Below are 57,671 nucleotides of genomic sequence, written 5' to 3'. Positions count from 1 at the left end.
TCTAGCCTGCGTTTCTATGGTTCCTCCTTTATGACAGATGAAACAGGTGAATTGATTGAAAAAGCGGGACGTGAGGAGGAAGCTGTCTTGCTTGCAACCTATGATTTGGACAAAGGTGCGCGTGAGCGCTTAGACTGGGGACTCTTTAGAGACCGTAGACCGCATATGTATCAGAAAATTACAGAATAAATAAAACGGGAGCGGGAAAGAACTCGACTGGTCAAAAAAAGAGTTCGTCAACAAGTCCTTATTTCCAGTTGTTGAGCTGAAACAGTCTATCCCCAGACTGTTTCACTCCCACCCCCGCACAGCTCCAAAGGTTCGGGGAACTTTTGGAGGTTGGAAATAGAGCGAACTTTGTTCGCAACAGTCGTAATGGTCAGATTTTGAGTGTAAAAAACGAACAAATCTGCCAATCAACCACTGCGTTGAGATGTTAACACGAACCCTGAGAAGCGAGGTTGAGCTTGAGCCCAGCCTCGTTTCGTCTATTATTTAAGGAATTGTTGTAAAAATTGGCTTCCATAAATCCAAAAGAAGCTGTAGGCAACGATGGAAAATGGACGACAGAGGAGAGTGATGGTGATAAATTTTCGATAACTCATACTAGTTAAGCCTGTAATCATGACAACAATATCGGCAGGAGATACTGGTGAGAGCATACAGATAATAAAGAAAATATCATAACCTCGTTTATTATCAATTTTACTTTCATACTTGTAAAAGGTTTCTTCGCTCATAAACAGTAAGCAGAATTTTTTTCCATAACGACGAGCCAACCAGAAGAGAATGATACTTCCGATGGAGATGCCGACATAATTCAGAAAGAATCCCCACCAAAAATTGAAGACTAAGAATCCTACAACAGTAGTAACCCCACCAGGGATAATTGGAAAAACAACTTGGACAATCTGAATAGCCAAGAATGAAAGACTGCCAAATGCACCTAGACCTTTGATGAACTCAGAAAATACATTTTGGTCATTTAGAATGCCAATTTTGTATAACCAAAATAGAAAAATAAATGTCCCTATCAGTGTAATAATACTCAATACTTGAATTGCTTTTTGCCAGAATTTATACATAATTATATTGTACCATATTTCAAAAAATATTAAAATTGTAAGGAAATTGTAAAAAATAGTTTTGCTTTTTGCGAAAAAATCTGCTATAATAATTTTTGTATCAAACCTAAGGGGTTGTTACGGATTCGACAGGCATTATGAGGCTTGTTCTGCAACTCATCGGCAGATGTAAAAATGCCAGTTAAATATAACTGCAAAAAATACAAACACTTACGCATTAGCAGCTTAATAACCTGCCTGCGTGACCAGTCGCGAATTGCTTGTGTTTGCTGATTGGTCTTAAAATAACAAGCTACGTTGGGATTGAGTCAGGCTGTTCCAAAAGAGATGAACTGACTCGCTTGTGCTAGGTTTGAGTTATGTATCGAGTCCAAGTTAAAGCAAGACATAACCTATGGTTGTAGACGAATAAGTTAGCAGGTGTTTGGACGTGGGTTCGACTCCCACCAGCTCCATATATGGAAGATTACTCAAGAGGCTCAAGAGGCCGTGTTGGAAACGCGGTAGGCGTGTAACAGCGTGCGTGGGTTCGAATCCCATGTCTTCCGTATGGCAAGAACGATGAAAATCGTTCTTTTTTTCTTGCACTTGAAACTATCTAATAAGAATAATGTTCATTTTTTGTGAAAATTATCTTGTAATTTGTCAAAAATGTGATATGATAGTTAACAATATACTTACGAAAGAGGAATTGTTGATGTTGAATGTACAAGAATTAGCCAAGACAGAATTGCATTGCCATTTGGATGGTTCCTTATCTTTATCGGCAATTCGACAGCTTGCCCAACTGGCAGAAATTTCCATTCCAGACAAGGATGAGGAACTCAGGAAATTGGTCAGTATAGAGGGCAAGGTTGATAGCCTGATGACCTATTTGAAAACCTTTGACTTTGTTCGACCTCTTCTTCAAACTGCGGAAGCGCTGGAATTAGCTGCCTACGATGTTCTAAGCCAAGCGGCTGAAGATGGCGTTCTATATATTGAACTTCGTTTTGCACCAGAATTATCGACTGACAAGGGGGTGACAATCCTGGAAGCTGTGAAAGCCGTCTTGCGTGGGATGGAAAAGGCTCAGGAGGAATTTGGCCTAGTTGCCAAGCTCTTGGTCTGTGGCTTGAAACAAACTGATCCAAGTCAGACCAGAGAAATCTTTTCTGTTATTGCTGATTTGGCACCCAAAGGATTGGTTGGCTTTGATTTTGCTGGAAACGAGGTAGACTACCCAACTCAAGAGCTGGCTGAGTTGATTGACTACACACAATCTCTAGGTTACCCCATGACCTTCCATGCTGGTGAGTGTGGTTGCGTGACCAATGTAGCCCAAGCTCTGGCCTTGGGTATCAAGCGGATTGGACACGGAACGGCTCTTAGCGGTCACGCTGAGGCTATTCAGGCTTTTGTCAATAGCGGAGCAACGCTTGAGATGTGCTTGACTTCAAATCTCCAGACCGGAGCTGCCCAAACTCTAACAGCCTTCCCCTATGAACAGCTGGTTCAAGCGGGAGCAAAGATTACCATCAATACTGATAATCGAACGGTTTCCAACACAAACCTAAATAAAGAATATCAGCTATTTGTAGAGTATTTTGGAACGACCAAGGAAGAATTTTATCAATTCAACAGAAATGCTATTCAAGCAAGTTTTGCCAGTGAAGAAGAAAAGGCAAACTTACTTGATGTCCTAGCCCAAAAGTATAATTTGTAAAAAGAAAGCTCTAGGCCATGTCAGAACGACCGGCAAAGAGCTTTTTCTTATTGCAAATTTAATTTCTTAGTCATGATAAAGTGTGTACCAAAATAGTAGGCAAAGGCCAGAATGATATTGATCAAGGCCAAGATTGGACTTGGGTATAACGGTAGTGCGGCATTATAAAGGTTCTCTAGATAATTGGTAAAAATGAGAGCTCCAAACACACCGAGAACAATTGAAATTCCGATATAGGTTAAAATGGCAAACAGTAGACGGTGGTCTTTAAACAGTTGACCAACAGAGATGGAGAAGTAGATGAGCAAGATTCCCATTGTTGACTCAATTAGCATATAGAATAGATGTGCAAATATGACAGGCCAGTCTAATGCTTGTACAACAGTATGCAATTCAGGAATCATGATTTCCTCAGTTCCGAGCATGAGAACAGCTAAAATGATTCCGATTGAAAGAACAATGGTAACTCCTGCTAAAAAGTACCAAACCAGTGAAGCTACAAGTTTGCTGAGGATAATTTGGTGGCTGGAGACAGGTAAGGTCATAGTTAAATAGCCCTGACGACCATAGACATTCTTTCTAAAACGATTGATGACCATGAAAAAAGTTGATAAGCCGAGGGCAGCAATCAGGATACCGAAGGTCATGAAGGATGTACCGAAAAGAACCATTTCAGCACCACCAGGTTCAGTGCTTCCAGCTTGTGCCCGTAAGGTCAAAGCTTGTAACCAGAATCCAAGTATTGCAGATAGGACCAATGCCCCTGCATAGATTCCTAAATACCATTTTCCAACAGATTGAAATTCATATTTGAGTAATTTCTTAAACATAGCAATCTCCTTCTAACTAAGCCTTAAAGTCTTGGCGGAAGAGTTCGTCAATAGACTCGCCACTTTCAATACGAAGGTCATCCACGTTTTCATGGCGAATAACGCTACCGTATTGAAGGAAAATTACTTCGTCCAAAATCTGTTCAACATCTGAAATCAAATGAGTGGAAATAATAACAGAAGCGGTTGGCGAATAATTATTAACGATGGTTTTTAGAATGTAATCCCGAGCAGCTGGGTCAACACCACCAATTGGCTCGTCCAAGACATAGAGTTGTGCCTGACGGCTCATTACCAAGATCAGCTGAACCTTTTCCTTGTTCCCTTTTGACAGGTGTTTCATGCGACTGTTCAAGTCAATCCCCAAGTCTTGCAAGAGATGAAGAGCTCGTTCTTTATCGAAGTCTGCATAGAAATCTGTAAAGAAGGTGATAGCATCAGAAACTTTCATATTTTCATCAAGATAGGTCGTATCTGGCAAATAGGATACGATTGCCTTGGTTTCAGGTGAAGGAGTGCGACCGTTGATAAGGACTTGACCATACTCAGGTTGCAATAGTCCATTGATGAGTTTGATAAGAGTTGTCTTACCAGAACCGTTAGGTCCCAAGAGTCCAATAATCTTACCAGCAGTTAATTTCAAGTTAACATTGTTGAGAGCTACAGCTCCACCATAGGATTTTGAAACCTGTTGTAATTCGACCAGGGTATATGCGTTATTCATAAGACGCTCCTTTCAAATAATCATCTAACTGGTGGGTTAATTCATCTTGATTGAAGCCCAAGTCCAGCATATTGGTCACAAAGTTTTCAAGTTCTTTCTGTGCCAAATGCAGTCGGGTCTGTGAAATCAATTCTTGATTGTCTGTGACGAAACGTCCTGTTGTGCGGACCGAGTAAACAAATCCCTCTGTTTCCAAATCAGACAGGGCCCGTTGCACCGTGTTTGGATTGACACCAGCTGTTTCAGCCAAGTCACGAACGGTTGGCAATTTATCTCCCGATTTTAGTTGATTGGTCACAATCTGTAATTTTATAGTATTACTGATTTGAATATATATGGGCATATTGTTGTCAAATTTCCAAGCCATTATTCTTTCCTTTCTAGGCATTTTTTTGCCAATACCTATGTTCTAACTAAATAATACAATAAAACATGATAAATTGCAAGTCTTTTGATTGAATTTCTTAAAAATATTTTCCTAGAATATTTGGTATAATAGAAGAAATAAAAAGGAGAAGACCATGCTGGCACAACTAGATACAAAAACCGTCTATACCTTTATGGATAGCATGGTGACGATTGAAGAATATGTAAAGAGAGCCAAGTCGTTGGGCTACCAAGCCTTGGGGATGATGGATAAGAATAGTCTATATGCGGCTTACAGTTTTATGGAAACTTGTCAGAAGGCAGGCATACAGCCAATCATCGGCTGTGAATTGGACTGGCAGTTGGAGGGGCAGGAGCGAGAAGTGACTACTCAGTTGATTGCCTTGACCACCAAGGGCTATCGAAATCTCTTGAAAATATCGACTGCAAAAATGACTGGACAGGATAACTTTGAAGATATTCGCCAGTATTTAGTGGATATCGCTATCATCATTCCCTACTTTTCAGGGATTGAGCAGCTGGATATTGGGTTGGATTATTATATCGGAGTGACTAGGGATACACCTGTTCAAAGCTTCCATGGCCCTATTCTACCCATCCATACGGTTCGTTTTTTCGAGGAGAACCAGTTGGAGAGCTTGCAGGTTCTTCATGCCATTCGGGATAATGTGCCACTCAATCAAGTGACGGATATAGACAAGCGGCAAATCCTCTTATCAGCGGATAGCCTGACCAGTCTATTTTCCAGTCGTTTTCCTCAGGCGGTAGACAATCTGCGTGATTTGGTTGTAGGTATTTCCTACCAATTAAACACAGACTTGAAGTTACCTCGTTTTAACCGTGAACGGCCTGCGGTGGAAGAATTGCAGGAGAAAGCCTATCAGGGCTTGGAAGAAAAAGGTTTGACGGGGGCTGTCTATCAGGAACGCTTGGAAAGAGAGTTGTCTATTATTCATGAGATGGGCTTTGATGATTATTTCTTGATTGTCTGGGACCTGCTCCGCTTTGGACGTAGTCAGGGCTATTATATGGGTATGGGACGTGGTTCTGCGGTCGGTAGCTTGGTTGCCTATGCCTTGAATATTACGGGCATTGACCCCGTTAAACACCATCTGCTCTTTGAACGTTTTTTAAATAGGGAACGTTACACTTTGCCAGATATTGATATTGATATTCCAGATATCCATCGCTCTGACTTTATTCGTTATGTGCGGGATCGCTACCGTTCGACCCATGCTGCCCAGATTGTGACCTATTCGACTTTTGGAGCCAAGCAGGCTATCCGCGATGTTTTCAAACGCTTTGGAACACCTGAGTATGAGTTGACCAATATTACCAAGAAAATCTCATTTAAGGATAATCTTTCATCAGCATATCAACGTAACGCAGCCTTCCGACAGATTATCAACAGTAAAATCGAGTACCAAAAAGCCTTTGCCATTGCTCAGCAAATCGAGGGCCAACCTCGCCAGACTTCCATTCACGCAGCCGGTGTGGTCATGAGTGACGAGGAATTGACAAATACCATTCCCTTGAAAATAGGGGACGATATGCTGGTGACCCAGTATGACGCTCATGCAGTAGAGGCCAATGGCTTGCTCAAAATGGATTTTCTTGGTTTGCGAAATCTGACCTTTGTACAAAAAATGGCAGAAGGGGTTCGAGAGCGTCACCAGAAAGAAATTGACATTGCCCAAATTGATTTAGAAGATAGAAAAACCTTGGAACTTTTTGCGGCAGGTAAGACCAAGGGGATTTTCCAGTTTGAACAACCGGGTGCCATTAGCCTGTTACAACGGGTTCGACCAGAGCGTTTTGAGGATGTGGTAGCCACCACCAGTTTGAACCGACCTGGTGCCAGTGATTACTCGGATAATTTTGTCAAACGCAAACACGGGCAGGAAAGAATTGATCTGCTAGATCCTTCAATCGCACCGATTTTGGAAGGGACCTACGGCATCATGCTCTATCAGGAGCAGGTTATGCAGATAGCTCAGGTCTATGCAGGTTTTACATTGGGGAAAGCCGACTTGCTTCGTAGGGCCATGTCCAAGAAAAATGCCCAAGAAATGCAGGCTATGGAAAATGAGTTTCTGGCAGGTGCGCGTGAGCGAGGACATGAGGAAGGAAAAGCCAGAGAAATTTTTGCTATGATGGCTAAGTTTGCAGGTTACGGTTTTAACCGCAGTCATGCTTATGCCTATTCGGCCCTAGCCTTTCAGATGGCCTACTTTAAGAGCCATTATCCAGATATCTTTTTTGATGTCATGCTCAATTATTCTAGCAGTGCATATATTGAAGATGCCCTGCAATTTGACTTTAAAATTGCCAAATTATCAATCAATACCGTACCCTACTATGATAAGTTTGACAAGGACAAGATTTTTCTGGGCTTGAAAACCTTGAAAAGTTTACCTAAGGATTTTGCCCTCTGGATACTGGACCAACGGCCATACAAGTCCGTGGAAGATTTTGTCTTGAAACTTCCTGACAATTATAAGAAGAAAGAACTCATGGTTCCTCTTATTCAAATCGGTTTGTTTGATGAGTTTGAACCCAATCGAAAGAAAATTCTAGAAAATCTAGACAATCTCTTTGTCTTTGCTGAGGCATTTGGAACCTTTTTTGCGGAGGAAAATTATAGCTGGACAGAGGCAAAGGATTTTAGTGAGGCTGAAAAATTCGAATTGGAACAGAGCTTGTTGGGAGTTGGCATTAGTCCACATCCCCTGGTCAAAATCTGCCGTGAGTCCAAGCGAACTCTTACAGACCTAGCTGATTTGGTGGTAGCTAGTCGGGTGACCATCCTAGTACAAATTCAATCCATCCGCTTGATTCGGACCAAGAAAACGGGTGAACAGATGGCCTTTCTCCAGGTAACCGATACCAAGAGAAAGCTGGATGTGACGCTCTTTCCAGAAAGCTATCGTCAATTTTCTCAAGACCTGAGAGAAGGGGCGATTGCTTACATGACAGGAAGGGTACAGGAACGAGATGGACAAATGCAACTGGTTTTAGAACAATTGGAGCCAGTCAGTCTGGAAAAATTTTGGATTTTGTTGGAGAACAAGGAGCATGACCATGCAGTTGCTCGGATTTTGGAAAAATATAAGGGAAGTATTCCGGTCATTCTCCACTATCAAGATTCCAATCAGACTATTCAAGCGGAGCATTATAAGGTTATGAAAACGCCTCAATTAGAGGAAGAGTTGAGAGAATTTGCAATGAAAACGGTTTTTCGATAAAAAATAGCAAAAAGTCAAGCAAGTTCTTTTTAAGTGTGTTATAATAAGGCAGTTAAATTGAAAATTTAAAGGAGCAAATGGAATGAAGCGTATTGGTGTTTTGACCAGTGGTGGAGATGCCCCTGGTATGAATGCTGCCATCCGTGCAGTTGTTCGCCAAGCAATTTCAGAAGGAATGGAAGTTTATGGTATCAACGAAGGCTATGCTGGTATGGTAGCTGGTGATATTCACCCATTGACAATTCGTTCAGTTGGTGACATCGTCTCTCGTGGTGGTACTTTCCTTGGTTCTGCTCGTTATCCAGAATTTGCCAAATTGGAAGGCCAACTTAAAGGGATTGAGCAGTTGAAAAAACACGGTATTGAAGGTGTTGTTGTTATCGGTGGTGATGGTTCTTACCACGGTGCAATGCGTTTGACAGAGCATGGCTTCCCAGCTGTAGGTGTACCAGGTACGATCGACAACGATATCGTTGGTACAGATTTCACTATCGGTTTTGATACTGCTGTTACAACCGCTATGGATGCCATTGATAAGATTCGTGATACATCATCTAGTCACCGTCGTACTTTCGTTATCGAAGTAATGGGTCGCCATGCAGGTGACATCGCTCTTTGGTCAGGTATCGCTGCTGGTGCAGATGTTATTGTTGTGCCAGAGGAAGAATTCGACATCAAAGATGTGGTTTCAAAAATCAAACAAGGTTACGAAACAGGTAAGAAGCATAGCATAGTTGTCTTGGCAGAGGGTGTTATGCCAGCTGCACAATTCGCTGAAGAATTGAAGGCTGCTGGTGATGTGAGCGATCTTCGTGTAACGGAACTTGGACACATCCAACGTGGAGGTTCACCTACTGCTCGAGACCGTGTTCTTGCATCGCGCATGGGTGCTCATGCTGTTAAGTTGCTCAAAGAAGGTCGTGGTGGTCTTGCTGTTGGTATCCGCAATGAGCAAATGGTTGAAAACCCAATCCTTGGGACTGCAGAGGAAGGCGCATTGTTTAGCTTGGCGGAAGATGGTAAGATTATTGTCAACAACCCACATAAGGCTGACTTGGGTCTCGCTACTTTGAACAGAGAAATCTCGTTCTAAATCAATTTGTATAATTTTGTTTAATAGGTCATAAGACCATTAAAAAATAAAGGAGTTTTGTTAAGATGAATAAACGCGTTAAAATCGTTGCAACACTTGGTCCTGCGGTAGAAATCCGTGGCGGTAAAAAATTTGGTGAAGATGGTTACTGGGGTGAAAAACTAGATGTTGAAGCTTCAGCGAAAAATATTGCCCAATTGATTACTGAAGGTGCTAACGTATTCCGTTTCAACTTCTCACATGGTGACCACCAAGAGCAAGGTGATCGTATGGCGACTGTACGCCGTGCAGAAGAAATCGCTGGTAAAAAAGTTGGTTTCTTGTTGGATACAAAAGGTCCAGAAATCCGTACAGAATTGTTTGAAGGTGAAGCTAAAGAGTTTGCTTACACAACTGGTGAGAAAATCCGTGTTGCAACAAAGCAAGGTATCAAGTCAACTCGCGAAGTAATCGCTTTGAACGTTGCTGGTGGTTTGGATGTATTTGACGATGTTGAAGTTGGTAAACAAGTTCTTGTTGATGACGGTAAACTTGGCTTGACTGTTGTTGAAAAAGATGCTGAAAAACGTGAATTTGTAGTAGTTGTTGAAAACGACGGCGTTATTGCTAAACAAAAAGGTGTAAACATCCCTAACACTAAAATTCCTTTCCCAGCGCTTGCAGATCGTGATAACGCAGACATCCGCTTCGGTTTGGAGCAAGGTTTGAACTTTATCGCTATTTCATTCGTTCGTTCTGCAAAAGACGTAGAAGAAGTGCGTAACATCCTTAAAGAAACTGGTAACGAACACGTTCAACTCTTCTCAAAAATCGAAAACCAACAAGGTATCGACAATATTGATGAAATCATTGAAGCATCAGATGGTATCATGATTGCTCGTGGTGACATGGGTATCGAAGTACCATTTGAAATGGTTCCAGTTTATCAAAAAATGATCATCACTAAAGTGAATGCAGCTGGTAAAGCAGTGATTACAGCGACAAACATGTTGGAAACAATGACTGAAAAACCACGTGCAACTCGTTCAGAAGTTTCAGACGTATTTAACGCTGTTATCGACGGTACTGATGCTACAATGCTTTCTGGTGAGTCTGCAAACGGTAAATACCCAGTTGAGTCTGTTCGCACAATGGCAACAATTGCTAAGAATGCACAAACTCTTCTTAACGAATACGGTCGTTTGAATTCAGATAACTTCAATCGTGCTTCTAAGACAGAGGTTGTTGCATCAGCAGTTAAAGATGCTTGCCACTCAATGAATATCAAGTTGGTTGTAACAGTTACTGAAACTGGTTATTCAGCACGTGCTATTTCTAAATACCGTCCAGATTCAGACATCTTGGCAGTAACTTTCACTGAAAAAGTTCAAAAATCATTGATGTTGAACTGGGGTGTGATTCCGGTTGTGACTGAAAAACCTGAATCAACTGATGATATGTTTGAATTGGCTGAGCGCGTTGCTAAAGAGCAAGGTTTGGTTGAAGCTGGCGATGATATCGTTATCGTTGCGGGTGTTCCAGTAGGAGTTGCTGGTTCAACAAACACTATGCGTATCCGCACTGTAAAATAATTTATAAGAAAAAGCCTATTGTATCAACGTTTCTGCGTTGTTCAATAGGTTTTATTTTCGTTTTGGGGCATTTTTGGGGCAAACTATAAAGGTAATTCATCAATAACTTCAATAACTTTCTCCTTCATCTTGTTGGTGACGTGGGTATAGATTTTCATAGTTGTATCGCTATCTTCGTGACCTACCCTGTCCATTATCGCTTTCAATGGCACTCCTTTTTCAGCTAGAAAGCTAACTAGGGTATGTCTGAAGATGTGAGAAGTGATTGGTTTATTGATAGGCTTTGGTAATCTTTGATTGGCAGCTTGAATTGATTTATTAAAGGCATTGCGTTGCAACGGCACTCCTTTATCAGTCACAAAGATATACTCTCTAGTTCTTCTAGTAACGACTATTATTAGTTACTGGCTACTGGCTTCCTCTATTTTTAAGAGAGATTGATGTTATTGGTGCTTAATGGGCATCAGTTCACAACTAAAATAATGAGATTGAAAAACGAATGGTGATGTTGAGTAAGATATGTTATTCAGTATTGCTCATTCGTTTTTTAGTTGCACGCCAGATTAAGTATGTGTCTACTGTAATGCTTCAAATAGAAGCTTTTCGGTAGACAGTAAGCCGTAATACTTGTTTCCTTATCCTTGAGAGAGTATAATGGAAGGGTATATTTTAAAGGGGATTTGAGAAATAATGAACAAACATTTCAATGAGAAAGAAGAGCGTTTTTCACTGCGTAAACTATCAGTAGGTCTTGTTTCAGCAACGGTAGCAAGTCTATTTTTTGCAGCTTCCGTGGCAGCTGCACCTGCTGTTAGTGCTCAGTCAATCAACTATACATATGTAACTGAGCAAGAGTTAACCGAGGCTGAAAAAGAGCTCATTATTCGGGATTTGCCAGGTTTAGCACAGGCGACGGATGCTAATTATTATTTAGTCTATCGTCCGGTCGGAGCAAGCAAGGCATCTACTGTTGTAAATACAAACAGTCGTTCGGAAATTTTACCGAAAACAGGTGTTATGGAAACAGGCGCAATGGCCCTTGCTGGAATTTCTCTCCTTGTTCTTGCCATAAAAATTGGCAAAAAAGGGAGGAAGGAGCTTGCAGGTGTTATTTTATTAGCGGCTACTGGTGCAAGCTTCTTGGCACCAACCAGCTCGGCCTTGACCAGTCATATTTTGGCTCAGTTCAACCATGCGGTAGAAAGAACAGCAGGCCAGGCCTTGCCAGCGCCAGCTGAAATTGAAGGCTATGTCTATGTGGGCTATTTTAAAGATAGCAGAGCAGAAGAGAAATTGTCTACGGAAGCCCAAAAAATGCCTGAAAAAGAATCTGTAAAGGATACTACAGAAGAAACAGTTACGGAAGTTCCGAATACAGCACCAAGTCATCAACTGCCAACTGTTGAGATTTCTGAAAAGATCATTACCAAGTCAGAGGTGATTGCTTTTGATACTCAGACGGTTGAAAATCCTGCCTTGGCAGAAGGAACTGAAAAGGTAATCCAAGAGGGTCAAAATGGTGAGCGTACTATCACAATTAAGCAGACATTTGCAGCTGGTCAGCTTTTGAAGGAAGAGGAAGTTTCGTCAGAAATTTCTAAGACAGTCACACCAAAAATCATCGAGATTGGAACCAAGAAAGCTGAGGCAACCATAGTTACCGAAGTTCCTCAAACTGCTCCAACTCATGAGCTTCCAGCTGTAGCTATTACTGAAGAAGTGTCATCACATACAGAATCTATTTCTTTTGAAACAGAGGAAGTCTATGATGATACCTTACCAGAGGGAACTAGGCAGACCGTTCAAGCTGGGCAGGCAGGGCAAAAGACCTTTGAGGTTAAGAAAACATTCGCGGATGGCCTTCTCATCAAAGCAGAAGTCCTTTCTGAAACAGTCAGTCAGGCTCCTGTTAATCAGGTAGTGAAAGTTGGAACCAAGAAGGCAGAAGAGCCAGCCATTACAGCTCTTCCAGATACGGCTCCTAAACATGAAGTTCCAGAAATGGTCTTGACGGAAGATACGATTACAAATACGGAGGCTATTCCATTTGAAACTCAAGTTATCTACGATGATAGCTTGGCTGAAGGCACACGAAATGTGGAACAAGTTGGTAAAGCCGGAGTTCAAACGACTGTTATCAAGAATTTCTACGCTGATGGTGTTTTGCTTAAATCTGAGCAAGTTTCAAGCTCCGTAACAAGCTTGCCAGTGATGGAAATTGTTCGTCTTGGTACAAAGAAAGCTGATGTGGTTACCACGGAAACAGAGCAAGATACCAAAGTCCTTCCGTTCGAGATTAGTTATCAAGACGATGCGACCTTGCCAGTTGGAGAAGAAAAAATCATTACTGCTGGTCAAAACGGTCTTGCCACTATTACAACAACCTATACGGTCATTAACGGTGTTCGTCAAGCAAATCCTACAGTTACTGAATTGGTAACTACTCAGCCAGCAGCTCAAGTTGTTGCTCGTGGCACGAAACCCGCTAGCCCAACTCCAGTTGAGGGGACAGAGGCTGTAAAAGAAACAGTTGAAATCCCATTTGAAACCAAGGTAAGCGAAAGTGCTGACCTCTATGTTGGCGAAGAAAAGGTTGTTACGGAAGGCAAAAATGGTAGTAAAAACATCACAACAACCTATGTGACAATCGACGGAGTTCGCCAGCCAAATCCAACTGTGACTGAAACAGTAGTAGTTGAACCAACAAGCAAGGAAGTTCTCAAAGGTACCAAACCAATCGAAGGAACAGAAACAGATAAGGAAACTGTAGCCATTGCCTTTGAAACCAAGGTAAGTGAAAGTGCTGACCTCTACACGGATGAAGAAAAAGTAGTGGTTGAAGGTAAGGATGGTAGCAAGGAAATAACTACTACTTACCAAACTATCAAAGGTGTTCGTCAGCCAAATCCAACTGTGACTGAAAAGGTTCTAGTTGAGCCAACGACAAAGGAAGTTCTCAAAGGAACCAAGCCAATTGAAGGTACGGAAGAAGACAAAGAAACGGTCGATATTCCATTTGAAACAGAATACATTGATGACCCAACACTTCTAGTAGGTAAGACTAAGGTTGTGACCAAGGGAGTAAATGGTTCTAAGACAGTAACGACAACTTACCAGACCATCAAGGGCGTTCGTCAGGAAAATCCTACTGTAACAGAAGAAATTACCAAAGAACCAGTTAAGCAAGTCATTGCGCGTGGTACAAAAGTTGAGAAAGTACCACAAGTGATTATCACAGCTCTGGTAGAAAATGACGATGCTAAGTCAGCGACAATCAGCTACAAGTTGACAGATGAAACTGCTAATTTCCTTAGAGCAGTTGCACTCTTGTATGACAATACAGGTGCTTTGGTTAAAGAACAAGCTATTGACGATCCAAATGGTCAGCTAACACTTGAAAATCTGGACTTCTACACAGACTATACTGTGAAAACTAAGATTTTCTATACATTAAATGAGCAAGAACAAAATTCTGAGCAAGAAGCTATTATTGAAAGCATGCGCCAGTTTGATCTAGTTTACAAGAAGATTGAAATCAAGGACATTGATGCAGTGACGGTTTACCGCCGTAAAGATGGTAAGTATGTCGGTCAAGAGTTTTTAGAAGAAATTCCAGCATCGGCTAATGAACTATTTATCAAAGTAACATCCGATCGTTTTAAAGAAGTCTATCTTCCAGTTTCTAGCGTTGAAGAAACGACCTTAGATGGCAAGGCAGTCTTCAAATTGGTTTCTTCCTTTGAACAGTTGGTAGAGGATAAGAACAGCCAATACGTTGCAAATCGTGAATTTTACATTCCGAAGATGGTAACGGATGCAAATACCTATACTTCCTTCAAAGCCTTGATTGACGCCATGAAGGCAAATCCAGGCGGCACATTTAAATTGGGTTCTCATTTGGATGCTAATGAAGTTCCTGTTGGAGATGTAGCTTCTTATGTTCAGAATTTTAGCGGTAGCTTAGATGGATTGAATGACGGATATGCTTTCTCAATCAGTAACTTGAAAGCTCCACTTTTCTATAACCTTGGTGGTAAAGTTCAAAACTTGGACATCAAGAATGCTCATTTACAGACAAGCACCACTAATCCTCTTGCTACAATTGCCGTTAATGCTAATAATGCATTAGTCACAAACGTGGCTGTAGAAGCCAACCTAAAAGGACTGCAAAACGTATCTGGTTTAGTTCATTCGGCAACTAATACGACTATCAAGGATGTATCCTTCAAGGGTAGTATCGAAGTAACCGGAACCGCTGCAAGTCTAACTGGTGGTATCTTGGGTAACGGTACGATGGCAAGTGTTGGAAATGCCAAGGTTGATGCAACTATTACTCTCCCAGGTACAGAAAACCAAGTAGCTGGTGGTATTGTCGGACGTACCATGCTTGTCTACGATGTACCAGGAAGTGTCTATAATTCGTACGCAACAGGCTCTATAGTGACGACAGAAACAGGTGGTATAGTCGGCGGCATTGCAGGTGCCAACCAAGTAACTGGTGCCTATGCTCCATATAGTGGTAATGTTAATAACGTTATCAGCGATATGACTGGTGCGACAAGTATTATCGGTCAACCAGCAAATCCAACCGGTAAGATTAAAGACGGCTTCACAACAACTTCAGACACATTGGGCAATGTCAAGGCTATCACGAATGAAGAAGCACAAGCAAAAGTTGAAGCTATGAAGATCCAAGCGACTTTGGAAGATTCAAAACCTCTCAATCTTAACCCTTATTCTGTCAATTATTTAACACTAGATAAGGCTCAGGCTGACCATGAAATTGCTTACTACAATATGGAGAAAATCCTGCCGTTCTACAACAAGGAACTCCTTGTTTACTACGGAAATAAGATTGCGACAGATGACAAACTCAACAGAGTTCGTTTGCTTGATGTTGTTCCAATGAAGGATAAGGATGTTGTTGCAGATGTCTACGCTGAGAAGGCTAATATCAATAAGATTATGCTTCACTATGCAGATGGAACGGTGGATTATAAGACTGTTTCTTATCTAGAAGACTTCAAGAATAATCATGTAGTAGAGTACACTATCTCAGGTACAGACTTGATTTACACGCCAGAATCATTCTTGAATGACAGAAGCGCCCTTGTTAATGACTTGGTAAGCAGTCTTTCTTCTGTAATCCTTGATTCGGATGCTATGAAGGCGGTTATCAACTATCCAACGACTTTGGATGCTAATACTCAGACTGGCACAGCTAAAGACTTCTACTTTGGTGAAAGCTATGACCAAGTGATGGCCAACCTAGAAAGCAATGTTCGTAAGATTTTGGTTGCTAGTCTAAATGGTCAAGGTCAGGCTTCTGAGGACTACATCAAAGAGAAAATCACTAACAATAAAGAAGCCTTCGTGCTTGGTTTGACCTACTTGAACCGTTGGTATGACATCAACTTCGGAGAGATGAATACCAAAGATTTGACCATCTTTGAACCTGACTTCTTCGGAAATGATGCTGCCTCTGCCCTTGATATGATTTTGGCAATTGGCAATGGTGGCTATGAGGTTCTTCGTGCCCATAACAACGTAAGTACCTATGCTGCAGCTATTGGTAAGCAAAATAACAAGGCTAGTCTATTCGACATGGTGGAAGCCTACCGTAAACTCTTCTTGCCAAATCTATCAGACAATGACTGGTTTAAACAAACAACCAAGGCCTATATTGTTGAGAGTAAATCGCAGGTTGCAGAAGCGGCAGCCAAGCAAGATAGCGCTGAGAAACATAGCAAGTACGCACTTGCTGTTTACGATAAGATTACCAATCCAGCTTGGGAATACCGTCAGATGCTCTTGCCTCTATTAACCCTGCCGCAAGAGGACATCTTCATCATCAGCAACATGAACACCTTAGCAGTAGGTTCCTACGAACATTATGTAGATGATTACAAAGACCCTGCTAAACGAGATAGTGTTCGTCAGTTGGTCGATAAGGCGGCTGAAATGCAGCGGGACAATGCTGACTTCTGGTATAAGATCCTTGATGATGAAAATCGTGACAAGCTCTTCCGCACGGTGCTAAATAATGAAGGCTTCCTGATGAATGGCCCAGATGGTCAGAAAGTCTATCGTAGTTTACTCGCCGATGTAGATGCAATTCAAGACTACTATGGCCCGATTAACAAGTGGTATGCAGAGGGTGGAACCAAAACTGCCTATGCAAACGGAAAAGAAACCTTCTATGTCCTCTATAATATGCTAGACAATTATGGTACAACTCTCTATACCCATGAAATGGTGCATAACCAGGATGGAAGTACCTATCTTAAAGGATATGGTCGCCGGATGGGACAAGGAATGGAAGTATATGCTGATGGATTGCTCCAAAACGTATCTTCTGTCGATCGCACAATCCTTGGTTTCAATGCTGTCTTCAATAGTGACGCTGCTAATCGTGTGCATGTCGGAGATCCGACTGCTCGTTTCAACAGCGAAGCGGACTTTAACCAGTATTTCCACAATCAATTTGATGTTCTCTATCTACTAGACTACATCGAAGGAATGACTGTCCTTGAAAAGCCAAATACCGTTAAGAAGGACTGGTTCCTCAAACTGGAAAATTACTACATTCAAGAAAATGGCAAAGATACCCATGCTGGTAACCGAATGGCGACCCTGACAGAGGAAGATGCTGCTAAATTGACTACATTTGATGACCTAATCAATGGAAGTATCATTGATCGTTATGGCTATCAAAGTGCTAAATACGACCAAAACTTACAACGTAATGGCTACTACAGCGTTCCGATGTTTGCAGGTAACTATTCAGCCTTGTCTAATCCAAATGGCTCGCCAGGTGACTTTATGTTCCGTCGCATGGCCTTTGAGCTAATTGCTGCCAAAGGTTACACAGATGGTTTTGTACCATATGCCTCTAATCAGTTGTCTGATTATGCCATGAGCCAGAATTCTATTACTTATGATACTTGGAACAAGAAAAATACAGGCTTGATTACAGATAAACACGTCTTTGACCAAGTCTTTAATGGCCAGTATGCAAGTTGGGAAGAGTTCAAGAAAGCCATGTTCATGGAGCGTGTGGATAAGGCCCAAGCAGGTAAATTGAAACCATTCACTATTCAGTATGAATTAGGTGTTGCAAACTCAACGAAAGAAGTAAGGATTGCGAGCTATGATGACCTTCAAAGATTGATTAGAGAAGCGATTGATGCGGATATTCAAAATAAATCTTATGGTAGCGATAAGAGCCGACTATCAACTTTGAAAATTAAGATTTATCAAGCCTTGATGCAATCAACAAACGACTTTAGAACATCTATTTTCAATCCATAATCTATTGAAAGAAGCTGGGCAAAAAGCCTATCACCACTTTTCAGAGTTCGTGTCAACATCTCAGCGCAGCGGTTGATTGGCAGATTTGTTCGTGTTTTACACTCCAAATCTGACCATTACGACTGTTGCGAACAAAGTTCGCTCTATTTCCAACCTCAAAAGGTTCACTGAACCTTTTGAGCTGTGCGGGGGTGGGAGTGAAACAGTCTGGGGATAGACTGTTTCAGCTCAACAACTGGAAATAAGGACTTGTTGACGAACTCTTTTTTAACTAGTCGAGTTCTTTCCCACTCCCTTTTTCCCATTTTTAGATAGACTAGTAACAGATCCAGCTATGGAACAGTGGAACAATGGTTATTCGGTCTAACCGTGAATGCTTGGACCTCCACTAGCTCTGGGAATTTTTTAGGTTTACCTATCAATCCCGGAGCGGAAGTATGACATTTTTTTCCGCATTTCTAATTTTCACATATAATTGAGCAACCTCAAGGAAGAAATTGAAATAGCCACAGATTATTTCGAGCTCTGGGTTTGGAATAGTAAATATAAAATTGTTTAAACAATTCAAGCAAAAGCCTTGAAAAATGAGGGGGGGGGGTGATATACTAGTAGTGGTATTTTATATATCGCCCTTTCTAGCTAGGGTAAAAGCTGCAAGATTGTCTACTAGAAAATGATTGTTTACCAATCAAATGATTTATTAAAGATAACTCTCCCCCCCCCAAAAAAAAAAAATCTAACTATCATTAAGAAAATTTTATTAGGAAAATAATTGGTTTCTTGTAGATTTTTAGCAGAAAATGGCAGGGTCCATCTAGCCTAGATGGACTCTATCAAACCTAGCGAAGATAAGTAGCTCTTATTCAGATGCGACTAGCAGTTATGATGGAAGAGCTTGTAGTTTCGTACGATTTACAATAAAATCCAATTCAATGAAAGTAAAAGGCTCTCTATTCTCCAGTCAGCTATTTCTGGTTTGGTAAGGAAGAGCCTTTTTATCTTGTTAATACCATGTAGAATGATATAATATAAAATGTACTGTTAAAAGTTTGAGGTAGTATATGTTTATCAAAGATATGGAAACTGAGAAGGAAATTCAAGGCAAGGCTTATGTTCATTGGAAGGCTTGGCAGGAAGCCTATGCTGATTTGTTACCGCAGGATTTTCTCCAAAAGACCTACACCTTGGAACGGTGTCAAGACTGGGCTGTCCGTTATCCTCAAAATATCTTGGTTGCTCTGGAGGATGACCAAGTCATCGGCTTTGTCTGCCATGGTGCCAGCAGTCAGGAAGATTTACAGGAGGCTGGCGAGATCTACGCCCTCTATGTTTTGGCGGATTTCTATGATCGTGGGATTGGCTACCAGTTGATGCAGGCGGCCTTGGAAAAATTGCAGAGCTACCATCGGGTTTCTCTCTGGGTATTGGAGGGGAATGCGCGTGCAATTGCCTTCTATGAAAAGGTTGGCTTCCGTTTTGATGGCCTAAAGAAAATTGTCAATCTAGGAGCAGAGCGAATAGAATACCGAATGATCTTGGAATTAGCAGACAAAAACTTAAAAGAATAATATAACAATCATTGAATGACCCGCTTTGATGTGCTATAATAAGGCTGAATCAAGGAGGGTTTTTATGATTTTACTGACCAATAATCGTTTACGTGTTGAAATTTCTGAACCAGGCGAACGGCCAAATGATACTTTTCGTTTTGATCGAGCAGGCTTTATTTCAGATGTTACACTGGATGGCGATACACACTTTGGTGCTAATGAGCCTATGAACCTACGGCATTTATCGTCTGGTGGTAGAGGGCTGTGTTGCGAATTTTCAGGAGATTTTTCTGCTGGGGCTCAAGTTGGTGACTATTTCCCTAAATTAGGTGTGGGCTTGATTAAGCAGGATAGTGAACTAGGTTACCAATTTGCCCATAAATACGATGAGGTCATTCCCTATCCTGTCACCTACAGCCATACGGAAACTTCTGCTACATTTTTTACAGAAGCGGTAGCTTGTTTGGGAATTGCTGCTGAGATTGAAAAGACTATTCGGATCGAGGAGAATACTCTTATTTTAGAAGCCACAATCACCAATGTTGGCGACAAGGCATTTGAAACAGAAGAATATTGCCATAATTTCTTGAGTATCGACGGTATGGCTATTTCACCGGATTACCATCTGGACTTGCCAGATATGAATGATCTGGGTCATGATCGCTTAGAAGGTTTTGGTGGCTATGACCATAACAACTTTATTGCGGATGGTAAGGCCATCACCTTCGAAAAATGTGAAACGGATGTTTCCCTCAGTGTTCTTAGCACCGATAAGGCAAACCTCGGTGATACATTTACCTGGAAACTCAGTCATAAGGGAGCCCAGGCTAGCGTAACTGGGATTGATAGTGTCAAGCCGACCAGCTTACTCCTATGGGCGACAGACCACATTGTCAGTCCAGAAATTATTCAGACCATTAGGCTTTCGCCGGGGCAAAGTCATAGTTGGACCCGTCGCTGGGTTTTTGAAGCCAATCCTCGATGGTAGTGTTCAGTCAAGGCTAGTCGGCCTTGGCTTTTTTTGATAGAATAGATGTACTTGGTTTCTATTGTTGATTGTGACAGAGAGAAATTGATTGACAGATTTGTTTTGAAATGTAAGGAGTTATGATGGCTAGAAAAGAAATGGTCACACTGACCAATATGTGTTTGATTGAGGATAAAGGTGGGAATGTTGTAGTGCAAATTCGGGATCCTGAACGCTATCGCTGGTCAGGAGTTGCTTTTCCTGGCGGGGATTGTGTCATAATAATGACAGGTGCTTAAAACGCTGTCAAATCAAGGATTTGAGTGTTCTACAATCTGTCATTAAGGAGGAAAAATTTATTTTTTATTTATAATATCATATCGCACAAGCGAGGACATTTTACTAAGTGTTCTCGTTTTTTTATTTTCAGGAGGAATTCATGCAAAAGAAGGAACAATCATCACGCCAAATCGTGATGTGTCATCTCGTGGCTATTTTAGGAGTTGATATTGTGAAAGCAACTCATCTTGTTGATGAATTGGAACAAGTAGGTTTAATCCGATTTGATGAATTTGGAAATGTTGGAATTTTAGTCTTGGAGGGACAATCATGAAACGTATTACCGCTAATCAATATCAGACATCAGAGCGTTATTATAAACTCCCTAAAATTTTGTTTGAGAGTGAACGGTATAAGGATATAAAACTGGAGGTTAAGGTAGCCTACGCGGTTTTAAAAGATCGGTTGGAGTTGTCTTTGAGTAAGGGCTGGATTGATGAGGATGGGGCTATTTACTTGATTTATTCCAATTCCAATCTGATGGCACTTTTAGGCTGTTCAAAGTCAAAATTACTCTCTATCAAGAAAACCTTACGTGACTATGGCTTAATTGATGAAGTCCAACAATCCTCTAGTGAAAGAGGTCGAATGGCAAATAAAATTTACTTGGGGGAATTAGAACATGAAACTACCCCAGTCTTACATACAGACGGGGCTAGTGTTAAAAAAACACTAGGGGGGTCTCAAAGAAAGACGGGGCCGGTCTTATATTCAGCCCCTAGTGAGACTGAAGGAAGTGAGACTAAATATAGTGAAACTAAAGGGAGTGATTTCCTTATTGAGGACGAGGAGGAGAGGCAGCTAGTAGATGAGAAACAAGAAGAGAACTTTACTTCAAAAGTCGATGGCGTGACCAAGTACGATCGAGACTATATTTGGGGTTTGGTTCATGACCAGTTAAGACAGACAGGTCTATCTCAGTCTGCTAGTGACTATGCCATGATTTATTTTAGTGACCGTTATCAGTATGCATTGGAACATATGCGATTTGCTCGGTCAGCGGAAGTAATAGCTGAATACGTATTTAATGGTGTGCTGTCAGAGTGGACCAAGCAACTGAGACGACAAGAAGTAAAAGGAGGTGAATAAGGTGATTTGGTGGATACTAGGTGGAATCTATCTGATTTCTATCGTCATTTTGATTGTTGAAATCATCCGTGCACCAGAAATGGATGATCATATATAAGCAAGAGTTTTACAAGTGTAAGGCTCTTTTTTAGTTGGAAAGAGAGGAAAAATGAAATTTTTAGATTTATTTGCTGGGATAGGCGGTTTTAGGCTAGGGATGGAATCACAGGGTCATAAATGCCTGGGCTTTTGTGAAATTGATAAATTCGCCAGAACATCTTATAAAGCCATGTTTAACACAGAAGGGGAAATAGAATACCATGACATTAAAGAGATCACAGACCATGACTTTAGACAATTTAGAGGGCAAGTGGACATCATCTGCGGGGGATTTCCTTGCCAAGCTTTTTCACTCGCAGGCAGACGACTGGGATTTGAAGATACTCGAGGGACTCTCTTTTTTGAGATTGCTCGAGCGGCCAAACAAATCCAACCACGTTTTCTATTTTTGGAAAACGTCAAAGGCCTACTCAATCACGACGAGGGACGGACGTTCGCCACTATCCTCTCCACGATGGATGAATTGGGGTATGATGTCGAATGGCAGGTGCTTAACAGTAAGGACTTCCAAGTCCCGCAAAACAGAGAGCGGGTCTTTATTATCGGACATTCTAGAAGATACCGTTCCAGATTCATATTTCCTCTCAGAAGAGAAAACAGCCCAGCTCATCTTGAAAGGCTAGGAAATATCAATCCCTCTAAACGTGGTTTGAATGGTGAAGTCTATCTGATGAGTGGACTTGCTCCTACACTTACAAGAGGTAAAGGAGAGGGAGCTAAAATCGCCATTCCAGTCTTAACACCAGATAGACTAGAAAAACGGCAACATGGTCGTCGATTTAAGGACAATCAAGACCCTATGTTTACTTTGACCAGTCAAGACAGACACGGAGTTGTTGTCGCAGGAAATCTGCCGACTAGCTTTGACCAGACTGGAAGAGTATTTGACATTTCTGGCTTGTCACCGACTTTGACCACCATGCAAGGTGGAGACAAGGTGCCAAAGATTTTGCTGAGGGAGGAGCTGCCATTTCTGAAAATCAAGGAAGCCACAAAAACAGGGTACGCAAAGGCAACTCTTGGAGACTCTGTCAATCTGGCTTATCCAGACTCAACCAAACGTAGGGGACGTGTGGGAAAGGGAATATCCAATACTCTGACGACTTCAGACAATATGGGAGTGGTGGTTGCTGCTCTGGAATATCGACAGGATAAGTGGTATGAAGTCACAGGCATTGTCTTAGAGGGGAAACTTTATCGCTTGAGAATAAGACGACTGACACCAAGAGAGTGTTTCAGACTTCAAGGCTTTCCTGACTGGGCTTATGAAAGAGCAGAGAGTGTTTCTAGTAAGAGCCAACTATACAAACAGGCCGGCAATAGCGTGACTGTCACAGTTATTGAAGCCATTGCGAGAGAATTTAGAAGAACGGAAGAGGAAGAAAAACATGAACCTACTACATAAGAAAAGTATCCTAGAGTGTACTGAATTAGATGAACATATTCACCAAGTTGAAACCAATCAGTTATTACAAAAGATACTGTCGCTCCCCAATTTTGATTGTGACTTTGAGGTGACTTTTGAAGATGATTACCACAAAGAGATGAATGATCCCCTATTCTACGAATCCAATCTTCATCGAATTTCGGATTTTATGGAAACTAGGGATATTAAAAATGGTGTAGATACATTATTGACGAAAGACAATCACTTGGCCTTTCGTGCCTTTGGTGAAAATTATTCTGCTAGGGGAAAGGATGGCATTTTAACGACTTTAGTGACGGTCAAGTGCTTTGGTGAAGGACGGATGCCCATTGATATGAGTCGCTATTTCTCAACTCCTGAACCAACAGTTGAAAATAGCCTAACCCTATAAGGAGGAGCCTATGCTTGAGGTATATCTAGGAAATAATGCCAATACAAATCAAGATTTACTAACCATTTTGACGACCTATGGGGTGACTTATCGTTGTACAAAAGCGTGTGATGTAAACCGTGAAATCTTACTGTCACTCTTTGCCAAAACCACGGATTGTTTTGAGTTGCTGTCGCCACGATTTCTTCGCTTTAAACGTCAATATTCGATAAGTTTGAATGAGATGATTCAGCTCATTCTCCAAAAGCCAGACCAGAATCTTCGGTTGCCACTCATTGTTTGTCAGAATCATGTCTATCCAGCTATTGGGCTAGACGAAGTGCGAACCTTTCTTCCCAGACAGGTAAAAGAAGAACTGTTTCAGGCCAGCCTGATGAAACAAGTGACAGGGTAGGTGTGAAGATGAATGAACGATTTTGGGACAATTTAGAAATCATTCTGGCAGAAAAAGACCTCACTTGGGCAGAACTAGCTCGCAAAGTATTCAAAGGTCAATATGTTTATCCCAGTGAATTTAATCGCCTCTATCAAAAACTGCGACATTACAAATCCAATCGTCTGATGCCACAAACTAGATGGGTTGAGCGAATCGTTCTAGTCTTAGATATTGATTATGAAGATTTATTCAAGAGGTGACAATGATAAGGATAGTTGTGTTTTTTCTAGCCATACAGCTTAACAGTCTTCTGGTGAGTTTATACCTGAAAGAGTATCTGACAATAGAGAGTGTAGTCTTGCTACAATTGGTCCTATTAAGTGTGACTTGCCTAGAGATTGCCCGTCATAAAACTGTTCAATTAAAATTTGTGGGCGTACAAAATCGCCTAAGTTGGTTGCTTCTTGGCTTTGTGGCTATGGTTGCTTTTGCAGTCTTCATCAGCTTCCTATTTCCAGTTCAGACTAGGAATCAAGCGGTATTGGTACAAGTAGGAAAACAGGTTCTTCCTATTATCTTTTTATTGTTTCTGGCCAATGCAAGTATCCTTGAAGAGATTGTTTATAGGCAATTTCTGTGGGAAAAATTGACATTCCCTTTTGAACAAATAGGCGTGACCAGTTTTCTCTTTGTTCTATCCCATGGACCTAATCAGTTAGGGAGTTGGCTCATGTATAGCTGTCTTGGCTTGACCTTGGCTGTTGTTCGATTGAAAACTGATTGTATGACGGCAATCGCCTTACATTTACTTTGGAATAGTTTGGCTTATGTCGTAACTTTCTTGTGATACCAAAATCAAGAGTGCTTCCGTATTATGGAAACACCTTATGTTTGAGAGGGAATCGAAAAAAAGAGGAGGTCACCATGTCATCTGAACAACAAGAACGTCAAGCGATGCAATACGTGGAAAGAAGTAGTTTATTGACAGTTAGAACCCTCTTAAAGCTCTTAGAATGGTCGGCTAGGCAAGCCTTAGCTCAAGATTCAGCTTATAAGATTGGGGTTCAAAAACTGGAAGAACTTCTTCAAAGCCCTTACGCCATTGAAGCGATTGATGTTAGTAAAGACATATTGGATAAGCCAATAGATGTGGAGAAATTTAAGGAGTTGATGGAGTCAGAAAAACTGCCAATCGCAATTAGTTGGCAAAAAGACTATCTCTACTTTTATGCCAAGGATAAGACCTTGCTTGATCATCACTTGGATGAATTGTTGAAGAAACTGATGTCTAATCCAGAGAAGCTAGAAGGTTTAACCTTTGATAAAACCTTGGATCAAGAGATAGAACTGGCCAAAGAGAAAATTAGAGTGACAGAACCTTCGGCAGTCAAAACCAAGGAGGTGACCTTGTAATGTATTCCAGGCAAAAAGCATTTGTCTTTGGACTCTTGGGGCTCGCCTTTGGTTATTTCTGCCATCGTCTAACCCTGCTCTATGATAGTTTAACCAATGCCCCACCTATGGAACGTATTGCCTACCTCTTAGGAGAGGGGTTAAATCAGGTTTTCAATCCTTTATGGCTATTTTCCTTTACTCAAAAATCTCTTCTTGCCTTTATCCTTGGGGTTCTAACGATGACGCTAGTCTATCTTTATGTATCGACAGGACAGAAGGTCTATCGAGAAGGGGAAGAATACGGTTCTGCACGATTTGGAAACAGTAAGGAAAAGCGGAACTTTTACAGTAAGAATCCTTTCAATGACACGATTTTGGCTCGTGATGTTCGTCTAACCTTGTTGGAAAAGAAGAAACCCCAGTTTGACCGAAATAAAAATTTGATTGTCATTGGGGGTTCTGGGGCAGGCAAGACCTTTCGCTTTGTGAAGCCCAACCTTATCCAACTTAATTGTTCCAATATTGTCGTTGATCCTAAAGACCATTTGGCTGAGAAGACAGGTAAACTCTTTTTAGAGAACGGTTATCAGGTCAAGGTTTTAGACTTGGTTAATATGACTAATTCGGACGGTTTTAATCCCTTTCGTTATGTAGAAACAGAGAATGATTTGAACCGCATGTTAACGGTCTATTTTAATAATACCAAAGGAAATGGTTCGCGCAGTGATCCATTTTGGGACGAGGCTTCCATGACATTGGTGAGAGCTATTGCCTCTTATTTGGTAGATTTTTACAATCCACCAGGAAGTTCCAAGCAAGAGCAGGAAGCAAGACGTAAACGTGGCCGTTATCCAGCCTTTTCTGAGATTGGTAAACTCATCAAACTCTTATCAAAGGGAGATAATCAGGACAAAAGTATACTTGAAGTCCTGTTTGAAGATTACGCTAAAAAATATGGTCACGAGAACTTTACCATGCGAAATTGGGCAGATTTTCAAAACTATAAGGATAAGACATTGGATTCGGTGATTGCGGTCACAACAGCTAAATTTGCCCTTTTTAATATTCAATCGGTGATTGATTTGACGCAAAGAGACACTATGGATTTGAAAACGTGGGGCACTCAAAAGACCATGGTCTATCTTGTTATTCCAGATAATGACACTACCTTTCGTTTCCTATCTGCTTTATTTTTCTCTACGGTTTTCTCCACTTTGACCAGACAGGCTGATGTTGACTTTAAAGGGCAACTGCCGATTCATGTTAGAAGCTATCTGGATGAGTTTGCGAATGTCGGAGAAATCCCAGACTTTGCTGAACAAACCTCAACAGTTCGCTCTAGGAACATGAGTCTAGTTCCAATCTTACAAAATATCGCCCAACTCCAAGGACTTTATAAGGAAAAAGAGGCTTGGAAAACTATTCTGGGAAACTGTGATAGCCTCCTCTATTTGGGTGGAAATGACGAGGAAACTTTCAAATTTATGAGTGGTCTATTAGGCAAACAAACCATTGATGTCAGAAGTACCAGTCGTTCTTTTGGGCAGACTGGCTCAAGTTCTACCTCTCACCAGAAAATTGCCCGTGACTTGATGACGGCTGATGAAGTCGGGAATATGAAACGAGATGAGTGCCTTGTACGCATTGCAGGGGTTCCTGTTTTTCGAACCAAGAAATATTTTCCACCCAAACATAAGAATTGGAAATGGCTTGCGGATAAGGAGTCTGATGAACGCTGGTGGCACTATCACATCGATCCCCTAACCGCTGAGGAAGAAGTAGATTTGTCAGGCCATAAAATAAGGGATTTAAGCACAGAAACGACACTATATTAATAGAAATGAGGAATTATATGAATCAAAAACTAACAGGCTTTGTTTACGGAGTGGACGCCAGCTCCATGTTCTCCCAAGCCATGTCTCTATTACAAAAAGGTTTGATTGCAGTAGGAGCCTTTCTTGTTGTCATGGGCATTATCAACCTTTCAACCAACATTAAAGATGGTGGGCCAGGTGTCCGAAATGCCATTCTAGAAATTGTTGGTGGGGTCATGGTGGGAGCCGCGGGTACTTTTGTGACTCAGATTACCATTTAGGGGAGGACAGCACATGACATGATAATGAATTTTACGTCATCTTTTGTATATCTAGCCTCTGAAAAAGTGTCTAGCGATAGCCTTTTTGAAGGGTTTCAAGTGGATTTAGAATCAACCGCCAACTTGGTTAAGTCACTAGCGGACTTTAATCCGACGGTTTGGTCTTACATGACAGCCATTACCAAGGGGATTATGCAACCCTTGGGAGTAGCTATTCTTGCGGTTGTTCTCGTACTCGAATTTTCAAAAATGGCCAAGAAAATCGCAAACTCAGGTGGTGCAATGACCTTTGAAGCTATGGCACCTATGATTGTCAGCTACATCATGGTCGCGGTCGTGATTACCAATACGACGGTTATTGTGGAAGCCATTATTGCCATTGCCTCTTATGTTATTGAACAAGTGGCAAGTCTTGTCACAAATGGTGGTGCTAATTATGATACCATCTCAGGCATTAAGGGATCTGGAATTGTAGGTAAAATGATTATTGGCTTTTTTGCGATTCTCATTTGGTTGGTACGAATGGCCAGTATCATGGTTGTCAATATCTTGATTACCATTCGCTTTATACAACTCTATCTGATGATACCCTTTGCCCCTGTTACCATTCCGACCTTTCTTAGTGATGACTGGAGAAGTGTTGGGATTGGTTACCTTAAAAACATCATGGTATATGCCGTTCAAGGTATTTTGATTTTTCTAATTGTATCTCTTGTTCCCTTGTTTGAATCGGCTGGAAAGATTGCCGTATCAAATGGAGCTGGAGTTATGGAATCACTCGCCATTATGTTTGGTGGCTTGGTACAGGCCATATTGTTAATCATTGCCTTAGTAGGTAGTCAACGAACCGCCCGAAGTATTTTGGGGATGTAGGAGGAAGGGAGTCACTATCTCGCCTCCTCTTTTTATAGCTTACTTAGATTGGAGAACATTTATGAACACACGTGTCTTTAAGGACATCTCAAAGGTTCAACACAGGGCATGGCTGGGATTTACAACTAGACAGGTTATTTTTGTATTTCCAGCTGTCGCCCTAACCATTTTGGTACTGGGCTTGAACCTATTTTATTGGCAATTTGGGGATTGGTTTGTCTATGGTTTTGTTTTTAGCTTTACCATTCCACTCATGTTATTTGGGGTCTATCGCCCTAATGATTTACCATTTGAAACCTACCTCAAGTACCGTTTTCATTATGAACTAACAGTACCAGATCGTACATTTACTGGAAGAAAAGGAGACCAACGTGAAAAAATTAAAACACTTAATGAAACCAAAGACCTCTTCTAATGACCAAAAGCAAAAGACGAAAACACAGAAACAGGAGATCAGACCTTCTACCGTAAATACGTTAGCCTATCAAGGGCTTTTTCAGAATGGCCTTATGCAGGTCAGTCCAAGTTATTTCTCACAAACCTATCTTTTAGGAGATGTTAATTATCAAACAGTTGGCTTAGATGATAAGGGAGCTATCGTGGAGAAATATTCCGATTTAATCAATTCACTGGATGATCAGACCAATTTCCAACTGACTATTTTCAATCAAAAAGTTAATTTGGAAAAATTCCGTAAGAGTATTCTCTATCCCTTGCAGGAAGATGGGTTTGATGCTTATCGTGATGAATTGAATCGCATGATGGATGCCAACTTAGAGGCGGGTGAGAACAACTTTTCAGCCGTCAAGTTTCTTTCATTTGGCAAGAGCGACCAAACACCAAAAGTAGCTTTTCGTTCTCTGTCACAGATTGGGGAATATTTCAAGAGTGGCTTTTCAGAGATTGATGTATCTCTTGGTTTACTCGGTGGAGAGGAGCGAGTGAATGTCCTTGCGGATATGTTGCGTGGTGAAAATCATTCACCGTTCTCTTACAAGGATTTGACCCTCTCAGGTCAATCCACCAAACACTTTATTGCCCCAACCTACCTTTCCTTTAAACATAAGAATCATATTGAATTGGACGATCGATTATTACAGATTGTCTATGTTCGTGATTACGGTATGGAACTAGGGGATAAATTTATTCGTGACCTCATGCAGTCAGATTTGGAAGTGATGATGAGCCTACATGCTAAAGGCTCTACCAAGTCTGAAACCATGACCAAGCTACGAACCAAGAAGACCTTGATGGAATCGCAAAAGATTGGGGAACAACAAAAGATGGCTCGGACTGGAATCTATTTGGAGAAGGTCGGCCATGTTCTTGAGAACAACATCAATGAAGCAGAAGCTCTTCTTCAAACCATGACCCAGACAGGAGATAAACTGTTTGACACCGTATTTCTAATTGGCGTGCTGGCGGATACTGAAGATCAACTCAAACAATCTCTTGATATTATCAAGCAAGTGGCAGGGTCTAATGATATGATTATTGATAATTTGACCTATATGCAAGAAGCTGCTTTTAATAGTCTCTTGCCATTTGGGAAGAACTATCTCGAAGGTGTTTCTCGGTCTCTATTGACTTCAAACATTGCCGTGAATGCCCCTTGGACTTCCGTAGATATTCAGGACAAGGGTGGGAAATTTTATGGCATCAATCAAATCTCAAGTAATATCATCAGTATTGACCGTGGCAAGTTAAATACTCCGTCAGGTTTGATTTTAGGGACTTCTGGAGCTGGCAAAGGGATGGCGACAAAACACGAAATCATCTCAACTAAGCTCAAGGAAGCAGATAGTGATACTGAAATTATTATTGTTGACCCAGAAAATGAGTATAGTATTATCGGTCAAGCCTTTGGCGGGGAGAGTATTGATATTGCCCCAGATTCCACTACCTTCTTAAATGTCTTAGATCTATCAGATGAGAATATGGATGAGGATCCAGTTAAGGTCAAGTCCGAATTTCTCTTGTCTTGGATTGGAAAGCTCTTGGACCGCAAAATGGATGGTCGTGAGAAGTCCTTGATTGACCGTGTGACACGACTCACCTATAAGCATTTTGTCACACCATCCTTGGTCGAATGGGTCTTTGTCTTAGCTCGACAACCTGAACAGGAAGCTAAGGACTTGGCACTGGATATGGAACTCTATGTGGAAGGGTCGCTGGACATATTTTCACATCGAACCAATATTAAAACAGACAGTCATTTCCTGATTTACAATGTCAAAAAGTTAGGCGATGAATTAAAACAGATTGCCCTCATGGTTATCTTTGACCAGATATGGAATCGGGTGGTCAAAAACCAAAAACTAGGGAAGAAGACCTGGATTTACTTTGATGAAATGCAGCTTCTCTTATTAGACAAGTATGCCTCTGATTTCTTCTTCAAACTTTGGAGTCGTGTCCGTAAGTATGGTGCGATACCGACAGGCATTACTCAGAATGTAGAAACGCTTCTTTTGGATGCCAATGGCAGACGCATTATTGCCAATAGCGAGTTCATGATTCTTTTGAAACAGGCTAAGAGCGATCGAGAAGAATTGGTACATATGCTTGGGCTTTCTAAAGAGCTGGAGAAGTACTTAGTTAATCCTGAAAAAGGGGCAGGCTTAATTAAGGCCGGTTCCACCGTTGTCCCATTCAAGAATAAGATTCCACAACACACCAAGCTCTTTGACATCATGAGTACGGACCCTGAAAAAATGAGGACATGAGATGAAAGAGGATAAAAAGCTAGTCAAACAGGCTAGGCAAAACTTTCGAAGTAACTTAAAATCAGCCCGTATGCATTATCGGAAAGAAGTTAGGTCCTTAAAGCAGACTGTTCCTAAAAAAGGACGATTTCGAAAACAAGCCCAAAATTCTCTGTTTCAGGAAAAGAAAACAGAGTTAAAAGGAAATCTACTCAGTAACCAAAAGGAAGCAGAAGAGAAGTTCCTAAAAGAAATTACCTATGTGTCTCCTAGACTGTTGAAGGTAAAGGAAATCAAGAACTATCGACTTCCTCAAGCTCAAGAGCGTTTGCGGACGGCAAGAAAACATCTGTCAGAAGTGAAACTAAGTGAGAAACAACAGGCAGTTGAGTCCAAGTTTCCTTTCCAAAAAGAAAATCCTTCCCTGAAGTCTCGCTTTCAGTTTCACCAAGAAAAATCATTTGATCGGCTAAGTGCAGAAAAAGACGTAAGTTCTGCCAAGCGTGAGGTTAAGCAACTCAAGAAAGTCCAAAAGACTAAGAAAAACTCTACCAAATTCAAAGTTGGATTAGGCTTAGCTGCATCCGAATCGTTTGACTTGGTATCACAGGAGGATGATTTAGATGGTCTAAGAACCATGAAAGATACTAGCCTGAAAGCCAGACGCTATGGCAGGTTTACTTATCAAGCAGGTAAAGTGGCTGTGAAAAGTGGTCAGACTGGTGTGCGGATTACCAAAACAAAATTTTCTCATGGAAAGGAACGATTCCAGAACTTCAAAAAGGGAAAAGGATTCACACGCCAGAAACCTCTTAAACCAAGAAGACGCTACCAAACCTTTTTAAAGCATGTGAGAAAACAAAGTGTCGCAGGTATCAAAGGAATCGTCCAAGCCATTAAGGGAAGTGTGACTTTCTTTTCTGTCCTTGCGGGAAATCCTTTGACTTGGATTGTCTCAGGCATTCTCTTGATACTCCTTTTGATGATGAGCTTTTTCATGAGTGTTTCAGGTAGTAGTGTCATTCAACAAGATGAGATGGAGTTGACCAAGGCCTATACCCACATGACGTGGGAAGATGCGGAACATACGAGAACCAACGAAAAAGGGATTGCCTACTACACCAAGATTGATGAGATTATGGTTTACATGAATCATCAATACCAAGACTACAAGCTTGACGATTTCATGGAAACAGGTGGTGTGACCTACAAAGCGTTTCTCAGTCAAGTGTGGACAGACTTAAATGGTGGAGATTCTATTAAATCCATGTCTGACTTATATAAAGAACCTACTTACAAGCTGTCTGATGAGGACCAGGAAGAGTTAAAGGAGTTGACAGAAGGAGGCAACTATCTAGCCCTTCAAGAATTGGACAATCCCTTTCAGGGACAGACCGATGAGGATAGCTTAAGCATGACCTACCGATATGGGTATGAGGTCATTGATGAGAAACCAACGCTTCATCACCATATCATCTTAGAAGCGAAAGAAGGTCAAGTCATTGTAGCTCCGATGGATGGCAAGGTATCTCTTGATGGAGAGAACGTTGTTTTGACATCTGGTAAGGGAGTGAATAAGACTAAACTAACCTTGTTTGGCATTCATTCAGGCCGAGTGAGTGAAAATCAACATGTCTTGGCAGGAGATATTATTGGTCAGACCAAAGACGGAACGGGTCTAAAAGTCACCTATCAAAAAGTTGATGATGACACGGATAAGTTGGTCTATGTCAATCCAGCTTTCTACTTTCCAAAAGTGATTCAGGTTCAGACCACCATTCTTCCAACTATCGGTCAGTTTGGCGGTGATGAGTTTGAGAGAGCCAAGGCAATTTATGACTATCTTAAAAGCAAAGGTGCGACCAATCAAGCTATCGCAGCTATTTTAGGAAATTGGTCGGTAGAATCTTCCATTAATCCAAAAAGAGCTGAAGGCGACTATTTATCTCCGCCAGTTGGTGCGACTGATAGTTCGTGGGATGATGAGGGCTGGCTCTCAATCAATGGTCCAACTATATACAATGGACGTTACCCAAATATACTTAAACGTGGTTTAGGCTTAGGCCAATGGACAGATACCGCGGATGGGTCACGCAGACATACTTTATTGTTGGAATATGCCAAAGGAAAACATCAAAAGTGGTATGACTTGGGGTTACAACTGGATTTCATGTTGCATGGGGATAGTCCTTATTACACCAACTGGTTAAAGGACTTTTTCAAAAATTCAGGAAGTCCAGCTAGTCTTGCCCAACTCTTTCTCATTTACTGGGAAGGAAATAGTGGAGATAAGCTACTTGAACGTCAAACACGAGCAAGTGAGTGGTATTACCAAATTGAAAAAGGTTTTAGTCAACCAAACGGTGGGACAGCACAAAGTGATCCAAAAGCACTTGAAGCTGTACGAGGAGACCTTTTTGAAAACTCTATTCCAGGAGGTGGTGACGGTATGGGATATGCTTACGGCCAATGTACTTGGGGAGTTGCAGCCCGTATCAACCAACTGGGGCTAAAACTCAAAGGTAAAAATGGTGAGAAGATTCCAATTATCAGTACAATGGGCAATGGCCAAGATTGGGTACGAACAGCCGCAAGTCTCGGTGGAGAGACAGGGACAAGTCCACAAGAAGGAGCTATCCTTTCCTTTGCGGGAGGAGGACATGGCACCCCAACAGAATACGGACATGTGGCTTTCGTCGAAAAAGTCTACCCAGATGGCTCATTCCTTATCTCCGAAACCAATTACAATGGCAATCCCAACTACACCTTCCGTAAATTATCTGGAGTGGATAGTAGCTTGAGTTTTGCTTATACGACGAAATAAAAAAGGATATGCTAACAATAATTGGATTTGTTAGCATATCTTTTGTGTTTTTTTTGTCACGATTAATCAGAATTTATAGAAATGAGAACTGTTATGAGACGAATCATCTCATCAAGAACATCTGCAAGTGAAATCCCTTTTGTATAGCTATATTTTTTTGAATAATTTTGCCATTGTTTATTCTGAATAGGGTCAGATTTGAACCTCTCGAGTAGTTCAATAATCTTTACAAAATCGAGTTCTGTTTCGCGATATGAAAATGTTCTCTGACAGGCATTTCTCAACTGAATGAAGTCAATGTCTTCTTTCTTCAGTTTTGAAAGAATATAAACATCGTAAAAATCTTTGCTTCTACTGTTCAAGAAGTTGCGTGAATAGATGGTTTGAAGTTTTTCAGCTAGAATTGTTTCAATTGTATAAGCAATGATTGGAAAATTGTCTTCATCAAAAATAGCTTTATAGTCGTATGTAATCGGCTGAGGAGTTACAACATCACCTGTCGCAATATCCAAATGGATAACTTGTTTAATATTCTCAAGTTGGCACGAAATTGTTGCTCGATAGCCACCATAGTCATCACTTTCTATAATAGCTGTAATTGATTGAATCACAAAAGATATACCTTCTTCGGAATCTGCAAAAATTTCTTTGAGTTGCTGTTTAACAGTTTCTTCTGATAGTGTTATTTGATGGAATAAAAAGTCAATATCAACAGTGCTACGAGATTCAACTCCGATGACATTCGAAAGTAGGAATCCTCCTTTGAAGATATAGTGATTTGAATAGGTACTCTGACTTAATTTTTTCAAAATCACTTCAAGAAAGTAATAGGTCATCACGGAATTAAAGGTTAAACCAGTATTCTTTGATATTTTATGACAGAGTGCTGTTAATTTAGCTTTGTTCATATTAGAACCTCCAGAGTTTGTTTAACTTTTTCTAAAGTATTCATTTTTGTCGCATATTCATAGAGTTTTGCTAGATTTTTTTTAGGATAGTTCCCATAAGATTGAAGTGTCTTGACAAAGAGTTCGGAATCAATCTTTTCTCGATGTATTACAAAATCACAAATAATACGTTCAAAATCATATACCCTTACGTTGTTTCCCATAGGAGTAGGTACAGTAGTCATTCCCAGCTCGCTGTATTCTTTAGAGACAAAGTGAATATTTAGATTAGCTGGAGGAGTATTAAAGCGGTAGCCTCTAGGAACTGTCACATCAAAATATTGTGGAATTTCATCTGTAAACTGTTGTAGATACAGTGCCGAAATATAAGAGAAAATAGCCTTAGGAAAACGATATTGAAAGAAGTAGTATTCATCATAGTCTCCGTTTTGGGTTAGGAAAATACCTTTTTCAACTCGGAAGATAATGCCTTCTTTCTCTAGTCTTGTCAGATATATTGTTGGAATACCTAGTGCTTTACAATCTTTGTTTGTGACAATTCCATTGTTCTTTTCTATAAAATCGAGTAGAATCTCTTTTTTTGACATACGGCCCCCACTTGTTGCTTTTACACTACAATTTTACAATATTTGTGGTATAAAAGCAACATTTTCTTTTCCCTCATTTTATTGTGATAACAAAATCAAGCCTTCTTTTTTATGATGGTATTGAACTTGGGCTACGAGCTGTACAAAAAAGAGAGTTTCTCCTAGAACGGAAAGTTCTTCGTCAAAACTCCTATTTTTGTCGTGCTCGCTTAACGCCCTCGTATCTAATAAAGAGTGACAGTTTGTTGCTACATAAAAAAGAAAAGAAGGACTATTTATGACCAAAACATGTAATCATCACTTTCTTGTCAATCAGGAAAAAGGCGAGAAACACGTCTTTCGCAAGAGTAAAAAATATCGTACTTTATGTTCCGTTGCCCTTGGAACTATGGTGACGGCTGTTGTTGCTTGGGGAGGAACGGTTGCACATGCTGATGAAGTCTCATCATCAGTTGACACCAGCATTCAACGAACGGAGAATCCAGCCACAAATTTACCAGAAGCACAGCCAAACCCTGTATCTGAACAAACTGAAAGTTTAGGGTCAACTGGACAATCTAACGGTGCAATTGCAGTCACCGTACCACATGAAACGGTAACACAAGCAGTTGAAGAGGCAAAGGCTGAAGGTGTTTCTACGGTTGAAGATAGTCCAATGGATTTAGGAAATACAAGATCTGCGACAGAGACCAGCCAACAAATTTCAAAAGCAGAAGCAGATGCCCAAAACCAAGTTGTGGCTATCAATGAAGTTACTGAAACCTACAAAGCTGACAAAGCGACATACGAATCGAATAAAGCCCGCATTGAACAGGAAAATATTGAGCTATCACAGGCTTACGAAGGGGCCAACCAAACTGGTAAAGAGACAAATGCTTGGGTTGATACTAAAGTCAATGACCTAAAAACTCGGTATGCAGATGCTGATGTGACAGTAAAAGAACAAGTAGTTTCAGCAGAGAATGGGACATCTGTACTTGACTATACAAACTATGGCAAGACTGTTGAAACCATTCAAACAACAAACGAACAAGCAGTAGCGGATTATCTAACGAAGAAAACCAAGGCAGATGATATTGTTGCGAAAAACCAAGCCATTCAAAAAGAAAATGAAGCTGGACTTGCTAAGGCAAAAGCAGATAACGAAGCCATTGAAAAGCGGAATCAGGCAGGTCAAGCAGCTGTTGATGCTGAAAACCGTGCAGGTCAAGCCGCAGTAGATCAAGCTAATAAGGAGAAACAACAATTAGTTTCAGATCGAGCAGCCGAGATTGAAGCTATTACAAAACGTAATAAAGAAAAAGAAGCCGCAGCCAGAAAAGAGAATGAAGCGATTGATGCCTATAATGCCAAAGAATTGGAACGCTATCAACGTGACTTGGCCGAGATTTCAAAAGGTGCAGAAGGTTATATTTCTGAAGCCCTTGCTCAAGCCCTCAATCTCAATAACGGTGAACCCCAAGCACAACATGGGGCCATTACCCGAAATCCTAATCAAATCATTTCAACTGGCGATGCCATGCTGGGTGGCTACTCAAGAATTTTAGATTCAACTGGATTCTTTGTCTATGATAGCTTCAAAACAGGTGAGACCCTTAGTTTTAATTATCAAAATCTTCAAAATGCACGATTTGATGGTAAAAAGATTAGTCGAGTGACTTACGATATTACCAACCTTGTATCACCAGCTGGAACCGATGCCGTGAAATTGGTTGTGCCAAATGATCCTACCGAAGGCTTCATTGCCTATCGAAATGACGGAAACGGTGATTGGCGAACAGACAAGATGGAGTTTCGTGTAGTTGCTAAGTATTTCTTGGAAGACGGTTCACAAGTTACCTTCTCCAAAGAAAAACCAGGAGTCTTCACGCATTCTTCCCTCAATCATAATGACATTGGTCTAGAATATGTTAAAGATTCATCTGGGAAATTTGTGCCGATTAATGGCTCAACCGTTCAAGTGACTAATGAAGGTCTAGCACGTTCTTTGGGTTCCAACCGTGCAAGTGATTTGAATTTACCTGAGGAATGGGATACCACATCAAGTCGTTATGCTTATAAAGGAGCTATTGTCTCAACAGTTACATCAGGAAACACCTACACAGTAACCTTTGGGCAAGGCGATATGCCACAGAATGTTGGCTTGTCTTACTGGTTCGCCTTAAATACCCTACCAGTTGCACGTACAGTAACACCGTATAGTCCTAAACCTCATGTAACGGTGGAACTTGAACCCATTCCAGAACCTATTACAGTAACACCAGATGTCTTTACTCCTAAAACATTTACACCAGAAAAGCCTGTAACCTTCACGCCAAAGCCTTTGGAAGAAGTGGTGCAGCCTAGTCTAACTTTGACCAAGGTAACCTTACCTGTTAAACCTATTCCAAAAGAACTTCCAACGCCACCACAAGTTCCGACTGTTCATTATCATGCGTATAATTTGACGACAACTCCAGAGATTATGAAAGAAGTGGTCAATAGTGACCAAGCTAATCTCCATGAGAAAACTGTCGCAAAAGATTCAACGGTGATTTATCCCTTAACAGTTGATGCCTTATCGCCCAATCGTGCCCAAACGACTAGTCTCATTTTTGAGGACTACTTGCCTGCTGGTTACCTATTTGATAAGGAAATAACACAAAAAGAGAATGGAAACTATGTCTTTAGCTTTGATGAGACTAAGAATTTTGTGACTTTGACCGCAAAGGAAAACTTGTTGCAGGAGGTAAATAAAGATTTAACCAAGGTTTATCAACTGACCGCTCCAAAACTCTATGGTTCTGTTCAAAATGATGGGGCAACCTATTCCAATAGTTACAAACTCCTTTTGAACAAAGGTACAACCAATGCTTACACAGTCACTTCAAATGTTGTAACGGTTCGTACACCAGGTGATGGGGAGACAACCACACTCATTACACCAGATAAAAATAATGAAAATGCGGATGGTGTCCTCATTAATGATACGGTCGTAGCCCTTGGCACAACCAACCACTACCGATTGATTTGGGATTTGGACCAGTATAAGGGAGATCGTTCTGCTAAAGAGACAATTGCACGAGGCTTCTTCTTTGTGGACGATTACCCAGAGGAAGTGCTTGATGTGGTGGAAAATGGGACGGCTGTTACAACCCTTGACGGTCAGAAGGTATCAGGAATAACGGTTAAAAACTATGCTTCCCTAATTGAAGCCCCTAAAGACTTTCAAGATAAATTAGCTCGTGCTAAGATTACACCGACAGGTGCCTTTCAAGTCTTTTTGCCGGATGACAACCAAGCCTTTTATGACCAGTATGTTCAAACAGGAACTTCTTTAGCTCTTTTGACCAAAATGACGGTGAAAGATAGTCTCTACGGTCAAACTAAGACCTATACAAACAAGGCTTATCAAGTTGATTTTGGAAATGGCTATGAAACCAAGGAAGTGACCAACACCCTTGTTTCTCCAGAACCCAAGAAACAGAACCTCAATAAAGACAAAGTGGACATCAATGGGAAGCCCATGCTAGTGGGAAGTCAAAATCACTATACTCTCTCATGGGACTTGGACCAATACCGAGGGATTAAAGCAGACAACTCTCAGATTGCACAAGGTTTTTACTTTGTGGATGATTATCCAGAATAAGCTTTATTGCCGGATGAAGCAGCTATTCAGTTTGTCACATCTGATGGCAAAACAGTTTCAGGAATCACGGTGAAGTCTTATTCTCAATTATCTGAAGCTCCTAAAACGCTACAAGCAGCCCTTTCGAAACAAAAAATTCAGCCTAAAGGAGCTTTTCAAGTTTTCATGCCTGAGGACCCACAAGTCTTTTTTGAATCTTATGTGACCAAGGGGGAGAATATTACCATTGTCACTCCGACGACGGTTTTGGAAACCATGCTTAATTCAGGGAAGTCTTATGAAAACGTGGCTTATCAGGTGGACTTTGGGCTAGCCTATGAAACCAACACGGTGACCAATTTTGTCCCTAAAGTAACTCCACATAAGTCTAATACCAATCAAGAAGGTATTTCAATTGATGGAAAGACTGTTCTTCCGAATACGGTCAATTATTACAAAATTGTCTTGGATTACAGTCAATACAAGGACATGGTCGTGACGGATGATGTTCTTGCCAAGGGATTTTACATGGTAGACGATTACCCAGAAGAAGCCCTTACCCTAAATCCTGATGGCATTCAAGTTTTGGATAAGGATGGCAATCGTGTATCTGGTATCTCTGTCAGCACCTACGCTAGTTTGCCAGAAGCTCCGAAAGTCGTCCAAGATGCCATGGTTAAACGTCAGTTTACACCTAAAGGAGCCATTCAAGTTCTTAGTAGCGATGATCCAAAAGCCTTTTATGATACCTATGTGAAGACTGGTCAAACCTTAGTTGTCACGCTTCCGATGACGGTAAAAAATGAGTTGACCAAAACAGGTGGTCAGTATGAAAATACAGCCTATCAGATTGATTTTGGTTTGGCCTATGTCACGGAAACAGTGGTTAATAATGTTCCAAAATTAGACCCACAAAAAGATGTGGTGATCGACTTGTCTCATAAAGATGACAGCCTTGACGGGAAAGAAGTGGCCTTGCATCAAACCTTTAACTATCGCTTGGTTGGAGCATTGATTCCAAGTAATCGTGCGACTGATTTATTTGAATATGGTTTTGAAGATAACTATGATGAAAAGCATGATGAGTATAATGGTGTTTATCGCAGCTATCTGATGACGGATGTCATCCTCAAAGACGGTTCTGTCTTAAAAGAGGGGACAGAAGTCACGAAATATACCTTGCAACAGGTGGATACAGAAAATGGCCTAGTGTCAATTTCATTTGATAAATCCTTCTTAGAGACTATATCTGATGATTCAGCTTTTCAGGCAGATGTTTACCTGCAGATGAAACGGATTGCGACTGGTCAGGTGGAGAATACCTACCTTCATACAGTGAATGGCTATGTCATTAGCTCAAATACAGTTGTAACACATACACCTCAACCTGAAGAACCAAGTCCAAATCAACCCACACCACCTCAACCACCAATTGAGACTATTGAACCGCCTGTTCCAGCAAGCATTTTGCCAAATACAGGGGAACATGAATCCCTTTTGGGCTTGATTGGAGCTGGTATTCTACTTGGTACGGCTTATGGACTGAAGAAAAAGGAGGAGAAGTAGATGAATCCAAAAACTATTTATGAAAAGGATTCAGACCAAGATGGTTTGACAGATGCTCAGGAACTGGCTTTCGGAACCAATCCGCAGTCTGTTGACACAGATGGTGATGGTCAATCTGATTTAGAAGAGCTACAATCTGGACATTCACCACTAGTCCCACCAAAGGAGTTGTGTGATGGCTTGGAACTTTGACACCATGAAAGAGGCTTTGTCTGAAATGGAGAAGGTCGATTACCAAGAGTTTATCAAAGCCTTTCTCTCTTTGGAATTAAGTATTTCTGATAGAACAATCCTCAATCAGGTTTATCAAGATTATATGGATGAGGATGACCTATCCTTGATAAGTGATGAGCTACGAGTTAAAGTTGATGGTTATCAGGATGAAGTAAAAGCTGATATGACTGATATTCTGGAAAAGCTGTACCGAACGGGTGAAGGATCTAGTTTTATTATGGATTTAATGTCCTCAAATAGTCTTTCAGACACCTTGGAACAGTATGAGGTTTTGGATAGTGACGATTATTCACCACTTAGCCTTGAAACCTTACAGGCCATAATTCAACAGGACTTGGCTATTTCCAGTCAGGATTATTTTGGAGATTTGGTTCACCTTGCCTTGCAAAAAGATTTACTAGACCAGAAAAGTCATTTCTTACAACATTATGTGGTAACTGTAATGGAAGGTATTCCACAAGAAAGAGACCAACGAGCCTTGGTCCTAGATTAACGCAAAGGGCTGAGAAAAACTCTCAGCCCTTTTAAAATGGGAGGGAAAATGAATCAAGAAGTCTTACTACAAATGATGAGAGCCACCATTCCTCGTGATAGAGCCCTGCTTGAGGCATTTTTATATTACCAAGCAGAGCATTTTGATGAGGAGTGGGATAGTCTTATTCGTCAGTTTATGACCAATGGGCAGGAATTCAAAAGACCTGTTCAGGTACTTCACTTTGAGACAGATGTTTCAGCTTTTGTCCAGGCTAGTCCTTATGATACTGCTCATGATCTATTGACCTATACACAAGTTTTCGGCCAAACTGGTCTCCAAAAACTCGACAAACTATCGCCGTCTGAAAAAGACTTGGTGATTGAAGTGGCCTTGTTCAATCTGGCCACTCGTTTTCAACTATTAGACTCAAATGGACACTACCAAACTATTTCACCAGATTCTCTATTACAAAAGAGTAGGGGAGCTAATTTGGTTAATGTTTATCGTGTGGCTAATAATTTAGCGGATCGGATTAGCCGAGATATTGAACAGTTTCTCTTGACTTACGAGCCTGAGCTTGAAACAGGAGTTGATGAAACAGTTCTAGAAAATGAAGAAACTGTTGATGAGCACAAAACAAGTGTTCATCAAGCAATATCTTTTAGAGAAGATGGCTCTCTAGTTATTGCTAGTTTGGATGTAGATTTGTCTCAACTAGATGTTCAAACAGGAAAAACCAGTCATCTGCCAGCTTATGAAGAGTTATCTTTACGACGTAAATTTGAGATACTAACATATTTTGACCAAATTCGAAATGAACGTTCCAAAGTCCCAAGTTTTAAACGAGGTGATTTTGACACTGAAATGGAAATGACACCAATCTTTGAGGGCGAGGAGTTACTCACCTATCTAGAAGCTGATGGTAGTCCCTATGAGCTGAAACGAACGCTGACCACAGTCGAAGAAAAGGAATTAGAAAAAATTGGACGAGCCATTAGGATAGAAAATCAAGAAAAATTGACTCAGCTAGGGATTGATTTATCTCAGTTTGCCCCAGACCGAGTCGGTATTTTATTGGATGCGGCAGGTCGTTTTCGTTTAAAAAATGCAGACCTTGCTTTACTAGGTGGTTATCCCAAAGCCTCGGTAACTCAACTAGCCCTTGCAACAGAACTACTCCAAATGGGGCTAAGTCATGAAAAGGTTGAATTTTTCTTTAGTAGCCAGCTTTCCCTTGAAGAGTTGCGACAAGTTGCCTACGCCTTTTTACACCAAGAACTCAGCAGAGAAGATGCGGAGTATTTTGAAAAAGATAAGGGCAACCAGCCAGATTTGACCTTTAGAGATTGGAAGAACAAGCTAGAGAAAGCTGAGACGAAAGTAGTGGTTGATGAAGAGTTAGCGGAAAATCCACTAGTCCAGAGAGTATTGGACACTTATCCTCTGGGGTCATTGGTTTCATATAAGGGACAGGACTTTGAGGTCGTGTCGGTCAGTGATGCTCGATTGAACGGTTTGATTCGGATTGAGTTAGTTAATGATTTTTCGGATATCATTGAACAAAATCCAGTTCTTTATTTGAGGACCTGGGAAGAAGTCAGTCAGGCACTTCATCAGCCAAAGGCAGAAAAACAAACAGAGGTAGACGATGTAGTCCAAGAATTAAACCTTTTTTCATTTCTGGAAGAGGAGCCAGGTCAGAGTATTGGACTATTGGAACCAGATGGTTCAGAAAAAGGTCATAACGATACTGATCTTGAAGAATCAAATAGTCAAATTCCTGAAGAGGTAGTCGTCGAAACAATTCCAGAGATTCCAGTAACGGACTTTTATTTTCCAGTAGATATGACGGACTTTTATCCTAAGACTGCTAGAGAGAAGGTTGAGACAAACATTGCGGCCATTCGTTTGGTTAAAACACTTGAAACGGGACACCGTCAGGCAAGTAAAAATGAACAAGAACTCCTTGCAAAGTATGTAGGCTGGGGTGGACTAGCCAATGAATTTTTTGATGACTATAATCCAAAATTTTCTAAGGAACGAGAAGAACTGAAAAGCCTAGTCACAGATAAAGAGTATTCGGATATGAAACAGTCCTCTCTGACAGCCTATTATACAGACCCTGCCCTGATTCGTCAGATGTGGGATAAGTTGGAAAGAGATGGTTTTACAGGTGGCAAAATCCTAGATCCTTCCATGGGAACAGGGAATTTCTTTGCGGCTATGCCAAAACACTTAAGAGAAAAGAGTGAGTTATATGGTGTAGAGTTAGACACCATCACAGGAGCTATTGCCAAACACCTTCATCCCAATAGTCACATTGAAATTAAGGGCTTTGAGACGGTAGCTTTTAACGACAATAGTTTTGATTTGGTGATTTCAAATGTGCCCTTTGCCAATATACGAATTGCGGATAACAGGTACGATAGGCCTTACATGATTCATGACTACTTTGTCAAAAAGTCACTTGATTTGCTTCATGATGGTGGACAAGTAGCGATTATCTCTTCCACAGGAACTATGGATAAGCGAACAGAAAATATTTTACAAGATATTCGTGAGACAACTGAATTTCTTGGTGGGGTTCGACTGCCTGATTCTGCCTTTAAGGCCATTGCAGGAACGAGTGTCACAACGGATATGTTATTCTTCCAGAAACACTTAGACAAGAGATATGTGGCAGACGACTTAGCCTTTTCAGGTTCCATTCGTTATGATAAGGATAGTCGCATTTGGCTCAATCCTTATTTTGATGGGGAATACAATAGCCAAGTGCTAGGAACCTACGAGGTCAGAAATTTTAACGGAGGAACACTTTCTGTTAAGGGGACTAGTGATGACTTGATTGCAAGTGTTGAAGCAGCTCTACATCAAGTAAAAGCCCCAAGAGAGATTGATAGAAATGAGGTCATCATTAACCCAGATGTGTTGATCAAACAAGTCATTGATACCTCCATTCCAGTTGAAATGAGGGAGAATCTGGGTCAGTTCAGTTTTGGTTACCAGGGTGCAATGGTCTACTATCGAGATAACAAAGGCATTCGAGTCGGAACCAAGACGGAAGAAATCAGTTACTATGTCGATGAAGAGGGCAACTTCAAAGCATGGGACACCAAACATTCTCAAAAGCAGATTGATCGCTTTAACGCCTTAGAAGTGACTGATAGCACTGCTCTGGATGTCTATGTGACCGATGATGCAGCAAAACGTGGTCAGTTTAAGGGATATTATAAAAAGACAGTTTTCTATGAAGCTCCATTGTCTGATAAAGAAGTGGCACGAATCAAAGGAATGATCGATATTCGCAATGCCTACCAAGAAGTTATTGCCATTCAACGCTATTATGACTACGATAAGGAGACCTTTAACCACTTGTTAGGCAAACTCAATCGTACCTATGATAGCTTTGTCAAACACTATGGGTGTTTGAACAGTGCAGTGAACCGCAATCTTTTTGATAGTGATGATAAGTATTCGCTTCTTGCTAGTTTGGAAGATGAACGTCTGGATCCAAGTGGAAAGTCTGTTATCTATACTAAATCCCTTGCTTTTGAGAAGGCTTTAGTGCGTCCTGAAAAAGAGGTTAAAAAGGTACATACTGCCCTTGATGCCTTAAATTCGAGCTTGGCTGACGGACGAGGTGTTGATTTTGCTTATATGATGTCTATCTATCAGGTTGAATCGAAGATGACCTTGATTGAGGAGTTAGGTGACCTCATTATGCCTGATCCTGAGAAGTATTTGAATGGAGAATTGACCTATGTTTCTCGCCAAGACTTTCTGTCAGGGGATGTCGTTAGCAAGTTAGAAGTGGTAGATCTATTCGTCAAACAAGACAATCAGGACTTTAACTGGCCGCATTATGCAGGACTTCTAGAAACAGTCAAACCAGCACGCATAACTTTAGCAGACATTGATTATCGAATCGGTTCACGCTGGATTCCTCTGGCTGTTTACGGAAAATTTGCCCAAGAAACCTTTATGGGGAAAGTCTATGAACTGTCAGACCAAGAAGTTGCGACAGTCCTTGAAGTCAGTCCCATTGACGGGGTTATCACTTACCAATCTAAGTTTGCCTACACCTATTCCAACGCAACGGATAGAAGTCTAGGTGTCCCTGCTTCACGCTATGATAGTGGTCGAAAAATCTTTGAAAATCTCCTGAATTCCAATCAACCAACGATAACAAAACAAGTTGTTGAAGGGGATAAGAAAAAGAATGTGACAGATGTGGAGAAAACAACAGTCCTGCGTGCTAAGGAAACACACCTACAAGAACTCTTTCAAGGTTTTGTAGCAAAGTATCCAGAAGTCCAACAGATGATTGAAGACACCTATAACGGGCTCTACAATCGTACAGTATCAAAGTCCTATGATGGTAGCCATTTAATCATTGATGGACTTGCTCAGAATATCTCCTTACGTCCTCACCAAAAGAATGCCATTCAACGGATTGTGGAGGAGAAACGTGCTCTACTAGCTCATGAAGTTGGTTCAGGTAAAACACTTACCATGCTTGGAGCTGGCTTCAAGTTGAAAGAACTCGGAATGGTACATAAACCACTTTATGTGGTGCCGTCTAGTCTGACTGCTCAGTTTGGTCAAGAAATCATGAAATTTTTCCCAACCAAGAAAGTCTATGTGACCACTAAGAAAGACTTTGCCAAAGCCAAACGCAAGCAGTTTGTGTCTCGGATTATTACAGGGGACTATGATGCCATTGTCATTGGGGATTCCCAGTTTGAGAAAATACCGATGAGTCGTGAAAAACAGGTCACCTATATCAATGACAAACTCGAGCAACTCCGAGAGATCAAGCTAGGAAGTGACTCTGATTATACGGTGAAAGAAGCGGAACGTTCGATTAAGGGATTAGAACACCAGTTGGAAGAACTCCAAAAACTGGAACGAGATACCTTTATCGAATTTGAAAACCTTGGAATTGATTTTCTTTTTGTGGATGAGGCTCATCATTTCAAGAATATCCGTCCAATCACTGGACTTGGGAATGTAGCTGGAATCACCAACACAACTTCTAAAAAGAACGTGGATATGGAGATGAAGGTGAGACAAGTACAGGCAGAGCATGGAGATAGAAATGTCGTTTTTGCGACAGGAACACCAGTTTCTAACTCCATTAGTGAACTTTTCACCATGATGAATTACATTCAACCTGATGTCTTGGAACGATACCTGGTATCAAATTTTGACTCCTGGGTTGGGGCTTTTGGGAATATCGAAAACTCCATGGAACTAGCCCCGACAGGTGATAAGTACCAACCTAAGAAACGGTTTAAGAAATTTGTCAACCTGCCTGAACTCATGCGAATCTACAAGGAAACTGCCGATATTCAGACCTCAGACATGCTTGATTTACCAGTACCAGAAGCTAAGATTATTGCGGTGGAAAGCGAGTTAACGCAAGCTCAGAAATACTATTTGGAAGAGCTGGTAGAGCGTTCGGACGCTATCAAGTCTGGTAGTGTTGATCCAAGTAGAGATAACATGCTTAAGATAACAGGTGAAGCCAGAAAACTAGCTATTGATATGCGGTTGATTGACCCTGCTTATTCCTTATCGGATAATCAGAAAATCCTTCAAGTAGTTGATAATGTCGAACGAATCTACCGTGAAGGAGCTGGAGACAAGGCGACTCAGATGATTTTCTCAGATATTGGAACTCCTAAAAGTAAGGAAGATGGCTTTGATGTTTACAATGAACTTAAGGACTTGCTAGTCGATCGAGGGATTCCAAAAGAAGAAATTGCCTTTGTCCATGACGCCAATACTGATGAAAAGAAAAACTCACTGTCTAGAAAGGTCAATAGCGGAGAAGTGCGGATTCTCATGGCTTCGACGGAAAAAGGTGGAACGGGTTTAAACGTGCAATCACGCATGAAAGCTGTCCACCACTTAGATGTTCCATGGCGTCCCTCTGACATTGTCCAGCGAAATGGTAGATTGATTCGTCAGGGAAACATGCACCAGGAGGTAGATATTTATCACTATATTACTAAAGGGAGCTTCGACAATTACCTCTGGCAGACGCAGGAGAATAAGCTCAAATACATTACGCAGATAATGACCTCAAAAGATCCTGTGAGATCAGCTGAAGACATTGATGAACAAACCATGACTGCTTCTGACTTTAAGGCTTTAGCTACTGGTAATCCCTACCTTAAGCTCAAAATGGAGTTGGAAAATGAACTGACAGTTTTAGAGAATCAAAAACGAGCCTTTAATCGCTCCAAAGACGAGTATCGCCATACCATTTCCTATAGCGAGAAGCACCTCCCTATCATGGAAAAAAGGTTGAGTCAATATGATAAGGATATTGCCCAATCTTTGGCAACAAAGGCGCAAGATTTTATCATGCGATTTGACAATCAAGCAATGGATAATCGTGCTGAAGCTGGGGACTATCTACGTAAACTCATCACCTATAACCGCTCAGAGACCAAGGAAGTCAAAACACTTGCCAGCTTTAGAGGATTTGATTTGAAAATGACAACACGTGGTCCTAGTGAGCCTTTACCAGATACTGTCTCTTTAATGATTGTTGGTGACAACCACTATACTGTCGCCCTTGATTTGAAATCAGACGTGGGAACTATTCAACGGATTAGCAATGCCATTGACCATATTATAGATGACCAAGAAAAGACGCAAGAGCTGGTAAAGGATTTAAAAGATAAGCTACGAGTAGCCAAAGTAGAAGTTGAAAAAGTCTTTCCAAAGGAAGAGGACTATCAGCTTGTAAAGTCTAAGTATGAAGTTTTGGCTCCCTTGGTTGAAAAAGAAGCAGAGATTGAGGAGATAGATGCAGCTTTGGCCAAGTTTAGTGAAGATACAACACCCCAAAAGAAGCAACAAATAGCACTCGAGATATAAGAAAAAAGGCTGACAAATATTTTTGAACGCGGTAAAATGAAGTCAATAAATCACAAAAGGAGAATAGATTATGACCCAAACACAAGAAGAAATGCGTTTTCAACTAGAAGAATGGTTGTCACAAGGCTATACTAGTTCAGAAGATAGGGCAAACTACCAAACTTTAAAGGAACAGTATGAAGATGAAACTCTTGATTATAGCTTTTCAAGGCGTGAAATTACTGGACAGCTGGAACTCATCATCACAAGTCGTGAGAATGAGTTTCCAAACTTAGATGAGGTGACGAAGGCAGAATACCTTGATTTGGTTGCCCAACTTGATGATTTAGACAAGAGACAGGCTGACTACTATCGCAAGCAATTAGCCTAGAAAGAGGTGTAAGATGTTGGAACAAATTCTACAAAGCCTTTTGATTATCGCAGCAATAGGACTGATGTTGTTTGTCCTTTATCGGATTGTGAAAGTTTCAGGTGCTTTATTTCTTATCGGACTCATCAGTGGCTTAGTCTTTATTGAGATCTATGGAATCTACCTCTTCTTTACTGAGAGATATCTCTATACAGAAGATTTAGCAACTAATGGAGTTTGGAGTTTTACTACTTTCTATGTTTGTTTCAATGTACTAGCTATATTTGGATTTGTGACAAAAACGGTTAGAAGAATTGATTAACTAAAGAGGGATACCTGATTTTGAGGTCTCCCTTCTTAATACCTTTTGTTGTATATTATTTTTCCTTTTGAACCCCTTTTTACTATCAATCATTTGAGATATCTATTATTAAATTATTCATCATATTTTTCACTGAGCTTCCATCCTTTGATTCTTTCATAAGCATCTTTCTTAAATTTACCAAGTGATTTATTGATAAGCTCATTTTCTTGTGCAAATACAACTTCTCCATATATAAGAGTATCTATTTTTCGATTGATTTCTTCCTCTGTTCCAGTTAATAATTTTATTAGTGAATCTCTATATTCTTGACCATATTCCATTTCTTTATTTACCATCTCTTGAACTTCTAAATCATGAATTTTATATGCTTTATCCAGTTTCAAAACATTAATTAAATCATTCTCTAAGTCAGGATGAGTATTAATGTTTACTAGTTTGTTATCTTTTATATGTTTTAATTCAATTTGATAATTCTCATTAGACTTTTTTATATCAAATTTTACACAATTATTTTCAGATTTCAAGAAAGGATTAATTTTTAAATCGTATGTTCCCTTAAGTCGATTGCATGTTCCACAACATGGTATGAAATTATATAGAGATACTGCAAATATCGGAAAATCATTTTTGTTATAAAAATGATCCATCTCAGCTGAAAATGAGTTACCTCTACTATTGATGTAATTTCTATTACAGTATGGACACACTATTAAACCATAGTTATCTGAAATTATAAAATTTCGAATCATATAGTTATTAATTTTTTCGATTTTATTATTAATTTCAATTTCCTGTGATAGGTTGTATATTTTTTTTATGTTCCTAAAGTTGGGTGGTTGATAATTAGGACGATTTTGTATATAAGAATACATATGCTCAGGTTTGATTAATATTAATTCTCTAAAGTAATCAACAAAGTCAGTAGTGTCCACTTTTTTGTAGCTCTCAACGAAATTTATAATTTTTTGACTCTTTCTTATAATTAGTGAATTTAAATTCATCACAAAATTGCGATACCACGATTCAGTTCTGTAGTCTTTGAAATTATTTGTAGTTATTTTATTAATAAGAATTTTGTTGCTTGTTCCTAGTTTCGCTTTTACAAACGTTCCTAAATCAGTTTTATGTGTTTTCGCATAGAGAATTATTTCATCAAAATGGTTTTCATGAAAATAATATTCTTTAATTAGACATTTTATAACGGTCGCACTACTGTAGCCAAAGGTTTTTCTGATATTTGGTTTATAGAACTCAGCTCTTTTCAACAATGATTTACTAATAATGGCATCTAAATATTTGCAAATCATCAATTTAACATAGGCATCAATAAACTCCTTTGGATATTTGGGTATTTCTAAGGCCATCATTTGGAATTGTCCTCCTCAAGTTGTTTAAGTTGCTCTTGAAGTTTAGCAATTTTGTCTTTTATCTCCTCTATTTCATCTTTGTTTTCTAAAAAAGCTCGGTTAAATAATTCTTTTAGTTGATTAGCAATAATGGGCTCACCGATAGATTCAATAATTTTTTGAGCCGTTTTCTTTTGTAAATTATCACTAAGTTCCTTAAATAAGCTTTCAGGTCGAATACCCTTTGAATCAGAATTGATTTTAAAATTTAGGTATTCGAAAGTATCTTCAATGCTCTTATATGCATATTCTCCCATTAGCCTATTTAGGAAAAAAGAGTTTTTGTAAAGAGTATAGATATTCTGGCCGAATGTCTTATTGAACTTATTATTTTCATATTCTGTATTCTCTCTAGATAAGTAGATAATATTTTCTTTATAGATATCTGATAGAAAGATTGGTGAATGAGTTGTAATTATTATTTGTATATGTTTGTTATCAAATATTTTTTCAATGATAGGTAAAGCAGTGCTGACCCACTTTCGTTGCCATTCGGGGTGCATCCCTAGATCAACTTCGTCCAAAAGTATTAGAAAATTCTCTTGGTCAATCCCTCGAGGAGTATTTCTTTGTAATGCCAATTTTGCTGAATATAAATTTGCAAAAGATCTTAATAATCCTAATTCTCCCGAACTTAATCCAATCCATCTAAATTGTAAAGATTCTTCTAGTTCTGGTATAGAAATCTCTGAAATAGTGCTTACAATTTCGGATAAAATTTTAAAATTTGTATTGATTTCATGCAACTTGTATAATAACTCCTCAATAACTTTGAGTCGTTCGATCTCACTACTAGGTATTCCAATATCTTTTAACTTGGTCCATACCCTATCTGGGATTAATTTATGTTTAACAAAGTAACCATGTTCAGTTAATTCAAAATAGGATGTGTAGCTTATCGCTTTAGCAACTCGAAAACAAGGCGCTTTGATTTTTTGCCAAACCTGATCCCATTTTTTTAGTGATTGTGTGCTAGGAGTTAATTGTTCAAAAAGACCAATGTGTAGTTCTTTAAAAGATACATTTATCTGTCTAATCTGCTTTTTTAATTCATCGATCTCATTTCTTGAGAAATTGATATTGTATTGAAACTTTTTCTCCAACTCTTTTAAGATTGTACTGATTTTTTCGTGATATTTATTATCCCTTCCTACCATTGTTTTATCTACATAATTAAAATAGAGGTTGATAATATATAAAGTATGCCATATTTCTACCCAATCATCAATATTTGTCTCCTCAAGTTGGATGTTAGATACATCTTGTCGTAAACCTCCGATACTATACTCAAATGGAAGAAAGCGATCGGAATCAACTCCAATGGATTTGTATTGCAACATAATGTTTTCATTATTCCTAAAAGATAGATGAAGGTCCAATAGGTTTTCATAATTGATTTGTGAATCATCGTTTTCGGTATACTCTTTATCAATGATGTAATTTATCAATGTTGAAAAATAGTCAACTATTCTATGATTAATAGAGTCTTTGTCATTTCTATTGGTTAATTTTTCAACCCTATCCAAATATAATAGTTGCTTACTTCGATAGGGTAATTTGTCTCCTTCGAAATCTACACTCACTCCTTTTAGAGTGTAATCTACAAATTCAATAATTTTATGTTTAAATTTTTCAACAAATTTGATTTGGTTTATTGTTTCTTGTAGTATGACAATTTTTTGATTCTTATCAAATCCAACAATATTTTTAAAGTTTGAAGCGTCAATTGCACCTGAGCGAATGTAGATATCGCCATTTGGAAATTCTTTTGCATTTGAAAATTTAATAATATAAGGATGTGTAGAGCAGTGTGGAATTGAAATTGATTCTTGTGTTAAATCAGGATATGTCCAAAATTTGTCATTTTGCTTGAAAATAAGGTAAACTTGGCTTTTTCCTTTTCCTCCCCTAAGTATTTGGTTAATAATAGTTGTTTTCCCTGACCCATTTTCACCAACTATGACAGATAGATTTTTTATATCTCCGACATATGGTATTTGAAATACATCATTATGAATAATGTCAAAGCAATATTGTCCCTGACTATTTCTTTTATGAAGTCCATTTTCATGAATTTTTTTTACTTTAAAATCTGGTAAAAAATTTATTATTTTAAAAATTGGTTCTGTTGATATTCCATAAGTTTGCTCAATCAAAGCAACTAAGTTTATTTTGTTTTCATCGACCATTTGTTTCACTTCTTTCAAAATTTTATATTTTGATTACTATATTAGATTTTTTTGATTAGTAAATCAATAGTAAGAATGAACATTTTGACTGTTTATCGAACGAGTGAAATTAATATTATAAGAGATTGCTTAAATTGTCTTATTAAAAAGAATGGTTGATCCACAAATATTTAAGTTCACTGTGATAAATTTTCCAAGATAATCTTGTTATGATGAGGCTATCATTAATAAAGGAGTAAGCCATGTTAAATAAAGTGAAGGCTAGATTTCTGATTGGAATAGTAGGTTTAATTGCAGTCAGTTTTATGGTCATGATTGGCTACACGATTGGCTCACAATCCGTTTCAAAACAAACAGAGAACCAAATACGAGCAGAAGCCAATAAACTTGTGTCAAAGAAAAAGCAGGAGGAAAGAGCGACAGTCCTATCAGATGAGCTTGTCAAAGAGTTTCTCACTCAATATTATACAAAGGTCCAGCTAGGAGAAAATAACAGTCGTATCAAACCCTACATGACGGATTCGGCATTTTCAGAAGAGGAAGCATTTCAGAATAAAGCGATCAATCAAGTTTATAAAGATTATATGATTGACTACCGATTTGAATCAGCCAGTATCTATGTCAACACAGAAAGCAATGTTGCACTTGCGGAAGTTACCTATCAAGTGATCTATGTTTCTGATTTGAGTGAGCAACAACAGCGAACCACTCAGACAGAAACCAAGACGGTTATGTTATCCTACTCCAAAGTTTCCGACAAGCTCCTGGTTAATCAGTTGACCATTTGGAATGGGAAACTGGAGGATGTGAAAGTAGCCACAGATGGTGCTAATTCCAGCATACCAACGATCCAAGGAACTACAACAAGTGAGAACAACTAGCAGGAGACATTCTTCTGCTTTTTTTTATAGGGAGACAAGATGACACGAATTAAAGCAGTAAAACAAAAGGCCATTTTAGATGTGGCTGAGAGTCTGGGTTACTCCTTCAGACGTTTATCAGGACAAATTTATGAACATCCAGACCACGATTCCTTTCGGATTTTTGTAGATACCAATACTTTCAAATGGTTTTCAAGAGATATACAAGGGGATGTGATAGACTTTGTTCAATTAGTAGCAGGCGTTACTTTCAAAGAGGCTGTATCTTATCTTGAAACTGGGGATTTTGAACAAGCTAAGTTGGTAGAAGAAACTTATCAACCGTTTCAATATTATTTGCGTGAAGTACCCTTTCAGCAAGCACGTACTTACTTGAAAGTCGTTCGTGGCCTAAGTGATGAGACTATAAATATCTTTGGTAGACAAGGATTGCTTGCTCAAGCTGCTTATCAATCGGAGTCAGTATTAGTGTTTAAAAGCTTTGACCATAATGGGATCTTACAGGCCGCAAGCCTTCAAGGCCTCGTCAAAAATGAAGAAAAACACGATCGAGGTTATCTCAAAAAAATCATGAAAGGATCTCATGGCCATGTCGGTATTAGTTTCGATATTGGGAATCCTAAGCGACTCATTTTTTGTGAATCAGTTATCGATATGATGAGTTATTATCAGCTTCATAACAAGCAGCTATCAGATGTTCGCTTGGTGTCAATGGAAGGCTTAAAACTTTCAGTGATTGCTTATCAGACTTTGCGTCTAGCAGCAGAGGAACAGGGGAAATTGGCATTTCTAGATACAGTAAAACCAATTAGACTTAGCCATTATCTTCAGGCAATACAAGAGACGACAACCTTTTTTCAAACTCATTCAAACGTCATAACTATGGCTGTTGATAACGATGAAGCAGGAAGAGAATTTTATCAGAAACTGTCAGATAAAGGATTTCCGATTTTTCAAGATTTACCACCATTGCAAAGACTTGAAACAAAGTCAGATTGGAATGATATTGTGAAGCAACAGAAGGAAATATCCTTAAGCAATCTTATTCAGTCAGCCCAGATACAAGCCATTAAGAATCATCCTCCACCAAAACGAGAGCGTGCTATGGAATTGTGATAACAAAATCAAGTCCGCTATCATAATCTAGAAAGGGACAAGGAGGACACCCTATGAGTGTGATTGAACGTCTGGCTGAAAAAGTAGCTAGGCAAGAAGAAAAGGTCTCACGTGAGACAGAGAAATTGGAACACTATCGTGACCAACTACAAACAGCTATGTACAGTACCTTTATCAAAAGGCAACAATCTAGTCAGTTGTCATTTCATGAAGCACTAGAGCAAGCCTTTGGTAAAGAAACCACACTAGACCCAAATTACAGAAATGAGGATACAAAATGAGTAAAACATGGAATTTTGATCAGCCACTAGACGATGTGAAATCAACATCGTCCCATGAAGAACGAGCTAAAATCGCAGCACTCTTCCATAAACAGGATGAAAAACCAATTGAAGAAGTAGATTATGTGGCTGCTTTTGAACAGCAACAAAAGGAGTCAGAATCAAAAGATGTACAAACGCTCGCATCAACCGTTAAACAAAATCAGCCGAAGAAGGTAAATATCACAAGTGACTATAAACAACACTTGGCTAATACCATTGCACAAAACAACAAGGATATTTCCGCCTGTCAGAAGCAAATTGAAGAACTTCATCAATTGATTGATGAAAAGAAAATCCAAAATAAAAAGTTGCAGGCTATTTCAGTAGCCATTGATGATTTATAAGTCAGGTAGTCTTATTCGGGCTACCTTTTTACAATTGAAGGAGAGGATAATGATATTTTTTCAAAAGAAAACACAGAATCAAGACCGATTTAAACGACTGATTCATCGACTATCTGAGATGTCAGAAAGTGAGCTAACCAAAGTAGAGCAACTCCTAGATGTGGTCTTTGATTCTAGTTTCAAGTCTAGTGAGAGAGTGGAAATATCTAGGGACATTATAACCGATGAGGAACAAAGTCTTGATAAGTCGATCCAAGAAGCGAAAAATAAACTGAGTACTGAGCAGTTGGAGAAGCGAATAGAGCAGTTTAAGCAATCGAAGAAACCTAAAAACGGATAACGCACCAAATATGGTGCGTTATCCGTTTTTTATGGTATAATGAAAGCAAATATGAGGAGGTCTTTATCTATGATCGGAGACAATATAAAATCACTACGCCATACACACGATTTAACACAACCAGAATTTGCGAAAATGGTGGGGATTTCACGCAATAGCCTGAGTCGCTATGAAAATGGCACCAGCACCGTATCAACAGAGCTTATCGACCGCATTTGTCAGAAATTTAACGTCTCTTATGTCGATATTGTAGGGGAGGATAAGATGCTAACACCTGTTGAAAATTACCAATTGACTTTAAAAGTAGAAGTGATAAAAGAACGTGGAGCTGCCATTTTATCACAGCTTTATAGATATCAGGATAGTCAAGATATTGCTTTTGATGATGAATCGAATCCTTGGATTTTGATGAGTGATGATTTGGCTGAATTGATCCATACGAAAATTTACCTTGTCGATACTTTCGATGAGATTGAGCGTTACAATGGTTATTTAGACGGTATTGAGCGGATGTTAGATATGGTGCATCATCGGGTGGTGGCACAATGAGATTTGAAGAGTTTAGTGAGGCTGACTTTCAGAAGGCCTTGCAGCGAACCATTCGGGCTTTAACCCGAGGAAAGACGATTCCAGATCGACCAAAAGCTATCTTGCTTGGAGGACAAAGCGGGGCAGGTAAGACGCCTATTCATCGTATCAAGCAAAAAGAATTTCAAGGTAATATCATTATCATCGATGGTGATAGCTACCGTTCTCAGCATCCCAACTACTTAGCCATGCAAGAAAAGTATGGCAAGGATAGCGTGGACTATACCAAGGGATTTGCAGGAAAAATGGTAGAGCATCTGGTTGACGAACTCAGCACGCAGAGTTATCACTTGCTGATTGAGGGAACCTTACGAACTACTCAAGTTCCTCGTCAGACTGCTCAATTATTAGCATCAAAAGGCTACCAAGTTTCCTTAGCTATTATTGGTACCAAACCAGAACTGTCCTATCTCAGTACCTTGATTCGTTACGAAGAACTTTATGCCATCGATCCCAATCAGGCCAGAGCAACACCAAAAGAACACCATGATGGGATTGTAGAGAACTTGGTTGATAACCTAAAGGAGCTTGAAAGCGATAAACTCTTTGACCAAATTCAGATTTATCAAAGAGATCGAACTTGTATCTACGATTCTGAAACTGATGAAGGCTCCGCAGCAGAGGTTCTTCAAAACTGTCTTTTCGGGAAGTGGAGTAAGGTTGAGGAAGAGATGTTGAAGGTAGGACAGGAACGGTTGGGGGAATTAGGAATTTAAAGGAGATTATCGAAAGTGACAGGAAAAAAGAATAATGCGACATCTAGTTGGAGTGGTTATAATCATCAAGGACAGGTTGGTATTTTCCTTGCTTTAAAGGAGCTGAATGAGTTACTTCAAAAGGGGATAGTTATAGTGGCTATTCTATAGAATTTGAAAAAGAAGATGGCGAAGATGTAGATATTGTTCAGAACAACACAGTTATTTCAAGGCATCAGGTGAAGGCAAAGATAACTTCAAAAAATCTAAATGACTATAAGGATGTTTTGACAGAATTTAATGTTAATGGTGTTGACAAAGGGTCTAGATATTTGCATACAATTGACATGTGCCGAGTGCTAGACCATATCAGGATAGGGCTTGAAGGAGATATAACCGTTCGCTTCCTGGAAGGCACTGAGGTAGATTTATAACATAGTAGAAAGGCTCTAACGATAATGGGAAACCATTGTGGTTACAGCCTTTTTTGTGTTTTTGTGGTATAATTTAGTTTGTGAAAGAATATCGTTTGTTGCATAAAAATAATAAAGATAGCAATAATTTATAAGGAAGTCATAAGGTATGAAAAATAATAAATTATTAATTTTTATAACGGATATTGAAGTTATAGAGAGAATTAGTAGTATAATCATGGAATTTCTTCTCTTCTTAATCAATTCGCACGTTGTCAAGTCAAGTGCAACAAGTTCATTGATAACTAGAGTTCCAGAGGTTAAGTTGTTTGGGCTAGCCCAAACAGGAATTTTGAG

43 protein-coding genes, 1 tRNA gene, 1 other RNA gene and 3 pseudogenes (1 of these 48 running past the window's edge) are annotated in these 57,671 nt (G+C 39.9%); 39 read left to right on the top strand and 9 right to left on the bottom strand.

Annotated features, from left to right (window positions below):
- A protein-coding gene (gene aguB / locus RFK25_RS00240; protein WP_332410569.1) for an N-carbamoylputrescine amidase crosses the window boundary here: on the top strand, positions 1-189 show its 3' portion. 687 nt of this gene lie to the left of the window's left edge; 189 of the gene's 876 nt are visible here — the last part of the coding sequence; its start codon lies beyond the left edge, outside the window; it ends in the stop codon at positions 187-189.
- Between the two features lie 302 nt (positions 190-491).
- Here the strand turns inward: aguB and RFK25_RS00235 are convergent, their stop codons facing one another.
- Positions 492-1,085, bottom strand: coding sequence for a TVP38/TMEM64 family protein (locus tag RFK25_RS00235; RefSeq protein WP_332410566.1), 594 nt, complete (start codon positions 1,083-1,085; stop codon positions 492-494).
- A gap of 110 nt (positions 1,086-1,195) precedes the next feature.
- On the opposite strand from RFK25_RS00235, the gene ssrA reads away from it, so the two are divergent.
- The 3 genes from ssrA to add all read left to right on the top strand — a co-directional run bounded on the left by ssrA (position 1,196) and on the right by add (position 2,790).
- Positions 1,196-1,543, top strand: a transfer-messenger RNA (tmRNA) gene (gene ssrA / locus RFK25_RS00230).
- A gap of 2 nt (positions 1,544-1,545) precedes the next feature.
- A tRNA-Ser gene (locus RFK25_RS00225) sits at positions 1,546-1,633 on the top strand.
- A 149-nt stretch (positions 1,634-1,782) separates the two neighbouring features.
- Positions 1,783-2,790, top strand: a complete 1,008-nt coding sequence (gene add / locus RFK25_RS00220; RefSeq protein ID WP_443035543.1) for an adenosine deaminase — start codon at positions 1,783-1,785, stop codon at positions 2,788-2,790.
- A 47-nt stretch (positions 2,791-2,837) separates the two neighbouring features.
- On the opposite strand, the gene RFK25_RS00215 is transcribed toward add, so the two are convergent.
- Genes RFK25_RS00215 through RFK25_RS00205 form a run of 3 tightly spaced genes read right to left on the bottom strand, consistent with a single transcriptional unit; the run spans position 2,838 to position 4,711 of the window.
- Positions 2,838-3,620, bottom strand: a complete 783-nt coding sequence (locus RFK25_RS00215) for a hypothetical protein (RefSeq protein ID WP_029189080.1) — start codon at positions 3,618-3,620, stop codon at positions 2,838-2,840.
- Positions 3,621-3,636: 16 nt separating this feature from the next.
- A complete protein-coding gene (locus RFK25_RS00210; RefSeq protein ID WP_044777772.1) occupies positions 3,637-4,344 on the bottom strand; it encodes an ABC transporter ATP-binding protein in 708 nt (235 codons plus the stop codon).
- Positions 4,337-4,711, bottom strand: a complete 375-nt coding sequence (locus RFK25_RS00205) for a GntR family transcriptional regulator (RefSeq protein ID WP_332410560.1) — start codon at positions 4,709-4,711, stop codon at positions 4,337-4,339. Before RFK25_RS00205 ends, RFK25_RS00210 begins: the two co-directional genes overlap by 8 nt.
- Positions 4,712-4,865: 154 nt before the next feature.
- On the opposite strand from RFK25_RS00205, the gene RFK25_RS00200 reads away from it, so the two are divergent.
- From RFK25_RS00200 to pyk, 3 genes are all read left to right on the top strand, one after another.
- Positions 4,866-7,976 carry a DNA polymerase III subunit alpha gene (locus RFK25_RS00200; protein ID WP_332410558.1) on the top strand — a complete coding sequence of 1,037 codons (3,111 nt, stop codon included), beginning with the start codon at positions 4,866-4,868 and terminating at the stop codon, positions 7,974-7,976.
- An 82-nt stretch (positions 7,977-8,058) separates the two neighbouring features.
- The gene (gene pfkA, locus RFK25_RS00195; protein ID WP_332410555.1) at positions 8,059-9,069 is read left to right on the top strand and encodes a 6-phosphofructokinase; all 1,011 of its coding nucleotides are present in this window, start codon (positions 8,059-8,061) and stop codon (positions 9,067-9,069) included.
- Positions 9,070-9,134: 65 nt separating this feature from the next.
- Entirely contained in the window at positions 9,135-10,640 is a 1,506-nt protein-coding gene (pyk, locus tag RFK25_RS00190) for a pyruvate kinase (RefSeq protein ID WP_332410553.1), read from the top strand.
- 83 nt (positions 10,641-10,723) lie between these two features.
- Here the strand turns inward: pyk and RFK25_RS00185 are convergent.
- A pseudogene (locus RFK25_RS00185) lies at positions 10,724-11,011 on the bottom strand (tyrosine-type recombinase/integrase); the annotation flags it as partial.
- A 319-nt stretch (positions 11,012-11,330) separates the two neighbouring features.
- Between RFK25_RS00185 and RFK25_RS00180 the strand changes: the two are divergent.
- The 18 genes from RFK25_RS00180 to RFK25_RS00095 all read left to right on the top strand — a co-directional run bounded on the left by RFK25_RS00180 (position 11,331) and on the right by RFK25_RS00095 (position 34,077).
- Positions 11,331-17,951: a ZmpA/ZmpB/ZmpC family metallo-endopeptidase gene (locus tag RFK25_RS00180; RefSeq protein WP_332410551.1), complete on the top strand. Its 6,621-nt coding sequence runs from the start codon at positions 11,331-11,333 to the stop codon at positions 17,949-17,951.
- Positions 17,952-19,012: 1,061 nt separating this feature from the next.
- Positions 19,013-19,519: a GNAT family N-acetyltransferase gene (locus tag RFK25_RS00175; protein ID WP_332410548.1), complete on the top strand. Its 507-nt coding sequence runs from the start codon at positions 19,013-19,015 to the stop codon at positions 19,517-19,519.
- Between the two features lie 64 nt (positions 19,520-19,583).
- Positions 19,584-20,489 carry a hypothetical protein gene (locus tag RFK25_RS00170; RefSeq protein ID WP_332410545.1) on the top strand — a complete coding sequence of 302 codons (906 nt, stop codon included), beginning with the start codon at positions 19,584-19,586 and terminating at the stop codon, positions 20,487-20,489.
- A gap of 122 nt (positions 20,490-20,611) precedes the next feature.
- Positions 20,612-20,767 carry a DNA mismatch repair protein MutT gene (locus tag RFK25_RS00165; RefSeq protein WP_332410684.1) on the top strand — a complete coding sequence of 52 codons (156 nt, stop codon included), beginning with the start codon at positions 20,612-20,614 and terminating at the stop codon, positions 20,765-20,767.
- A gap of 140 nt (positions 20,768-20,907) precedes the next feature.
- A complete protein-coding gene (locus tag RFK25_RS00160; protein WP_074393223.1) occupies positions 20,908-21,081 on the top strand; it encodes a hypothetical protein in 174 nt (57 codons plus the stop codon).
- Positions 21,078-21,896, top strand: coding sequence for a replication initiator protein A (locus tag RFK25_RS00155; RefSeq protein ID WP_332410539.1), 819 nt, complete (start codon positions 21,078-21,080; stop codon positions 21,894-21,896). The genes RFK25_RS00160 and RFK25_RS00155 overlap by 4 nt, the downstream gene beginning before the upstream one ends.
- Positions 21,897-22,044: 148 nt before the next feature.
- Positions 22,045-23,400, top strand: a complete 1,356-nt coding sequence (gene dcm / locus RFK25_RS00150) for a DNA (cytosine-5-)-methyltransferase (RefSeq protein WP_332410537.1) — start codon at positions 22,045-22,047, stop codon at positions 23,398-23,400.
- Complete coding sequence (locus RFK25_RS00145; protein ID WP_043029205.1) at positions 23,384-23,812, top strand: hypothetical protein; 429 nt, start codon at positions 23,384-23,386, stop codon at positions 23,810-23,812. The genes dcm and RFK25_RS00145 overlap by 17 nt, the downstream gene beginning before the upstream one ends.
- A 10-nt stretch (positions 23,813-23,822) precedes the next feature.
- Positions 23,823-24,206: an arsenate reductase gene (locus tag RFK25_RS00140; RefSeq protein WP_024380710.1), complete on the top strand. Its 384-nt coding sequence runs from the start codon at positions 23,823-23,825 to the stop codon at positions 24,204-24,206.
- Positions 24,207-24,214: 8 nt separating this feature from the next.
- Complete coding sequence (locus RFK25_RS00135) at positions 24,215-24,448, top strand: hypothetical protein (RefSeq protein ID WP_001005705.1); 234 nt, start codon at positions 24,215-24,217, stop codon at positions 24,446-24,448.
- A gap of 2 nt (positions 24,449-24,450) precedes the next feature.
- Entirely contained in the window at positions 24,451-25,035 is a 585-nt protein-coding gene (locus RFK25_RS00130; RefSeq protein WP_332410531.1) for a CPBP family intramembrane glutamic endopeptidase, read from the top strand.
- A 77-nt stretch (positions 25,036-25,112) separates the two neighbouring features.
- Positions 25,113-25,601, top strand: coding sequence for a hypothetical protein (locus RFK25_RS00125; protein WP_002936460.1), 489 nt, complete (start codon positions 25,113-25,115; stop codon positions 25,599-25,601).
- Positions 25,601-27,418, top strand: coding sequence for a VirD4-like conjugal transfer protein, CD1115 family (locus RFK25_RS00120; protein WP_332410530.1), 1,818 nt, complete (start codon positions 25,601-25,603; stop codon positions 27,416-27,418). Before RFK25_RS00125 ends, RFK25_RS00120 begins: the two co-directional genes overlap by 1 nt.
- A 17-nt stretch (positions 27,419-27,435) precedes the next feature.
- The gene (locus tag RFK25_RS00115; RefSeq protein ID WP_001072183.1) at positions 27,436-27,678 is read left to right on the top strand and encodes a hypothetical protein; all 243 of its coding nucleotides are present in this window, start codon (positions 27,436-27,438) and stop codon (positions 27,676-27,678) included.
- Positions 27,679-27,696: 18 nt separating this feature from the next.
- Positions 27,697-28,551: a conjugal transfer protein TrbL gene (locus RFK25_RS00110; RefSeq protein WP_332410529.1), complete on the top strand. Its 855-nt coding sequence runs from the start codon at positions 27,697-27,699 to the stop codon at positions 28,549-28,551.
- A gap of 61 nt (positions 28,552-28,612) precedes the next feature.
- Complete coding sequence (locus RFK25_RS00105) at positions 28,613-28,966, top strand: PrgI family protein (protein ID WP_001097579.1); 354 nt, start codon at positions 28,613-28,615, stop codon at positions 28,964-28,966.
- Positions 28,923-31,274 carry a VirB4-like conjugal transfer ATPase, CD1110 family gene (locus RFK25_RS00100; protein WP_332410527.1) on the top strand — a complete coding sequence of 784 codons (2,352 nt, stop codon included), beginning with the start codon at positions 28,923-28,925 and terminating at the stop codon, positions 31,272-31,274. The genes RFK25_RS00105 and RFK25_RS00100 overlap by 44 nt, the downstream gene beginning before the upstream one ends.
- 1 nt (position 31,275) lies before the next feature.
- A complete protein-coding gene (locus tag RFK25_RS00095) occupies positions 31,276-34,077 on the top strand; it encodes a phage tail tip lysozyme (protein ID WP_332410526.1) in 2,802 nt (933 codons plus the stop codon).
- Positions 34,078-34,139: 62 nt separating this feature from the next.
- Here RFK25_RS00095 and RFK25_RS00090 read toward each other — a convergent pair whose 3' ends face one another.
- Positions 34,140-34,985, bottom strand: coding sequence for a nucleotidyl transferase AbiEii/AbiGii toxin family protein (locus RFK25_RS00090; RefSeq protein ID WP_332410525.1), 846 nt, complete (start codon positions 34,983-34,985; stop codon positions 34,140-34,142).
- The gene (locus tag RFK25_RS00085; protein WP_000037239.1) at positions 34,982-35,572 is read right to left on the bottom strand and encodes a type IV toxin-antitoxin system AbiEi family antitoxin domain-containing protein; all 591 of its coding nucleotides are present in this window, start codon (positions 35,570-35,572) and stop codon (positions 34,982-34,984) included. Before RFK25_RS00085 ends, RFK25_RS00090 begins: the two co-directional genes overlap by 4 nt.
- A 277-nt stretch (positions 35,573-35,849) precedes the next feature.
- On the opposite strand from RFK25_RS00085, the pseudogene RFK25_RS00080 reads away from it, so the two are divergent.
- The 6 genes and pseudogenes from RFK25_RS00080 to RFK25_RS00055 all read left to right on the top strand — a co-directional run bounded on the left by RFK25_RS00080 (position 35,850) and on the right by RFK25_RS00055 (position 49,016).
- A pseudogene (locus tag RFK25_RS00080) lies at positions 35,850-40,745 on the top strand (SspB-related isopeptide-forming adhesin).
- Positions 40,746-40,937, top strand: coding sequence for a calcium-binding protein (locus RFK25_RS00075; protein WP_332410523.1), 192 nt, complete (start codon positions 40,746-40,748; stop codon positions 40,935-40,937).
- A complete protein-coding gene (locus RFK25_RS00070) occupies positions 40,921-41,472 on the top strand; it encodes a hypothetical protein (RefSeq protein ID WP_332410519.1) in 552 nt (183 codons plus the stop codon). The genes RFK25_RS00075 and RFK25_RS00070 overlap by 17 nt, the downstream gene beginning before the upstream one ends.
- A gap of 48 nt (positions 41,473-41,520) precedes the next feature.
- The gene (locus tag RFK25_RS00065; protein WP_332410518.1) at positions 41,521-48,345 is read left to right on the top strand and encodes an SNF2-related protein; all 6,825 of its coding nucleotides are present in this window, start codon (positions 41,521-41,523) and stop codon (positions 48,343-48,345) included.
- Positions 48,346-48,415: 70 nt separating this feature from the next.
- Entirely contained in the window at positions 48,416-48,715 is a 300-nt protein-coding gene (locus RFK25_RS00060; RefSeq protein ID WP_332410517.1) for a DUF5962 family protein, read from the top strand.
- A gap of 13 nt (positions 48,716-48,728) precedes the next feature.
- On the top strand, positions 48,729-49,016 hold the full coding sequence (locus tag RFK25_RS00055) for a DUF5966 family protein (RefSeq protein ID WP_332410514.1): 288 nt from the start codon (positions 48,729-48,731) through the stop codon (positions 49,014-49,016).
- A gap of 113 nt (positions 49,017-49,129) precedes the next feature.
- On the opposite strand, the gene RFK25_RS00050 is transcribed toward RFK25_RS00055, so the two are convergent.
- Positions 49,130-50,386 carry a hypothetical protein gene (locus RFK25_RS00050; protein WP_332410513.1) on the bottom strand — a complete coding sequence of 419 codons (1,257 nt, stop codon included), beginning with the start codon at positions 50,384-50,386 and terminating at the stop codon, positions 49,130-49,132.
- A complete protein-coding gene (locus tag RFK25_RS00045) occupies positions 50,383-52,623 on the bottom strand; it encodes an AAA family ATPase (protein WP_332410681.1) in 2,241 nt (746 codons plus the stop codon). Before RFK25_RS00045 ends, RFK25_RS00050 begins: the two co-directional genes overlap by 4 nt.
- Before the next feature lie 233 nt (positions 52,624-52,856).
- On the opposite strand from RFK25_RS00045, the gene RFK25_RS00040 reads away from it, so the two are divergent.
- The 8 genes and pseudogenes from RFK25_RS00040 to RFK25_RS00005 all read left to right on the top strand — a co-directional run.
- Entirely contained in the window at positions 52,857-53,495 is a 639-nt protein-coding gene (locus RFK25_RS00040) for a peptidylprolyl isomerase (protein ID WP_172079947.1), read from the top strand.
- 39 nt (positions 53,496-53,534) lie between these two features.
- Positions 53,535-54,611, top strand: a complete 1,077-nt coding sequence (locus tag RFK25_RS00035; protein WP_332410510.1) for a DNA primase — start codon at positions 53,535-53,537, stop codon at positions 54,609-54,611.
- Between the two features lie 53 nt (positions 54,612-54,664).
- On the top strand, positions 54,665-54,892 hold the full coding sequence (locus tag RFK25_RS00030) for a DUF5965 family protein (protein WP_332410509.1): 228 nt from the start codon (positions 54,665-54,667) through the stop codon (positions 54,890-54,892).
- A complete protein-coding gene (locus tag RFK25_RS00025; protein WP_332410508.1) occupies positions 54,889-55,278 on the top strand; it encodes a DUF5945 family protein in 390 nt (129 codons plus the stop codon). The genes RFK25_RS00030 and RFK25_RS00025 overlap by 4 nt, the downstream gene beginning before the upstream one ends.
- A 49-nt stretch (positions 55,279-55,327) precedes the next feature.
- Positions 55,328-55,618 (top strand): hypothetical protein, encoded by a 291-nt coding sequence (locus RFK25_RS00020; protein WP_332410506.1) that lies wholly within the window; start codon positions 55,328-55,330, stop codon positions 55,616-55,618.
- A 69-nt stretch (positions 55,619-55,687) separates the two neighbouring features.
- On the top strand, positions 55,688-56,167 hold the full coding sequence (gene pezA / locus RFK25_RS00015) for a type II toxin-antitoxin system antitoxin PezA (protein ID WP_332410503.1): 480 nt from the start codon (positions 55,688-55,690) through the stop codon (positions 56,165-56,167).
- Complete coding sequence (gene pezT / locus RFK25_RS00010) at positions 56,164-56,922, top strand: type II toxin-antitoxin system toxin PezT (RefSeq protein ID WP_332410502.1); 759 nt, start codon at positions 56,164-56,166, stop codon at positions 56,920-56,922. Before pezA ends, pezT begins: the two co-directional genes overlap by 4 nt.
- 561 nt (positions 56,923-57,483) lie before the next feature.
- A pseudogene (locus tag RFK25_RS00005) lies at positions 57,484-57,671 on the top strand (hypothetical protein); the annotation flags it as partial.

Origin of the sequence: Streptococcus sp. SS-4456 (assembly GCF_036680365.1) — a bacterium.
GTDB lineage: Bacteria > Bacillota > Bacilli > Lactobacillales > Streptococcaceae > Streptococcus.
The sequence above is the reverse complement of the archived record's forward strand: the minus strand, read 5'-3'. Positions and strand labels throughout refer to the sequence as shown.

Excerpts from the sequence above, each read along its gene's own strand:
- RFK25_RS00235 (WP_332410566.1), bottom strand. The coding sequence starts at position 1,085 with ATGTATAAATTCTGGCAAAAAGCAATTCAAGTATTGAGTATTATTACA.
- add (WP_443035543.1), top strand. The coding sequence starts at position 1,783 with ATGTTGAATGTACAAGAATTAGCCAAGACAGAATTGCATTGCCATTTG.
- RFK25_RS00215 (WP_029189080.1), bottom strand. The coding sequence starts at position 3,620 with ATGTTTAAGAAATTACTCAAATATGAATTTCAATCTGTTGGAAAATGG.
- RFK25_RS00210 (WP_044777772.1), bottom strand. The coding sequence starts at position 4,344 with ATGAATAACGCATATACCCTGGTCGAATTACAACAGGTTTCAAAATCC.
- RFK25_RS00205 (WP_332410560.1), bottom strand. The coding sequence starts at position 4,711 with ATGGCTTGGAAATTTGACAACAATATGCCCATATATATTCAAATCAGT.
- RFK25_RS00200 (WP_332410558.1), top strand. The coding sequence starts at position 4,866 with ATGCTGGCACAACTAGATACAAAAACCGTCTATACCTTTATGGATAGC.
- pfkA (WP_332410555.1), top strand. The coding sequence starts at position 8,059 with ATGAAGCGTATTGGTGTTTTGACCAGTGGTGGAGATGCCCCTGGTATG.
- pyk (WP_332410553.1), top strand. The coding sequence starts at position 9,135 with ATGAATAAACGCGTTAAAATCGTTGCAACACTTGGTCCTGCGGTAGAA.
- RFK25_RS00180 (WP_332410551.1), top strand. The coding sequence starts at position 11,331 with ATGAACAAACATTTCAATGAGAAAGAAGAGCGTTTTTCACTGCGTAAA.
- RFK25_RS00175 (WP_332410548.1), top strand. The coding sequence starts at position 19,013 with ATGTTTATCAAAGATATGGAAACTGAGAAGGAAATTCAAGGCAAGGCT.
- RFK25_RS00170 (WP_332410545.1), top strand. The coding sequence starts at position 19,584 with ATGATTTTACTGACCAATAATCGTTTACGTGTTGAAATTTCTGAACCA.
- RFK25_RS00165 (WP_332410684.1), top strand. The coding sequence starts at position 20,612 with ATGGCTAGAAAAGAAATGGTCACACTGACCAATATGTGTTTGATTGAG.
- RFK25_RS00160 (WP_074393223.1), top strand. The coding sequence starts at position 20,908 with ATGCAAAAGAAGGAACAATCATCACGCCAAATCGTGATGTGTCATCTC.
- RFK25_RS00155 (WP_332410539.1), top strand. The coding sequence starts at position 21,078 with ATGAAACGTATTACCGCTAATCAATATCAGACATCAGAGCGTTATTAT.
- dcm (WP_332410537.1), top strand. The coding sequence starts at position 22,045 with ATGAAATTTTTAGATTTATTTGCTGGGATAGGCGGTTTTAGGCTAGGG.
- RFK25_RS00145 (WP_043029205.1), top strand. The coding sequence starts at position 23,384 with ATGAACCTACTACATAAGAAAAGTATCCTAGAGTGTACTGAATTAGAT.
- RFK25_RS00140 (WP_024380710.1), top strand. The coding sequence starts at position 23,823 with ATGCTTGAGGTATATCTAGGAAATAATGCCAATACAAATCAAGATTTA.
- RFK25_RS00135 (WP_001005705.1), top strand. The coding sequence starts at position 24,215 with ATGAATGAACGATTTTGGGACAATTTAGAAATCATTCTGGCAGAAAAA.
- RFK25_RS00130 (WP_332410531.1), top strand. The coding sequence starts at position 24,451 with ATGATAAGGATAGTTGTGTTTTTTCTAGCCATACAGCTTAACAGTCTT.
- RFK25_RS00125 (WP_002936460.1), top strand. The coding sequence starts at position 25,113 with ATGTCATCTGAACAACAAGAACGTCAAGCGATGCAATACGTGGAAAGA.
- RFK25_RS00120 (WP_332410530.1), top strand. The coding sequence starts at position 25,601 with ATGTATTCCAGGCAAAAAGCATTTGTCTTTGGACTCTTGGGGCTCGCC.
- RFK25_RS00115 (WP_001072183.1), top strand. The coding sequence starts at position 27,436 with ATGAATCAAAAACTAACAGGCTTTGTTTACGGAGTGGACGCCAGCTCC.
- RFK25_RS00110 (WP_332410529.1), top strand. The coding sequence starts at position 27,697 with ATGATAATGAATTTTACGTCATCTTTTGTATATCTAGCCTCTGAAAAA.
- RFK25_RS00105 (WP_001097579.1), top strand. The coding sequence starts at position 28,613 with ATGAACACACGTGTCTTTAAGGACATCTCAAAGGTTCAACACAGGGCA.
- RFK25_RS00095 (WP_332410526.1), top strand. The coding sequence starts at position 31,276 with ATGAAAGAGGATAAAAAGCTAGTCAAACAGGCTAGGCAAAACTTTCGA.
- RFK25_RS00090 (WP_332410525.1), bottom strand. The coding sequence starts at position 34,985 with ATGAACAAAGCTAAATTAACAGCACTCTGTCATAAAATATCAAAGAAT.
- RFK25_RS00085 (WP_000037239.1), bottom strand. The coding sequence starts at position 35,572 with ATGTCAAAAAAAGAGATTCTACTCGATTTTATAGAAAAGAACAATGGA.
- RFK25_RS00075 (WP_332410523.1), top strand. The coding sequence starts at position 40,746 with ATGAATCCAAAAACTATTTATGAAAAGGATTCAGACCAAGATGGTTTG.
- RFK25_RS00070 (WP_332410519.1), top strand. The coding sequence starts at position 40,921 with ATGGCTTGGAACTTTGACACCATGAAAGAGGCTTTGTCTGAAATGGAG.
- RFK25_RS00065 (WP_332410518.1), top strand. The coding sequence starts at position 41,521 with ATGAATCAAGAAGTCTTACTACAAATGATGAGAGCCACCATTCCTCGT.
- RFK25_RS00060 (WP_332410517.1), top strand. The coding sequence starts at position 48,416 with ATGACCCAAACACAAGAAGAAATGCGTTTTCAACTAGAAGAATGGTTG.
- RFK25_RS00055 (WP_332410514.1), top strand. The coding sequence starts at position 48,729 with ATGTTGGAACAAATTCTACAAAGCCTTTTGATTATCGCAGCAATAGGA.
- RFK25_RS00050 (WP_332410513.1), bottom strand. The coding sequence starts at position 50,386 with ATGATGGCCTTAGAAATACCCAAATATCCAAAGGAGTTTATTGATGCC.
- RFK25_RS00040 (WP_172079947.1), top strand. The coding sequence starts at position 52,857 with ATGTTAAATAAAGTGAAGGCTAGATTTCTGATTGGAATAGTAGGTTTA.
- RFK25_RS00035 (WP_332410510.1), top strand. The coding sequence starts at position 53,535 with ATGACACGAATTAAAGCAGTAAAACAAAAGGCCATTTTAGATGTGGCT.
- RFK25_RS00030 (WP_332410509.1), top strand. The coding sequence starts at position 54,665 with ATGAGTGTGATTGAACGTCTGGCTGAAAAAGTAGCTAGGCAAGAAGAA.
- RFK25_RS00025 (WP_332410508.1), top strand. The coding sequence starts at position 54,889 with ATGAGTAAAACATGGAATTTTGATCAGCCACTAGACGATGTGAAATCA.
- RFK25_RS00020 (WP_332410506.1), top strand. The coding sequence starts at position 55,328 with ATGATATTTTTTCAAAAGAAAACACAGAATCAAGACCGATTTAAACGA.
- pezA (WP_332410503.1), top strand. The coding sequence starts at position 55,688 with ATGATCGGAGACAATATAAAATCACTACGCCATACACACGATTTAACA.
- pezT (WP_332410502.1), top strand. The coding sequence starts at position 56,164 with ATGAGATTTGAAGAGTTTAGTGAGGCTGACTTTCAGAAGGCCTTGCAG.